Below are 57,339 nucleotides of genomic sequence, written 5' to 3' on the forward strand. Positions count from 1 at the left end.
CGATTGGGCTCATGGGTGTGACCGGCGCGACCGGCGCGATGGGCAGCATCGGGCTGATGGGCAATATTGGAGCCATGGGCGATATTGGGCTGATGGGTGCAATGGGAGCAATGGGCTTAATGGGCCTCGAAGGCATAACCGGCGCCACGGGAGCAACTGGGGCTACCGGGGCTCCGGGAGCCATGGGCCTTATGGGCTTGCCGGGAACTGCCGGCTTGCCTGGTGTTACAGGTGCCACTGGCGCGACTGGCGCAGCAGGAGCGACAGGACCGGCAGGTGCACCGGGAGCGCCCGGTCTGGCGGGCTCGCCGGGGATAGCGGGAGCCGGATCGTCATCCATTGAGACTTTGAAAATTGGGGATCTCAATGCCCAAATCCCCTTTAATGCGAGCGGCGGCAACAATCAGGCCATCGGGGCGCTCGCCTTCAGCGGGCAGCAGATCACGATTAACAGACTTGCAGCATATGTTACGCAATTAGGCTCTACCGGTGTGTTCCAGATGGCTGTCCTGCAACCGACCAGCTCCTCCCAGTCTACAGTTATTGGAGTAACCACTGTAGCGACCTCATTACGGGCAGGAATATTTATTCTCCCGCTGACAGCCTCTCTGACACTTTCAGGGGATATCACGTATCAGCTTGCCGTCTTCAACCTGATCAACGGCTCTAACCTCGGCGGACGAAGCACCGGAACATCCGGGCTGGTCTCCCCGCCGATTAATTTCAGATCGCAGAACCTCTCCGGATTCACAACAGGCCAGTCTATCAATACTAGCGATGTCATCCTTCTATCCCCTTGGCTGGCGGGACTCGCTTAACCCCTTCAATCCACCCGCCAACATAAAACAGGGACCGCCCTAATAAGGCAGTCCCCTTTCCTTTATCCGCTCTAATCCAGCTCCGCACGCGAGAATAGATCCCGGATCAATACGTCGTCCTCACAAGCCCGCTTGAATGCGGAGGCGAAGGCTATGACCGCAGCTCCATCGGAGGAGTACGCGCAGAACATACCGGCCTCCGGGTCAAACCGGATGATTCCGGCCAGTTCAGGCATCTGTTCCTCAAGGAATACCGCAGCCAGAGAGCCCCAGTCATATCCATTGCCTTCGAATCCCTCTTCTTCCCGCGCAGCAAACACTTCGGCCTTGTAGCTGCCTACGTTCAGAATCACAGATTTTCCGCCATTCTCCTGCTCTACTATAATAAAAGGCTTAACATCCACAGCTTCCGTGGCTTCTGCCTCCTTCAGCTTCGCAAGCAATTGTTCCTCTGCTATATCCGTGAACCGCAGCGTTCCCTCACTCTCCACGATCATTCCCTGCCGCACCCGTTCATCCAGCCAGTCGGAGATGAAGCCCGGGGCGTATCCGCCTGTACTGAATTCGCCGCCGAACGCGATTATTTTCGAATAGACCTCAAGATATTGGTCACGGTTCGTCTGCGGATAGGCGCTGGTGTACAGCCAGAACTGCAGATCATACATCAAGGCCGAGCGTTCGTCCGCATGAAGAGAGAAATGGCCCTTCTCTTCAACGATGGCGGTGCAGATGCCGCGGATGATCCCATCTATGTTATCCACTCCGGTGGCTTTATCGCATAGCTCCTGAAGCAGAGGAGAGAATTGCCCGGCGGCTACCTTCCGCAGATCGTCCTGCTTATCTTCCTCCGATGTATCATAGACCTCCTCGCTCACCAGCCCGCGGATGAAGGTCTCATAATCCTTGGCCAGGAACGTAATTTCATAGTTGTTCTCCTGGTCCACATGAATGACCTCGGGTTCTCCATCCGGCCCGCAGTAGCGGTAATCCAGCATCACCACATCGTGGCCTGCAGACGGACAGTCCCCAATAACTACTCCAATATCGGGGTATCCCCACTCCTCGATCATGAACTGGCTGCCGAGATCGCCGCAGAGGGCATAGCATTGGTCCCGGCCGATACCGGCAATTCCCGAGATTGCGATATGATCTTCAGCCCAGGAGGTGGATTCCTCCACCGGGAAGCAGGTGTTACGGGGAATCCCGCCGTTCTGCTGCTTCATCATCGCGATGTAAGAGGACGGCAGCTTATAGCCCAGCTCCTGCTCCACAGAAGTAATCAGTTCGTCACTGGGCGGCGCCGACACATACTCCTTCCGGGCATAGTCGCTGTCCTCCCAGAAATCCGCGCAGTATTCAATGAAAGCGTTCAGGTCTCTTCCGTCCGCATCCCCCTGTGCATTGGAGGCACGCAGCGCTGCGGCACGCCTTACCTTCTCCCGCTTCTCCCGCTGTTCGCCGCTCCGGCTCCACTTCAGCAGCATTACGGTATCCCCGTCTCCGGGATCTAATTCATCCGCACGCTCAAACGCATGGATAGCCTGTTCATATTGCTTCAGATAATAATAGGAATATCCTATGCGAAAATGCCACAGCGGATCATTCCCGCCCTCCCCCGCAATACTGAGCAGCTGCTCCAATGCCTCCCCATAATGTTCCAGGTTGTTGTAGGCTCTGGCCAACTGGCTGATAGTCTCATAATCTCTTGCATCCGGCGGAATCTCCTGAATGCGGTCCACAATCTGCTGATACTCATTATCTTCATGCCAGCGTTTCAGCTGTGCCAGCAACTCCTCATCCATGCCTTCGGCCTCCTCATGTGACACTGCAAATAAGCCCGTACCCGATCGCTGCCGGACTGCTTGCAGTCAGTTAAATCGCTATTACCCATTCACCCTGAATGGACGGGTCTAAACATAGGTTTGAGATATACCCCAATATATAAATGCGTATTTTCACAAAAAGAGACCATCCCCCGCCAACATCCGGCAAGGAAACAGCCTCTTCGTATTATCACTCTTACTACACTTATATGCTCCGCTGCCCGTCCGGTTACTGAATCGCTTGCAGATGCTCCTCGAGGCGGTCCCAGGTTTCGGTAATCCCCTGCTCCATCCCCATATCCATCACCGTCTTGAGCGCTTCCGCGGAATCGTATTTCGACCGGCTCACCAGCTTCGTCTTCCCATCGTATTCTTCAAAGAACATGCTGACCAGCGTGGACGGCATACCTTCGGTTTCGTTGCCTTCGGCATCCGAGAAGTAATCGGTATAGACAAAACTCTCGCCGTCGGTGATCTCATGGTAGACCCCTTTGCCCCAGGATTCCATGCCGAAGAAGTCGCCCTGCTTCTCATCCACACATTTCATACAGTAGTGCCAGACGCCGCCCGGACGAAAATCAACGCTGCAGAAGGGAACAATCCAGCCGCGCGGACCCCACCACTGCTTCAGATGCTCAGCCTCGGAGAATACTTTGAATACAAGCTCACGCGGTGCATCGAATACACGTTCAAGAACCAGTTCAAGACCTTCTACTCTCGAAATCATTTTGCTGGACATTCCTAATCCCTCCTGATAATCATGAATTGTCTTTGGATTGCAGCTTCCGGAGATAATCATCCAGATTGTCGAAGCGTTCACTCCACAGCTTACGGTAGGCCTCCAGCCAAGCATCCATAGCCTCCAGCGGCTCTGTACGCAGCCTGTAATTCCGTCGGTTCGCCGCCGCCTCTACCTCAACCAGTCCGGCTTCCAGCAGTACGCGCAAATGCTTCGAAGCCTGAGGCTGCCGCAGCTCCAGCCGCTCAGCAATATCGCCTACGCTCAGCGGCCCGTCCTTCAGGATCTCTACCATCCGCAGGCGGGTGGGTTCGGCAAGTGCGCTAAATGTCGTTGTGTCCATCATTCCGATGTTCCTTTAGTAAAGCTTGTATTATTTATTGGTGGTGTACACTTACAATATACCCGAATAGGAATATTCCCGTCAAGGAATATTATAATTCATTCTGCTAAATCAGGTTATTGATTCGTTGAATAGACCTTAGCACTCAGCTCTGCTGCAGATTCATAATCCTCCGCCGGCGCAATAATTTGCAGATTCTTACTCATACCGCCGCCCGTTTCCGGACCAATGGGCTCGTAAAGGAGAATCTTAACACTGTCAAAGCTACCTTTTTTCCAAATGGAACCGAAAGCAAACCCGCTTGGCTTCCAATCATAATAGGTGATGTTCCCCCACCCGTCTCTAATATCAGGATAGAACACGATATCGGACATCTCATACTTGCTGTAATCATATTTCTCAACTGTGATGTCCCCGTGGAACACCTGATTGCGGAATAATGCCCGGTGGAGGCTGCCTTTAATATGTATCGTAGTTCTTTGCGCCGATGATGCGTCGCCGGTTCTGAATTCAACCGCCGGATAGCTGGTGTCAATCGCTTTGGGGAAGCTATACATAGTGCAAAAAAGAACGCCACCGATTAGTAGCAATATGGTGAAAATCAGCACTTTCCTCTTCATACATAACTTCCCCCTCAGTTCTTCAGGATACCGTAAGTTACGCCGGATTAAATCTACTTATGACCCTATGAACGTCAGCGTCACGGTTGTACCTTGTCCCGGCGTGCTGTCGATGGCGATGGAGCCGCCATACCGCTCCATGATTGCCTTGGCAATGGCCAGTCCCAGGCCCGAGCCGCCCTGCGAGCGGTTGCGTGAAGCTTCCGTACGGTAGAAGCGCTCGAAGATATGCGGCAGCTGCTCAGCGGATATTCCGATTCCTGTATCGGCTACGGTCACGATCACCTTCCCGTCGTCTGAACGGGAATGCCCGATTCTTACTGCTCCGCCTTCAGTCGTATATTTCAGTGCATTCTCCACGATGTTGCGGAGCACCTGATAGCAGGCGCTGCCAGGCATCCGGATGGGCAGCGCCTGTTCACCGGGGCCGCCGTCATAATCAAGCTGCACCCCCGGATTGACATGAACAGTCTGAGGGAGCAGTTCGTTCAGCACAGAGTTCAGATTGCAGGCTTCTTCATCTCCGCCCTCCGGGGCCAGCGCCTCCGCCTCTGCTTCCGCAAGCAGCAGCAGCTGGGAGATCAGCTCCTTCATCCTCCGCGTCTCATCCATCATGAACGCCAGCGACTCATTCAGCACCTCCGGTGACTGCCTGCCCCACCGCTGGATCATATGCGTATGGCCTTCAATAATGGCCAGCGGTGTCTTAAGCTCATGGGAAGCATCGGCAATGAAGCGGCGCTGCTGGTCGAAGGAGACCTCCAGCTTATGCAGGAACCCGTTGAAGGTCTCGCCCAATTGCTGCAGCTCATCCTGGGCGGCAGGGACATGCAGCCGCCGGGACAGGCTGTTCGTCCCGATGCTGCGCACTTCGCCAATCATGCTGCGAATCGGCTTCAGCGCTGACCGGGAGACGATGCCCCCTGCAAGCACAGCCATTCCGGCAGCCAGCAGCAGCCCCAGCAGCAGCAGTCTGCCCACCTCCTTCTCGGCGGTGGCGCTGCGTGATTGCCCGCTGTCCGTAAGCTGCAGCCGGACAAGGCCATATACGGGCAAGGACAGCTCCTTCTCTGCGCTGTAGACATCTGAGCCGGGCGCCGGTTCACCTTCGCCCGCTTCTGCGAGCACACGCCCGCGTGCATCCAGCATTTGCAGAACCTGGCCTTTATCCAGCTCAGGGGCAAACACCGAGAAATCCGGCTTCAAAAAAGCCGCTGCACCGCTTCCTTTGCCCAAACCGGGCTGAAGCAGGGACGGCAGGAACTCCACCTCACCGACCCGCAGCTCAAACTGTCTAAGCTTGGCATCCAGCAGCCGGGTCTCCTGGCTGTCTGTCCAATGCTTGAAGGTAATATAGACAAATCCGCTGACCACCGCCGTAACGGCCAGTGCAGTGAGTGCAATCGAAGCGCTGACTTTACGGGAGAACGTCCATGGCTTCATTCACTCACCTCAGTCTCTCAGAATATATCCGCTGCCACGGACTGTATGGATCAGCTTCTCGCTGTAGCCTTCATCCACCTTCATGCGCACATACCGGATATAGACATCCACCACATTCGTCTCGCCTTCATACGAGTAGCCCCAGACCAGGTTCAGCAGTGCCTCACGGTTCATCAGCCGGTTCTTATGGACCAGCAGGCAGTGCAGCAGCTCGAATTCGCGCTGTGAGCATTCAATCTCGCGCCCGGCGCGGCTGACCCGGTGCGCAGCCCTGTCCAGTATCAGATCCTTGGCATGCAGGACTTCATCCCCGGCTTCTGCGGCGTGCAGCCTGCGCTGCAGGGAACGCATGCGGGCCAGCAGCTCTTCGATGGCGAAGGGCTTCGGCACATAATCATCCGCCCCGGTGTCCAGTCCCCGTACCCGGTCACTGACCGTGTCCCTGGCAGTCAGCATAATAATTGGAGTCTGCTTCACCGCGCGTACCCGCTTGCATACTTCTATTCCGCTGATGCCCGGCAGATTCAAATCGAGCAGAATGATGTCAAAATGCTCCCCCAGCGCTTGCCCGGCACCCGTAATACCATCGCACGCAACCGTAATGTCATAACCTTCATAGGACAGCTCCAGCTCCAGCAGGCGGATCATGGCAGGCTCGTCCTCAATAACCAATACGCGTTCCTTCAACCTCTCGTCCACCTCTTCACAAGATCAGTTCTGCATTAGCGACAACCCGGCCATAGACTTGGCGCGGATCTGATACGTACCTGCGCCCAGCTTCCCGCTGGCCCGGTGATTCTTCAATGTCAGCGGGAAGTCTGTTTCAATCTCTTCAAAAGCAGATTCCGCATCGACCACGACTCCCGCATCCCCCGGCCAGGCCAGCTCTACGTCCCCTACCGCTGTAGTTACCTTCCAGTCTCCGCCGACCTTCCGGCTCCTCACATGAATGTTCCCGGCTACGGTGACCGCTTCTACAGCAGCCAATGCGTCCTTCACCGACACATTGCCGTTTGTGGCCTTCAGGGTCAAGTCTCCGGCAATTTGCTCCGCCTTGACGTTGCCGTTGGTAACTGTGACTTCTACGCGGTCCTTCGCTTCAGAGACCTGCACATTGCCATTCACCGTATGTAATTTGAGCGCATTGCCTATGCCGGAAGCAGATATATTTCCGTTCACAGCCGCTAACTCAATTCTACCTGTACTAGAAACTTTTGACAAAGAAAGATTGCCGTTCTCCGTCTCTGCCTGAAGCTCGGCCTTCATGCCCTGCGGCAGTGTAACCGTCAGATCAAGGCTTGGATATCGCCAATTGCCATAAGACCCGCTGTAGGTTCTAATCTCCAGATCAGCCCCTTTGCTTACCTTCATCCCCGCCTTGTCCGCTACGGCCTTCGCCTCATCCGCGGTTGCCTGATGGACGGTCACGGTCATATGGACCTCCATCTCCTTGACATTGCCCTGCTTAATTTCGATGGTTCCGTTCGTGTTGGCAATAGAGACACTTTGCGTGCCGGCCGGCAGGCTGATGCGGGTAATGCCTTTGTCAAAAGAGTAGCCCGTCCCCGTCTTCTTCCCCGTTGTCTGCAGAGAGACTGCAGCCGCCGGAGCTGACACCGAGGCCTGTGCTGGCGCGGATTCAAAGTCCGCCTCAGCCAGCGGCCGCGCACCGGCGGCCCCTTCATTCGCTATGCCCATGTACATTAATACCGCCGCCAGCGAGGCGCTTGTGATTAGCTGTTTCCACGTCATTCTCATATTCCCTCTCCTCCAGTTCATGTGATTACCCTTAGGGTAAACCATCCTTGATGAGAAAGACTTTGCAGGGAGATTAGAGTTTGATGAGAAAAAAACAGCCGGGAGAACCCTCCCGGCTGTTCTTCAAAATACATTAGGTTCCCGCCAATATCGGCATTGCGGAATTCAGCTGCTACCCCTGCTTAATCGGCGCAGCCAGAATGATCTGTCCCCGCGGGGCGTCTCCCCCGTCATCCGGCTCCAGCGTAATTGCCACGGTATCGTAGGCCTTCGGATCAAACGAATAATAGAGTGCCCCGTTTCCGTCCTGTGAGATGAAGGTGCCCGCATTCTGCGGCGTATCCCCTTTGATCAGCCATACCTGGTAGACCTCTGTGCCTGTAAGCTCCGGCAGATCCTCCGCCTGGATTACGAGGTGGGTCCCGGATGTATCAGCGACAATGGTCGCTACACCCTTGGCGGAAACAGCCTCTCCCGCCGGGCTAAGCGCCACCGTCTCATTCACCTTAAGCCCCTGCAGGGGCCCGGTGCCGGAGGCAATCTGCCGCTGCAGCTGGTCTACATCCCCGCGCAGCTGGCCGGTATAGACAATCAGCAGCAGCACGGCGACAGCCAGCCCGAGGCTTAAGTAACCCCAGAAGCGGGTTTTTCTAGGCTCAGGAATCCTTGCCCGGGGCAGCCCCTGCTCTATTGGAGGTGCCTTTACCGGTTCACGCTCGATTGTGCGCTCTGCCGCAGGCTGAATATTGAGGCTGGTCTTCGGCTGAGGGGCTGACGCACTTACATGCCCTGACTCTAATACCCGTGATAATATCCGATCCTTCATTCCGGAAGGCGGCTCTGCGGGCTCGGAAGCAAGGGGAAGATGGTCCAGTACCTGCCGGTATTCACTTACCAGCTCCTTGCATTCACTGCAGGCTTCTGCATGGGCAGCGAACTGCGCTGTCTCTTCTGCCGTCAGTGCGCCCAGAACATATAATTCGGCCAGTTCACAGAGATCATCCTTATGTTCACTCATGCGCATGATCCCTCCTTCCCCAGTGCCGTAATGATTTGTGCAGCTGCTTCATTGCCAATCGGACCCTTCCTTTGACCGTCCCCAGCGGAATTGCCGCAAGGTTCGCTACTTCCTGCTGGGTATAGCCCTGATAATAAATCATATCCATCACCTGCTGCTGATCCCGGCTGAGCCCCAGCAGCGCGTCCCTGATCTGTTCCCCGGCCATCTGCAGCTCAACGAGATCCTCGGTGAGCGCTGTATGGTCCTGAATCATATCCAGATTCCCGGAGTCTGCAGATTGCTGCGGCAGCCGGGAGCTGCGTTTACGGAGATGATCAATCGCCAGATTGCGCGTAACCGCGAACATCCAGGTGAGCAGCTTGCCCCTGCCGAAATCAATCTGCTCCGCATTCTTCCATACCCGCAGGAACAGTTCCTGCATTACTTCTTCGGCGGCCATCGAATCCTTCACGATCTGGTAAGCGAAACTATAGATTACCCGTTCATACCGGTCATAGAGCAGTTCGAGGGCATTCGAGTCTTTCTGTGCAATAAGCAGAATTAACTGCTTATCGTCAGCTGTGTCATTCAATTGCCATCCCCCATTCAACAAAAATTTAGGACCCCGGCGCTCCAGCGCTGAACTTCCTGCGTTTCACTGAGTATAACCGCTTTGCACAAGCGGCTCAACTTTGAATGAAAGATCATGCCCTCCGGAATTGAAGCCCGGCCGGCTTCCATATATGATAGCTATATCATATCCGCAAAGGGAGGATTCATTTCCGTGGCCGTACTTATTAATGAACAGATTAGAGCAGCCGAGGTCGAGCTTACCGGGCTGAAGGGCCAGAAGCTCGGCACCGTATCCAGAGACGAGGCGCTGGCTATGGCCAGATCCGCAGGAGCCGATCTGGTGTGCACCTCGCTGATGAGCAGTCCGCCGCCGTGCAGCCTGGTCGCCAAGGGCAAAGGCAAAGCCGCTGCGCAAGCGGCCCGCAAGGGCGATACCAGCCGTCCGCAAGGCGGCGGAGGCAGCCATGAGAAGGTGAAGGAGCTGCGCTTCACCGCCCATATTGAAGAGCATGACTACGACACGAAGCTGCGTCAGGCGGACAAGCACCTGCGCTCCGGCAAGCCGGTGCAGCTGGTCGTGAAGTCTTCCGGTGCGAAGGAAGCGGCGGCCGCGAAGGCAGTCCTGGAGCGTCTGCTTGCAGATCTGAAAGAGGCCGGAAGCAAAACCACCGGAATTCAGACCAGCGGCAAAGGCGCACAGGTACGGGTAAATCCGCGTACGTAATATTGCTGTGAGAGCAACAAGTGGAAAAAGGTATCTTAATTTACCTGTTTCTGAGGGATGAACCGAAGCAAGTGGAAAAACAACATCTATTATTGTTAGGTTTAGCTACTGTGGGTGAAACGGGGGGATTTAAGTGCTGTTTGTCCAACTGTTACTGGAGCAGGGTTCTATCGTTCATCAGCAAGTGGACAATATCCAACTATCTCCGGTCCTCATAGCATCCGAGCTTGTCCGTTCGTTCTCTCTAGTTCGAAGCATATACATTCTTATCTATGAAGTGGAAACGGCTTTGCTGTCCTGTAAAAGGACGGCAAAGCCGTTATTCTTGAACCCCATCTTCTTCAACTGCCAAGCCGCCCAGCAAACCGCAACCTTTCCAGCACATGCAGCAGCTCACCGTTGCAGTCCTCATAATCGCCGGTTAGCCCGGCCAGCTCCCGTTCAAACCGGAAGCCCAGCTTCTGGAATACCCCGAGTGACGCTGTGTTCCGCGGATCTGCCTTGGCATATAACCGGTCCAGCCCGATTACATTGAAGGCATAAGCCGTGAGCGCCCGGGCGGCCTCGGTGGCATAGCCCCGGCCCCAATGCTCACGCCCGATCAGATAATACAGCTCGGTATCCGGTGCGCTGAAATTCAGTACGCCGAGGCCGCACCAGCCGATCAGCTGTCCGGTTGCCTTGCTGCAAACCGCGAACGAATATTTGAACGGCAACTCAAACGGCGTATGATAGCTGAACATCAGCCAGCGGAACAAGCCTTCATATTCATGCCGCTGCATGACCTCCATATGCATAAAGGTTAGCACCTCCGGATTCTGCATCAGCGCGAAGGAAGCGCCAAGATCACTTTCAATATAAGGACGGATGATCAGACGCTCTGTTTCAAGCCTCATCGCAGCTAACGTTATATTCATTTAGGTGGCCCCGCTTTCAAGTCCTGTCTGTACCCCAGCATAGTACAAGCGAAAGAATGTCGACAAGGTAAAAGATGATTTAATCCGTTTGCCCCCTGCCGTTATTCCACAGCGTTCTGAAGGCATCACAGCTGCGGATCAGGGAATCGAAATTCCCCTCCCCTACCAGCCTTCCCTGCTCCATCACCAGAATCTGGTCTACTCCGCTGATGAAATTCAGCCGGTGCGCAATAATAATAACCGTCTTGTTCCTGAACTCTGCAAACACCGTTTCCATCAGGCTTTTCTCCGTAATATTATCCAGCGCCGAGACCGGTTCATCGAGGATGATCAGATTCCGCTTCTGCAGGAGCGCCCGGGCAAAAGCCAGCCGCTGCCGCTCACCCCCCGACAACTTCAGGCCCCGCTCACCCACCATCGTCTCCAGCTTCTCCGGCAGCTCCAGCACCTTATCCTTCAGATTCACCTTGTCCAGAATCGCATACAGCTCGTCATCCGGCACCTCCTGGTCAAACACCATATTTTCCCTGATCGTGGTATCGAATATCGGACTATCCGCGACAGATAAGAGATATGATCATAGTAGCTGTTCAGACTCAGCTCATCGATATCCGTGCCGTCCACCAGCAGCTTGCCGCCGCTTTTCTTCAGCAGGCCCGTAATCAGCTTAATGACCGTCGATTTTCCGCTTCCGCTTAAGCCAACCAGTGCGACCGAGGTTCCGCGCGCGATAGAGAAGGACAGCCGGTCCAGCACCTGAACCTCCCCGTAGCCGAAGGACACCTCCCTGAATTCAAGATCGCCCTGCAGCCGGGCCACCGCCTTCCCCTTCTCCAGATTGGCGTCCTCCCGGGCATTCAGGAATTCCTCAAACCGCTGATAGGTCACCCTGTTCAGCTTGTAGCCGACGAATAACACGTTGAAGATGGCAATCGGCGTATATATTTTCTCAATGAACATGAACAAGGCCACCATCACCCCGACCGAGGCCTGCCCGGACACCACATTCTTCACTCCATAGAGCAGGACAATCACTTTAATGACCGTAATGAACATTTCGAATAAGGCAAAAAAAGACTCATGGATCATCTGCAGCTGAGCGCTTTTGTGAATAATCTGCCGTGCGGTCTCGTTCAGTCTGCTGATCTCCTGCGCATACTTCTTATTGGTCCGGAACACAACCAGCTCCATGAATCCGCGGATTGAATAGCGGGACATGGACTCCTGCTCCTTAAGCACAGCCGCTTTAATCCGGTAGAGGTATTTCAGCAGCACATTCGTGATCACGAAGATCACCACATACCCGCCCGCAATCACCAGCATGATTCTGAGGTCATAATAGCTGATGAAGAACAAGCTGAAGAGGATGGTAGGCAGCAGCTCATGCAGTGTCCCCAGAATAAAAGTAAACAGAATGCTGTTCCCGGCCGCCGCGCCGTTCTCAATTACCTTGATCATCTGGCCTGTGCCCATATTCTGATAGGCGGTATAATCCATTCTGGAGATTTTGGACAAGGCCATAATCTTCAATCGTTCCGTGATGCTGTTTGACAGATGGGCGCCCGGATATTCATCCGCATAATTCAGAAGTACATTCGCGCCCAGCAGCACCCCGTAGATGACAATCCAATGTGTGATTTCGCTGAAGCCCGTTCCATCCACCGCCTGATCGAGAATCTTCTGAAAGACCACTATGCCCAGACTGCTTAAGAACTGAATGACGAAACCAAGAAGGATATATAGAGCAATCCACCCTTTGAGGTGGACAAGACATTTTCGCAGCATAATTACAATCTCCAATCTTAAAATGAGTATAAAAAAGCCGGGACCACGCTTCGCCACCCAACGCTAATGAACCCCCTGCATATGCAGTGTGGTCCTTACGTTGAATAACTCAGTGTCCCGGCTCTAAAAATGAATGCCTGGCACCGTCCAAGGTTATAGTTATCATGTGATCAAAAAGGCAGACTGCCCCCTTGATGGCTGGTACGCGTTCTACCCAGCCCGATAACTACTTCCTTGCGACAGTGCGGTATGGCATCCATTTCACCCCGATTGTAAGATTGTCTTGTTCCTAATCCAGCATGGAGCGCAGCCACGCCGCCGACTGCTCCATATAACCCAGCTGGTCTACAGCATCAAAATGCTCGATGGCCAGCGTATCTGCGTATCCCTCTGCCTTCAGCATCCGGAGCACCTCGGCGATCCGGATGCAGCCTGAGCCTGCAGGGGACGGATACAGCGGAATCCCGCTTGCGCTGATTCTGGGCTCCCCGCCGTTGTCTTCCAGCGACCGGTCCTTGCAGTGGACATGGATTATCCGGTCCTTCAGCTTCGCGAACGCTTCCAGTTCATCCTCACCACGGTAGATGAAGTTCCCCGTGTCGAACGTGATTGCCAGCTTAGGCACATGCTCCAGGAACCAGAGCAGCTCGTCCGCCGACGAGAACGGCGCCCGGATATCGTCGAAGTCCTCCATCGTCACACGGATGCCCTTACGCTCCGCGTAATCACAAATGGCATTCAGCGCAGCAGCCATGCTCTGAAGAGCCTGGCCCCGCGCCTCCGGGGTGGCCGTTTCTTCGGTGAAGCCCGGAATGACCAGCACCTTACCGGCCCCGAGGTAGGCCGCCGTATCAATGAATGCATACCCCGGCTCCGGTGCAGGCTGATTGCCGAAGTCAAAAAAAGCATACATCGACGCCACGGAGATCCCCGCTGCATCCAGCCTTTTTTTCATCGCCTCTGTACCGGTCAGCGCCTCTTCCAGATCAAGCTCTACCGCCTCTATGCCATAGGCATGCACTTTGTCCAGTACATCCGTAAGCGGCAGGCCGCTCTGCTCGCTTGCCTTCACAATATGATTGTAAAATACCGATAGCTTCAAGCTCTCCAGCCCCTCTCAGCCTAGCGCTTAGTATCCTCAGCATCCTTAGAATCCGAGTTATCGTCCGCTTCTTCGGCCGAATCCTCAGCATCCCCAGAATCCTCAGGATCATCAGAACCGTCCTGCACGCCCGCTTCATTCCGGCTCCATTCCAGGAACTCAATAATGTCCTGATCCTCAGGGTCCAGCTTATGGGCCTTCTCAAAAGCCTTGATCGCCTCATCGTACTGGTCCAGATAATAATGGGCGTAACCGACGCGGAAATGCCACAGCGGATCTTTTTTGCCTTTGTCAGCGGTCTTGTTGAACCATTTAAGCGCTTCCTTATAACGTCCCAGATTATTGAGCGCCCGGCCCAGATGAACCGCCAGCTCATCATCGATCAGCGGGGTAGGAACCTCTTTGATGCGGGATACAATTTGTTCGAATTCATCTTCCTCATGCCAAGCATTCAATTGCGCAATTAACTCTTGTCTCATTACAAACAGCCTCCCGGTTAATATATCCATTCCTCTAAGAGTTACTTTATCATTTTCACGGAGAGTTTCCCACTGTTGCCCTGTCCGCCCTAAGCCGGGATGGCGATCTCGAAGGTGGTTCCCTTTCCTTTTTCGCTTCGAACCTCGATAACTCCCTTAACTTTGTTGATCGCACTGTAAGCCATCAGCATGCCCAGACCCGTACCTTCTTCTTTGGTGGAATAGTAGGGTTTGCCCAGACGTGAGATTTCATCCTTCGTCATCCCGATGCCGGTGTCGCGGATGGTAATGATAATATTCTGCTTCCTTTCGGAGATATCAATGGACAGAACGCCGTCATCCATTCCCTTCATCGCTTCGATCCCGTTTTTGTACAGATTAATCAGACATTGCTGCATCAGATTCCGGTCATAATGGGCGCAGAGTGAGTTGTTGAAGCTGAACTCGACCGCTACTTTGTGGATTGTGGCATACGGCATGATGACATTCTTGGTGTATTCACACTCGGCCTGGAGGTTGGAATAGACCATATTCTCCGACTGCGGCTTGGCAAAAGAGAGATAATCGCTGATGATCTTCTCCGCCCGGTTCAACTCCAGCAGCGACAGTTCAATATATCCCTTCTCTTCGGGCGTAAGCGTCTTCGATTTGTTCAGCAGCTGAAGGAACCCGCTTGTCACGGTTAACGGATTCCGCATCTCATGGGAGACGCTGGCCGCCAGCTCACTAACCACATTAAGCCGCTCCGACTGCATAATCCGGTCCCGATTCTTAAGATTGGTAATGATCTGCTCCAGCAGAATCATTAAGACCGCCATCACGGCTGCATGAGTGGTCAAAGCATAGAAGGTGAGCATCCAGAACTGCATATCCAGCGACTCCATAACCATGCTCAGCACAATCAGATAACAGCCCATTGTCAGCACGGCAATGACGGTTGCCCAGCTGATCCGTGTTCTTGGCTTCGAACGGATAAATCTTGAACTTAATAACGGCACAACAATCAGAACTGCTGTTGAAAAAAGAAACGAGTGAATCGTTCCCTCTCCGCCTATATAGAAACGGTATACGTTTAAAATCAGATAGAGCGGAAGAACATTTTTGTACCCTCCATACAAAGCTGCGATAAGAAACGGAACATACCGCAGGTCAAAGATAAACCCCGTCTCCAGCCGGATCGGCTTGGCGATACACAGGATCATGGTTATAGCTGTGAGCAGCACAAGAATCTTCCGGTTATAGGCGTGCGGCCTATTCTCAAAGAAGATCAGAAAGATAAGTACCGGAAACAGCATAAACAAGAAATTAAGAAGCAACGTCTCGAACAAGGTTAACTTCCTTTCGACTCCAATACTGGTATGGTATCTGCATTTGTGTTCTGTGCACTATACTTAGAACATTACGCTAATCTATTATTATAAGTAAAGCTAAACCGGATTACTATTAAAATCTTCTATGATTTTCCATTATTTTACCACATGTTATGGACTCTGCTATAATCAATGGACATGCCCAAATAACTGCATCTCAGGGGAGGAAGCATTATGGCTTTTACCATTAATAATCTGAAGGATAACCCTAATGTTGTGATTAAAGAACAGCTTGGCGGATTCTCGGTCATTGAATACAAGGAGGATCTGAGCAGCACCTCCATGCTGGAAGCCCAGGCCAACTTCTTCATGAGCAAGAGCAATATGCGCAACAAGCAGCTGATGATTGAGCTTACGAATAGTGAGGTTATGCTGAGCGCAGGCGCTATGCAGTATATGATCGGCAATATCGAAATGACGTCGGGTGTCAAAGGTGTCGGCGGTCTGATGCGCAATATAATATCCAGTGCAGCAACCGGCACGAGTGCCATCAAACCGCTCTATAAAGGAACAGGGACGATTATGCTCGAAACCACCTACAAATATCTCTGGCTGATTGATGTCGACAACGACCATATCGTGATTGATGACGGCATGTTCCTGGCCTGCGAGACTACGCTGGATATTGCCGTCGCTGCACGCAAGAATGTATCCTCAGCCGTCCTCGGCGGAGAAGGGCTGTTCAACCTGAGCGCACGGGGTAAAGGGATTATCGCCCTTGAGGCTCCTATTCCATCCGAGGAAGCCGTGGTGGTCGAGCTGCAGAATGACGTGCTGAAGGTAGATGGCAATTTCGCGTTGATGTGGTCGAACTCGCTTGACTTTACCGTAGAGAAATCAGGAAAGACCCGCATGGGCTCTGCCGTATCCGGCGAAGGCCTGGTCAATGTCTACCGGGGAACCGGTATGGTCTGGCTGGCACCGCTCATGAATTACAAGAACAGCCTGTTTCAGGCTGCGCCTACTTCCTGATTCTGAGGCCACCTGAGGCAATGCTCCACCCAACCTAAATTCATCTAAAGGACGGGCCATCCGTATGTCTATTCAAGCTGTATTATTTGATTTTGACGGAACACTCGCAGATACACTGCCTTTATCCTTCCATGCGTTCCAGACCGTATTTCAGCAATATGATCATAGAGAAGTCACCCGCGATGAACTTGTCGCCATGTTTGGCCCCACCGAGGAGGACATCATTGGCGGCAATTTCGCAGACCCGTCTTCCGTTCCGCAAGCTATAGAGGATTATTATTCGTTATATGAGCAGGGACATTTCGGAGAATTCCAGAATGACGGGCATATTGTAGAATTACTTCAGGCCCTGAAGGCGCAAGGGATGAAGCTTGGCGTCATTACCGGTAAAAGCAGACGGGCCTATCAGATATCGGCCGGGGCGCTGGATCTGGAGCGCTTCTTCGATATCTCCATCACCGGAGATGATGTCGTTAAGCCCAAGCCTGATCCCGAAGGCATACATTCGGCGCTGCGTACACTTGGCATTGCTCCCTCCAATGCTGTATTCGTTGGGGACAGTAATGCAGATATTCTCGCGGGCAAGGCTGCCGGACTGCCGACCTACGGTGTCCGCTGGCTGTCCACCTTCCAGAGCCAGGCTTACGATGTCCCGCCGGATGGCGTGTTTGACAGTGTTGATGAGTTCCGGAAGCTTCTCAAGTTAAATAACATCATTGCAATGACGTATCATTCCAAGCAGCAAGCGGCGGACATTACTGTACTGGAGCAGCAGTGCAGCCACGCGGATTCGCTCCAATTAAGCTCAGATCTTGAGCATCTCGTCAAAGAGGATGGCGACCATGCCCTGCTCTGCTATCGCGGAAACCAGCTCATAGGTTTGCTGAGCTGGTTTGCTACCGAAGGCGATTATGCGCAGATTAATGCCATGGTCCATCCGGAATACCGCCGTGAGGGCGTATTCCGCAGTCTTGTGCAGCGGGCCAAGGAAGATATTACGCCTCTCGCCGTACACAGGCTCAGCTACAGGGTGCCGAGCCGCTCACAGGCAGGACTCCGCGCGGCCCAGGCTATCGGTGCTGATTATGACCGCTCTGAATACTCGATGTCATATGCCCATACGGAGTCCGGCAGAGAACAGGCTCCGGCAGATTTGCGTCTGCTGCCTTCCTTGCCGGAGGACCTCGAATTCATGGTCTCCTGCTCGTCCCGGGCCTTCGGAGACTCCGAAGACGCCACCCGGGAGTATTTCCTGCAGACGAATGAACCGGCGCGTATCACCTATATTGCCTGGGCGGGCGGCCAGCGGATCGGCCTGATCCGGGTGAATTACGTGAATGAGGCAACAGCGTTTATCCATAATTTCTGCATATTGCCCGCCTGCCAGGGCCAGGGGTATGGCGAGAAGGTGCTCCGGCAGACTGTTGATCTCCTGCTGCAGAAGAACTACTCTTCGATCCGTCTAGGTGTTGTCACCGAGAATAAGCGGGCTTTGACCCTCTACCTCAATGCCGGCTTCAAGATCAATTTCGAGTATAAATATTACAGCGGCAGCCCGGCGTAAGCACAGATTAAGAAGGAGCGATATATGCCCGTTACCGAGAGTATTCCCTGGATTGCCGCATTTCTCATTCTGCTGTCCGTAGTCTGGATTGTGCTCGTAAGCTGGAAGAACAGAATATCGCCGATGCCCGCGTCCAGGGCTGTAAGGGCGGCAGTAGCCGGGGAGGTGAACCGCATCCCGGGATATGCCAATGTTCTGGAGGCGGGGTCGGGCTGGGGAACGCTGGGCCTGGAAGTGATCCGCCGCTGCCCCGGCAAACGGCTGACCGGCATAGAGAACTCAAGGCTTCCCCTATGGTTCTCACAGCTGTTTGCGGTAGTATGCACACGATTCCTGCCAGTGAAGATTGAACGGGAGCGGCTGCGGGGCAAGGTCATTTTTAGGCGGGGCGATATCTATAGAAGCTCTTATAGCGATGCCGATATTGTACTCTGTTACCTGTTCCCCGGAGCTATGGAACGGCTGGCGCCTAAGTTCAGGCAGGAGCTGCCGCCGGGCGCTGCCGTGATCAGTGTCTGCTTCGCTCTGCCGGACAAGCAGCCGGCCCGCATCATCACCTGCCAGGACCGGCTGCGGACGAAGGTGTATGTCTACATTTTCTGAATATTACCTCCGTAGAAAAATGCAAATAGCCCAAAAGCATGCCGCTGCCTTGGGCCAATGGAGGGACCGCGTATTTCTAGGATTTGCCCTTATCCGCTAACTGCTCCTGTGCCAGGCGGACCATCTCCCGGACCATGGAGCCTCCGATTCTGCCGCCAATCTGCCCCGCAGATTCCGTGGTCAAATTGCCGTTATTGCCCGCCTGCAGCGGGATACCGAGCTCCTTAGCCACCTCGTATTTCACATCGTCCGGATGATTCGGATCCACATGGTATCCTTCCTGCTTCATGACCTCTGCTTTGAAGGTCTGCATGCCCTGGGCTGACCCGGGCACCGCATATTTCCTGTTTCTTCTCGCCATTTCGGATACACTCCTCTGCTGTCTTTTATCTAAGTTGCCCTGGAGTGTATGGGATTATCCCGCATTAAGACTGCATCCCGTCTTCAATCCGCTTCATGAAGTCTTCTACCGCGCTGTATCCAAGCTGCTTGAGATACCAATTATTCGCAGCAGCTTCGATCAGGCCGGCCACATCGCGCCCCGGCTGAAGCTGAACCTCAATATGCGGGATTTGAACGCCGAGATATTCGGTGAACTGGGGAACCAGTTCCAGGTCATTGTTGAGTGAATTCTCCTGCCACGGTGCCAGCTCGATGTCTAATACAATCCGAGTCTCATCTTGGAAGGCCCTGCGCCCGTACTGGCGTACGACATTGATCAGGCCGATGCTGCGCAGGGCCAGGAATTCGCGGGTCGTCTCATTATGCGTCCCGAGCAGCGTCGCCGGCCCCAGCTTCTTGAGCACTACAATATCATCGGCCACGAACCGGTGGCCCCGCCGGATGAGCGTATGCGCCGTTTCGCTTTTGCCAATCCCGGACTTGCCCCGAAGCAGAATCCCGATGCCCGACACATTGACACATACCCCGTGAATCGACAGCTCCGGCGCCAGTGTTTTTACCAGATAGCTGTCCAGCTTGGCAATAAACTCCGTGGTCACCTCTGGTGTCCGCAGCAGCGGAATGCCCTCCTGATTACAGTATAAGGTGAGATAAGGGATCTCTTGCTGGCCGCTCGTTACAATGAAACAAGGCGGATGATATTTAACGATATTGCCGATGTGCAGCATGCGTTCCTCTACACTCAGCGTCAATAAATAGTTGATCTCCTTGCGGCCGAGTACCTGCACCCGCGCCATCGGAAAGAAATCGAAATAACCGACGAACTCAAGCCCGGGTCTGTGCGTCCGTGGACGGGTAATGACGCGGTCCATGCGCTCCGCCCCTGCCAGCACTTCCAAATGAAACTTGTCCGTAAGATTCTGAACGGTGATAGATTTCATATTGTTCTCCTCCCAACCATATTCTTCCGATAGAATCACTTAAAAATCTTGTAATCTGCACACGCTAATTATATATTAAAATCAATATATAAGACCTTTGACCCAGAAAAATCAATAAAACACTAAATATATCAAGAAGGTGTAGTATATTGGCCTTGGAGTCTTGGATTGATCTGATGATGTGCTTTGTCTTGTTCCTTTTGTTTATATACATATTTGCTTCTGTAGGTACGATAACCAATTTGCACAAAGTCTACCTGGGTTTTCATTTCTCCATGATGATCTGGCCTTACTGCCAGTTTGCCATCCGGACCGTTGATGATCCAATCTATCAGCTATTCTATGTGAAGCTTGCCTTTATCGATGCCTCCCTGCTGACTACGGGCTGGATCTTCTTCACCATTCTGCTCTCTGGCCAATCGCAATTTCTTAACCGCAAAATATTAATCGCCCTGCTCGTTCCGGCATTCCTGTCGTCGCTGGGTGTGGTGCTGAATCCGAACGGCTGGTTTGTTCTTCCGGTAAACGGCGGATATGTTGAGCGGATCTACGGACCTATTTTCTGGATCAACATGTCTATTGTTATTCTACACGCCATCGTATCGCTGTATATCATTTATGTAGCTCTGGTCTCCGATCAGGCGCCGCGAATCAAGAATCAGATCATGTATATGCTAAAAGGGATTCTTGCCGTCTGTGTCTTCCTGATGATCGATGTGTTCCTGAACGTAGTGCTGGACGATTATCTGCCGGTCATTCCGGGCTTTACTTCGCTAGGCATTGTCGTGTCAGCTACCTTCTTCGTGATTACCATTCACCAGGACAAAGTGTTTGATATTGTAACTATCGCCCACCAGGATATTATCAATACGATGGAATACGGAATTCTTGTCCTCGACGATCAAGAACAGGTGGTCGAGATCAACCAGGCTCTGCTTCCCCAGATCCGGCTGAATCCCGGGCAGAGGTTCGATATGGCCCGCCACCTGCCCAGCGGCAATATCGTGAAGACTGAACAGTTCCTGCAAACCTACCGTGACCATCCGCTTGAGGTAGCCGAGACAGAACTAATGTATCCCGCACTCCAAATGTACATCAGCATTCATGCCGCACCGATTATGGTGAGCGGTGTGAGGGTGGGCCGGATTGTCACCTTCCAGAATATAACCGAGCTTCGGCGCCTCATTGATGAGACGAACCAGCAGAACACCATTCTGCAGGAGCGCAATTCCGCCTTAATCAAAGTCCAGGAAGAGCTGTTCCAGACGAACGCCAAGCTCCGGAAGATGGCCATCACCGACAGCCTGACCGGCTGCTATAACCGCCATTATCTCATGCAGCAGCTGGAGAATGAATTAATGAAGGACCGGGATCCCAGGGTCCCTTCGACCATTATACTGATCGACATCGATTATTTCAAAATGGTCAATGACCGCTACGGCCACCTGGCCGGAGATGTGGTCATTTGCAGTACGGTAGAGGTCCTGCAGCGTAATCTGCGCCACTCCGATATTCTGTCCCGTTATGGCGGCGAGGAGTTCCTTATCTACCTGCCCGATACGGAAGAGGATGAGGCGTATGTGTTGGCAGAGCAGCTTAAATCAAGCATTGAGTCCAACCAGATCAGAATTGATCATATAGACGAGCCTATATCCATCACCATCAGCATAGGCATGCTCAGTATCGGGGAATTCAAGGTCACACCGCCCATGAGCACAACAACTTACTTGAACGATTTGTTCAGATCGGCAGACAAAGCCTTGTACGCAGCCAAGCATCAGGGCCGCAATCAGATTGTTTCCGTGAAAAGATAGCGAATGCACATAAGCCACCCGGCTCAGGAAGCCGGGTGGCTTAACTTTTGTCCGCGGGGCTGTTCCCTACTGTAACTTTAATTATAGCTAAGCTTTCTCTATATATCCGGTTTCGCCGGGAGCTGATCGGCGGGGTGTATTTCGCAGAGGGCGGGGGTAACCGTTATGTACTCAAAATATACCGCAGCTTCAAGACAGCCGATGCCCTGCAGTCCGTTCGCATGCTTGATTATTTAGAGGCTCATTCTTATCCTGCCGTTGCTGCGCTCGAACACTATGGCAATGAACTTTGGAGCCGTATGTCAGAGCTGCCTAGACACTTTTGTCACGGAGATCTGCATACAGGCAACATGCTCAGGGACAGCCGCGGGCAATACGTCCTTATTGGACTTCGATGACGCTTCAGGTGATTATCCGGCCATGGATGTTGCCTATATGTCTGATAACACTCACTACCCTAATAAACCGGAATTCCGTATAATTCAAACCTGCTGTAACCTTTTTGCAGGACGGCACGTCTAAGATCACAAATAAACCACAAACTACTCTATGAGGTGACTGACAATGAAGAATACATTCAAGATCATTACTATATCTGCAGCTGCTGCACTGGCGCTCAGCTTCGCGGGACAACAGTTCGCTTCCGCGGCAACCTTCAAGGATATTAACAATGTGCAGGACAAAGACAAGATCATCGCTCTGCAGAATAGCGGCCTGATCAAAGGGATCAGCCAAGACCTGTTCGGTCCGAATATCAGTATCTCGGAGGCTGAAGGAGTACAGATGATCGTAAATGCACTAGACCTGAACCTTGATCTGATCCGGTTTGTGAAGGAGCCGCATGCTACCGACTATTTCAAGAATGCCAATGATTCCGCTTGGTACGCTGAAGCGCTCATTATTGCCGGTGTCCACGGGCTGGATCTGCCAGCCGACCTGAAGCCAAACCAGAAATTAACGCGTGAAGAATTCACGCATCAGCTCATTGATGCGATCGAAGCCAGCGGCCAGCTGCCGATGATCAAGCCTGTTGTTATTGATTATAAGGACCAGGATCAAGTTAAGGCAGAGTATTCCGGTTCGATCCAGCGCGCCCTGAACTACGGTGTCCTGAAGCTGGATGAAAGTGGCAAGCTTAATCCTAAGCAGGAAATCACCCGGGCTGAAGCAGCTGTAGCGATCAGCAATGCGCTGGCGTATCTGAAGGCACATCCGGCACCGGCTGCGCTGAGTGAGACGCTTACTGCCGAAGAGGCCGTTCAATTGATTAAGGAGGCTGTAGGTCCGGAAGCAGACCTGCAGATCAAGATCGACCCGGCTGCCAGCATGTCCCGCGAATCATTCACCTACCTGCTGGTGCATACCCTCCAGACCAGCGGCCAGCTGCCGATGTTCAAGCTTATTCCGGTTGAAGTTGCAGATGAGAGTCAGATGGATATCTCCAATTCAGGCGCTATTCAAACCGCACTGGCGCTTGGCTTCGTTACACTGGATGAGTCCGGCAATTTCAATCCGAAGGGTGATATTACACGCACCGCCGGTACGGATATCGTGAACAAAGCGGTGGAATACTTGAAGGCTCATCAAGCACCCGCAGCAGAGAGCGAAGTTCTCACGGCTGAGCAAGCCGTACAGTTGATCAAGGAAGCCGCAGGACCGAAGGCTAATCTGCAGATCAAGATTGATCCGGCAGCCAGCATGACCCGCGAGTCGTTCACCTACCTGCTGGTGCATACCCTCCAGACCAGCGGCCAGCTGCCGCTGCTTAATCTGATTCCGGTAGAGATCAAGGATAACGACAAGATCAATATCCTGAACTCGGGAGCCATTCAGACGGGCATCGCCTTGAAGATCGTGAAGCTGGATGCTGACGGCAAGTTCAATCCGCAGGCTGGAATCACCCGTACAGACGCGGCCGCTATGGTTAGCCAGGTTCAGGAGATCCTGAAGCGGGCTGCTGCGAATCAATAATACCCGGAACATCCCAATTTTCCGCAAGCTATAATCAGCTCAAAAAGCACAAGTCAACGGCTTGTGCTTTTTGGCATGTTCTATGATCGCCGCCGGGAAGTTGTCAACACGATAAAGCTACAGCAGCAGAATCATCAGATCCTCATCCAGATATTCATCCCCAAGCTTCATCGCCTTCGGCTCTGTGCCATAGCAGATGAATCCAAGAGATTCGTATAGTCTTTTGGCAGCTACATTATTCGAGGTTACCGTTAAATTCAGAATTTCGAGCCCCGGCAACAGCCTCGCACGGGCAATCAGCTCCACCATCAAGCGGCGGCCCACTCCTTGTTTACGGACATCCGAATCCACATATACTGAATATATATTAGCTTTATGATCAATTTTGGGCCGGCTCTCCCGGAAAAAAGTAACGATGCCCACCAGCTTCTCTTCACCATCAAAAGCTCCCAGCGTGAAATTATTCTCCGAGGGCTCCAGCCTGATGCGGGTGGTGACTATAGACAGCTTCTTTTCCGATTCATAGGAGCTGAGATAGGCTTCCGGATGCAGCCGCAGCGACTGTAGCCGAAGCCCGCGGTAAACCTCCGCATCCTCAGATGTCAGCATTCTTAGGTACAACGGTTTTGCCTCCTCAAGGAATTTAGGGATTCCAAATTGACAAAATTGCAGAATTTGGCTATATTTAGACAGTGTAAAATTATATTTTAAGCAATTTAATTTCCCTGTTAATCAATCTTACATAATTATGAAAAGAGGGATTTACTATGATGATCGTGAGTTTAATACTCGTGGCCTTGGTTGCACTGGAGCATGTGTATATTCTAGTGCTGGAAATGTTCCTGTGGACTACCCCGCGGGCGCAAAAATCGTTCGGCACCACTCCGCAGTTCGCCCGGGAAACGAAATCGCTGGCGGCCAATCAGGGATTGTATAACGGCTTTCTGGCGGCCGGTCTAGTGTGGAGCCTGCTGCATCCGAATGATACCTTCAGTGTTCAGCTTCAATTGTTCTTCCTGATCTGTGTTGCGGTTGCAGCCGTCTATGGCGGCATCACGGCCAAGAAATCCATTCTATTGGTTCAGGGCCTCCCGGCCTTCATTGCTCTGCTTGCCGTTATTCTGGCGAATCTGTAATTATGAGAATGGCCGCTCTTCCCTCACAGCTTCTGCGCGAACTGGTTCAGCTGCTCGGACATCGTCCGGATCTCCTCAATGAAGCTGGAGATTTCATTCGTTGAAGCAGCCTGCTCCTGCCCGACTGACGCAATCTGATGGATGGATTGGCTGATCTGCTTCATCGCGGCTTGGATCTCCCCCAGGGTATCCCGGATCCGCTGCGCGGACTGCTCGGTTTCCTTCGAGAATTTGCGGATTTCTTTCGCTACAACATCGAATCCCCGCCCCTTCTCTCCTGCGTGGGCAGCCTCAATGGCTGCATTAATCCCGAGCAGATTCGTCTGGTCGGCGACCTTTCTGAGGACAGCCAGCACTTCATCGCTTTTTTTGACACTTTCGGCGGTCGTTTCTGACTGGAGCAGCAGCTTCTGCGAGAAATCGGCAAGCAGCCCCGAGCCCTCTGCCACATGCCCAATCCGGGCGTTAGCCTGATTTAGGGAGACCGAGATCTGATCAGCGATTTCGCGCAGCTCGGTCTGTCTGCGGACCTGGATACAGACTGCCCCGCAGACGCTTCCATCCTCCCCGTGTACCGGAAGAACCGTACCGACGAATTCATACCCATAGTAGTCCTTAGGGACATTGGCTTTCGAGAATTCATCATTTCTCAGCGCATGATACAGAGGTTCGTCCGCAAGAATTATCTGCCCTGCCCGAATTCCCAGATCAATGGACGTACCAGGGAAATATGCGATGAACTTCTCCACATCACAGACAGCAATAGATACATCATAGGGAAAAGCAGCTTTCAGGACCGGTGCCAGGTTCACTATATCTTCAAGGGAGCGGATAATGTTCTTCATGGATGTGGGTTCTCCTTTATTGAATTGCTCATTACACAGTACAGAACACAGTACAGAAATATCTAGATTAAGGTTCGACATTTTCCAATGACTATCCTTTATTCAAAAACTTAATATTTAAAATTTAATCATGCCCTCTTAACTTAAGTCAATGAAGCCCTGCAGGCGCCTTAGTACAATATAACCACAATCAATAATCAATCAGGGGGTTATGCTAATGTCTGCTGCAGTGGCTCGAACCGGGGGAATATCGCTCATTGTAATGGCGGTTGCCGCCGCGCTCTCGTACGGATATGTCCAAGGGAATCTGGTAGTGGATGGAGATGCCGCTGGGACCTTCGCCAATCTTCAGGCCTCTCCGTCGCTGTTCAGGGCCGGGATTCTGGGCTGGGTACTGATTATGGCCTGTGATGTGGCAGCTGCCTGGGCCCTATATCTGGTGCTGAAGCCTGTGCATCCGGGCCTGTCCCTGCTGGGAGCATGGCTGCGCCTGGCTTATACGGCAGTGTTGGGGGTTGCTGTCTCCAGTCTGATCGTGGTATCCCTTCTTACCGGTAACAGGGAGGTTGCACTTTCCGGCTTCACACGAGGGGAGCTGCAGGCGGAGGTCATGCTTAATCTTCATGCTTTTGAAGCGGTATGGTCGGCTGGTTTGATTCTGTTCGGGGGGCATCTGCTGATTATAGGTGTGCTGGCGTTATGGTCGGAGAATATTCCGAAGCCCGTCAGTGTGCTGCTGCTGCTGGCAGGCTTCGGCTATATTGTGGTTCATCTGTGCGGCACACTTGTGCCAGGGTATGGAGAATTCCTCCAAATCATCAAATGGGTGTTCATGCTGCCCATGACCGCAGGGGAGCTGGGGCTTGGCATCTGGCTGCTGTTCAAAGTCCCGGCTGCGCGTGTTCGCGCTCAAGCCGCTTCTTAATCCGGCTGAGCGACTCCGGTGTCATCCCGAGATAGCTGGCCAGCTGATGCTGGGGGACGCGGCTGATCAGGCCGGGCCTCCGATGCAGCAGTGCCTTGAGGCGGTCTTCGGGGGATGCCGCAATGAAGGCGGCGAATTCCGCCTGTACCTGACCGAAGTTCTCCTCGATCATCCGGCGTGTCATCAGCTCCAGCTGCGTGTGTCTGGCATACATTTCCCTCTCGGTATTCAGCGCACCGACAACCAGTACGCAGTCCTCCAGACAAGTCAGGCTGTATTCCGACGAAACCTCCTCTTTATGCGCAATGAAGATAGCGATCGCCTGCTCCTCTGTGTAGAAATTCGAGGTGATGTCGCGGCCTGTGACGTCAACACTATGCTGCCGTACACATCCTTTTAACACGAAATAGCAATGACCGGGAACCTCCCCCTGCCTAAGCAGAGTCGCTCCCTTGCTGTATTCCACAACAAGAATCTCATCCAGAATAGCCTGCTGCTGCTCTTCACTGAGGGAGGTCAGCCGGGTCATATATTGGAGTAATCTATGCTTCATGTTTCGGATTCCTCCTTATAACGCTGCTGACAACATATCAGTAGCGTTTGAACATTCTTGCACTCATGTATTGATTATACTAACATCGGCATCACTTTTCTCCTTCTTGCTCCGCATGGAGTACAGGACGAACAACAGAATGAACCATAGGGGCGTAAACAGCAGCGCCGGACGGGTATCATCTGCGAACAGCATAATGATCAGAATAGCGGCAAACAACGTTAATACCGCATAATTGATAACCGGTGTGAACGGTGCTTTGAATTTGGACGAGGCATGTAAGTCCGGGCGGTTCTTCTTATACTTGATATGACATACGAGCACAACCCCCCACACCCAGATGAAGCAAATGGCGCTGATCGTGGTGACAATGCCGAAGGCCTGGCCCGGAATAAGCTTGCTGAGCAGCGCCCCGGCCGATATAACTATTGTAGAAATAAATAAAGAGTTAGCAGGCACATGATTTCGGTTCAGCTTGCCGAGCTGCGGGGATGCCTGATTCCTTCTGCTCAGATTATACAGAATCCGGCTGGTCGAGAACATCCCGCTGTTGCAGGCGGAAGCCGCTGAGGTTAAGACGACGAAATTGATAATACCCGCAGCAACCGGAATCCCGACCAGACTGAAGGTCCGCACAAAAGGACTTTCAGCCGCACTGAGCTGGGTCCACGGGTTAATGCACAGCAGGACAAAGAGCGCGCCCACATAGAAGAAGAGAATGCGCAGAGGAATCTTGTTAATCGCCGAGGGGATATTTTTCTCCGGATCTGCTGTTTCTGCGGCTGATACACCCACAAGCTCCACACCGACATAAGCGAACACAACCATCTGGAAGGAAAATAAGAAGCCCTTGACACCGTTCGGGAACACGCCCCCGTGCTCCCAGAGATTGCGGACCGTCACCGATCCCGCATCCGTCTTGAACCCGATGACCAGCAGAATGATCCCCAGGCCGATTAAGGCAAGAATCGTGACGACTTTGATGAGAGCAAACCAGAATTCGAGTTCGCCGAAGCTTTTGACCGTCAGCAGATTGAGTCCTAACAGAATAATCAGGCAGATGACGGCCGGTACCCACTGCGGGATATCGAACCAGTACTGCACATAGACGCCCACTGCAATCACATCCGCCATCGCCGTCATAATCCAGCAGAACCAGTAGGTCCAGCCTGTAATGAACGCAGCCCGCGGCCCGAGATAGTCTTCCGCAATGTCCGTAAAAGATTGATATCCCGCTTTGGAGAGCAGCAGCTCACCCAGCGCCCTCATCACAAAAAACACGGCAATCCCCACGAGTAAATACGTGATCATAATGGACGGCCCGGCCTTCTGAATCGCTCTGCCTGATCCCAGGAATAACCCTGTACCAATCGTGCCGCCGATAGCGATCAGCTGCACATGCCGGTTCGCCAAATCTCTCTTTAATTCTGTCTGTGCCATTGCCTTTTTCCCCCTTAATGTGTACAACGCTATGCTGCCAAATAACATAAAAAAGAGATTGGATGTCATCCAATCTCCCGGTTCATAAGAATATCAAAATAAGCTACCTGCGCCGCTGACCGTAATTAATCAGCATAACAAATACAAATTCCGTACTCTTCTGTCCTTTTGCCTGAGATTGTGAACCCTTCGGCGCTGCGGTCTCCCGCAGTCTCTCCAGAAGCTGCTCCTGCTATAGTGTGATCCATAGCAATCATAGCCCGTGTGATGTATTAAATTGGTGAAGCGTTAATGCATTCTGATATTCTAACATATTACTCGGCATGTGAGTATTGAACAGTGATAAAAGTCTCCTACCTATGGCTAGATCTCTAGGGTGCGCTCCTGCACTGCAGCGGCATAAATGTTGTACGTTTTGCAACTTGGATGCGCAGATACCCGGTTGTTTAGATAGATTGTTGTATGAAATACAAGAATTTCCACGCTAAACCGTATGAAGGAGGAGAAATGCTGCCTTTTGTACAACAATTTTTGATTTAGTCCAATTTAATGAAGCGAATGTTGTATTTTGTACAGGATTTTAGAAAGTCACGGGCACGGAGGATGAGTTTGCCGGTAATACCTTGGCTCTGCATTAAAAAAAAGCAGACAGGCAACAGCCCATCCGCTCATTTGATCCAACATTATTCCGCTATTTATTTAATGATTACATAATCCAGGCCAACCAGCTTGGCGTAGGTAACGATCTGATCTGTAGTCAAGTTGAGCGACACCACGGTATGGTGACCGCCGCCGTTCTCGATCCAGGCTTTTATTCCATCCTGGAAGTTAGGCTTCACCTGCCAGAGCACGCGGGCCACCGGAAGATTCGGAGCCGGAACCGTCGGCTCGAAGGCAGTAACTTCATTGATCAGCAGCTTGTAATGCGTGCCGAAGTCAGCCATCGATACCACAACGCCTTCGCCGGCCTTGCCGTCGAATACGAGACGGGCCGGATCTTCGCGGTCGCCGATACCCAGCGGAGACACAAGCACCTTCGGCTTGTTGCTGGCCAGGCTCGGGTCAACCTCAAGCATGTGGGACTGCAGAATCGCTTCCTGTCCGGCAGCCATTTCATAGGTGTAATCTTCCATGAATCCGGTGTTCAGGTTGTGGCTCATCACCTTCATCAGGCGGTCCAGGGCCGCTGTCTTCCAGTCCCCTTCGCCGGCGAAGCCGTAGCCTTGTGCCATCAGACGCTGAACGGCAAGACCCGGAAGCTGCTTCATGCCGTGCAGGTCTTCGAAGTTCGAAGTGAACGCATTGTAGTTGCCGGCATCCAGGAAGCGTTTGAGGGCAATTTCATAGCTGGCCTGTACCTTCACGCTGGCTTCCCATGCTTCTTTGCTGTATGAACCGTAATCGAAATCATATTGCTCTGCATATTCAGCGAACAGCGCATCAATTTCTTCTTCCTTCACTTCGTTTACATACGCAACCAGGTCGCCGATCCCGAAGTAATCCACGGTCCAGCCGAACTGAATCTGGGCTTCTACCTTGTCGCCTTCGGTAACGCCCACGTTGCGCATGTTGTCGCCGAAGCGGGCCACTTTGATATTGAAGCTTTCGTTATACGCAACGGCAACGTCCATCCATTCGGCAATTTGCTTCTGGACTTCGGCGCGTTCCCAGTACCCTACTACCACTTTGTTCTGTTTCTTCAGGCGGGCATTGATGAACCCGTATTCACGGTCGCCATGGGCAGCCTGGTTCAGGTTCATGAAGTCCATATCCAGTGTTGCCCAAGGAATGCTCTCATTGTATTGCGTAGCCAGGTGCAGAAGCGGCTTCTGCAGCAGCTTCGTGCCGCGGATCCACATTTTGGCCGGGGAGAAGGTATGCATCCAGGTGATGACACCGGCAACCTCGTCACGGTAGTTGACTTCTTTCATGATCGAAGTGATTTTGTCTGCACTGACCGCCAGATCCTGCAGCACCAGCGGATAAGGCAGCACACCGCTGTTATTGAGGGCATCCGTCATCTCCTGTGCATGAGCTTTGACTTCACCGAGGGCTTCTTCTCCGTACAGATGCTGTGATCCTACAACAAACCAGAATTGCTTAGCGCTTACTGTTGACATATTATTTCATCCTCTTCTCTTGGATAATATATAAATCAGATTATTTCTGACCGTAATAAGCGCCTTTACCATGCTTGCGCAGATAGTGTTTATCCAGAATCCGCTGCGGCAATTCTTCAGCGAAATGGTTCAGCTCGCGGGCAAAATGGTTCAGCTTGGACACTTCCTCCAGCACCACGCTGTTCATCACTGCATCATGGGCATTCTTCCCCCAGGTGAACGGGCCATGGCCTTTCAGCAAGACGCCGGGAACTGCCATAATATCAAGGCCACGCTGTTCAAAAGTCTCAATGATCACGCGTCCGGTCTCCGCTTCATAGCCGCGGTCAACCTCCTCCTGCGTCAGGAAGCGCGCGCAGGGTACCGCCCCATAGAAGGTGTCGGCATGTGTCGTGCCCATTACAGCAACATCCAGCCCGGCCTGCGCCCAGATGGTCGCCCAGGTCGAATGCGTGTGCACGATGCCGCCGATTTCTGCATAATGCTTGTAGAGTACGGCATGGGTCGGTGTATCCGAGGATGGTCTCATCTCCCCTTCAACCACGTTACCGTCGAAATCGACTACGACCATATCGCTAGGCTTCATTTTGTCATAGCTGACGCCGCTTGGTTTGATGACGAATACGCCTTTCTCACGGTCAACTGCGCTCACATTGCCCCAGGTGTATTTGACAAGTCCATGCTTAGGCAGGTCCAGATTGGCCTCGAATACCTCTTCTTTCAGTTGCTCCAACATAGGTTAACCCCTCCCGTTTTCTACCAGATGATCTACAGCAGCCTGCTCGATCGCGATCCCTGCAGTGTAACGTTCCATGAACAGCTCGAAGCCCTTCACATCAGCCGCATCCGGATGGATGACTTGTCCTTCCACATCCTTAAATACCTTGTGGTCAAGGAAGTCATCCAGACGCTCCTGCTGTGCTTTGTTCTGCATGTAGGAGGCCAGAATCGCCATCCCCCATGCGCCGCCTTCTCCGGCTGTTGCCATGACAGAGACAGGGACGTTCATTGCAGCGGCAACGATTTTCTGGCCGACCACAGGAGTTTTGAATAACCCGCCGTGAGCCAGAATACTGTCGATGGATACTTGTTCCTGCTTGGTCAGAATATCCATTCCGATCTTCAGCGCGCCAAAAGCGGAGAATAAATGCGTCCGCATGAAGTTGGCCAGATTGAACCGGCTCTCAGGTGAGCGTACAAACAGCGGCCGGCCTTTCTCAATCCCGGTAATATTCTCCCCGGAGAAATACCCGTAGCTCAGCAGACCGCCGCCGTCAGCATCCGCCTCCAGTGCTTTATTGAACAGGACACTGAACAATTGCCCTGGGTCTGCCTTAAAGCCCATCGCCTCCGAGAATTCACGGAACAGGCCGATCCAGGCGTTGAGATCACTGGAACAGTTGTTGGCATGAACCATGCCGACCGGACTGCCGTCTGGAGTTGTTACCATATCAATCTCCGGATATACGGCTGTAAGATCCTTCTCCAGCACGATCATTGCAAACACGGAAGTGCCTACGGAGATGTTACCGGTCCGTTTGCGGACACTGTTCGTAGCAACCATACCTGTTCCGGCGTCGCCTTCCGGAGGACACAGCGGAATACCCGGCTGCAGCTCCCCGGACGCATCCAGAATTAACGCACCCGCATCCGTTAACAGCCCAGCCTGCTCGCCCGCCGTATACACTTTAGGAAGAATATCTTTCAGCTTCCAAGGATAGCCCTTGTCTGCAATGAGTTCATCGAACTGAGCAACCATCGCTGCATTGTAATCCTGCGTGGCCTCATCTATCGGGAAAACCCCCGAAGCATCGCCGATCCCGATCGCCTTGCTGCCGGTCAGCAGCCAGTGAATATACCCGCCCAGCGTTGTTACGAACTCCGCCTGAGGCACATGCTCTTCCCCGTTCAGTATCGCCTGATACAGGTGCGCTATGCTCCAGCGTTCAGGGATGTTGAACTGGAAGACCTCCGTTAATTCTTTGGCCGCAGCACTGGTTGTTGCATTACGCCAGGTCCGGAACGGAACCAGCAGCCCGCCTGCGCTGTCAAAAGCCATATATCCGTGCATCATTGCCGAGAACCCGATAGAACCAACGGTCGTAAGCGTAATACCGTATTTCTGCTGGACTTCCTGCTTCAGTTCACGGTAAGCCTCCTGCAGGCCCTTGATAATGTCTGTTAAATGATACGTCCAGTACCCGCCCTCAAGCAGATTCTCCCACTCGAAGCTTCCGGATGCGATGGTCTCAAACCGCTGATCAATCAGTACTGCCTTGATACGTGTGGATCCAAATTCGATACCCAGTGAAGTTTCTCCCTTAAGTATCGCTTGCCCGATGTTCTGATCCATGCCCACGTTACTCCTCTCTGAACCAAACTGTTATAATAGAAATGGAAAGAAGGCGCTTCCTTTATTAACAGACTTAGTATATTTTTTGTTCGTACATTTGTCAACACAACACACAAGATATACATACAAATTTTACAGAGAGAAATCCACATTTCCCTAGAAACGCTTATACATAGTAGACATTGGATTATAATAACGATATATTCATACTATAATGTGTACGTACAACTATTGCGGATATACCGATTCGTATATGAACAACCATGAAAGAAGTGAGCCGGGTGAAAACCAAATACCAGATTATTTTTGATGATATAAAAAGCAATATACTGTCAGGAACCTATAGTGTGGGCGAGCAGATTCCTACAGAATTAGCCTTGCAGGACACCTATGGTGTGAGCCGGCAAACCGTCCGGAAGGCTATCCTGGAGTTATCCAATGAGGGCTTTCTAAGAAGCGAGAAGGGATCAGGCACCTATGTAAGCAACCAGTTCCGGTCCAAATCGGGGGGCAATCCCAATAATAAAACCATCGGTGTCATCACGACCTACCTCTCAGATTACATCTTTCCTTCCATCATCCGCGGGATCGAGAGCAGACTTAACGAGGATAATTATTCGTTGCTGCTCGCCAGCACCAATAATGATGTCGCCCAGGAGAAGAAGGCGCTGGAAATGATGCTGTCCTTTGGCGTCGATGGTCTGATTATTGAGCCTACGAAGAGCAATCTGTACAACCCTAACATTGCATACTATCTGTCGTTCAAAGAACAGGATGTCCCGTTTATCATGATTAATGCTTATTATGAAGAACTGGAGGTGCCTTTCTTCTGTCTTGATGATGTGCAGTCCAGTTATCTGGCGACCAAAGAGCTAATCTCGAAGGGCCACACCCAGATCGGTATTATCGCCAAAATGGATGACCTGCAGGGCAAATACCGCATGAAGGGTTATATCAAAGCGCTTGGAGAAGCCAAATTACGCTTTCACCCCGAGCAGGTGCTGTCTTTCGATACGGAGTCCAAGCAGGCTCTGTCCGAGAATCTGAAGCAATTCCTGACCGATAACAGAGAGGTATTAACGGCTATTGTCTGCTATAACGATGAGGTTGGCCTGGAAGTCGTAAATGTGTGCAGACAGCTGGAGATTTCGATTCCGGAGGATTTATCAATTATTGGCCAGGATAATTCTTATATCGCCAAGAATGCGGGCATCAAGCTCACGACCTTAACCCATCCGCAGGAGCAGATGGGCCGTGATGCTGCTGAATGGGTTATTAAAAAGCTGCAGGGGAAGAAGGATTTGCGGAACAGCACCTATTATCAGCCTGTGCTGATTGAGGGGGAGACGGTAAGGGCGCTGGATTAGCAGAATTTTCAAGAAAAATTCACAAAGCAGTTCACCTATTCCCTTTCCTAACATACCTTGAATAAACCACTGGAAAGGGGACAAATCAATGTATCTGCTCTGGGTGTTGATTATCGGCGGAATTATCGGCTGGCTAAGCGGCAATCTGATTGGACGCGACGTTCCAGGAGGCGTGCTGGGAAATATCATTGCCGGCTTTGTCGGCTCCTGGCTGGGTACCGAGCTGCTGGGGCCGAGAGGTCCCGTTGTTGGAGGATTCCATATTATCCCAGCCATTGTTGGTTCAATTATCGCCTTACTGATATTCTTTGCACTGGCCCGCGGGGGCGCATTCCGGAAACGTTAGAATCCCGCCGGCTCTAGCTGTGGGTCAATCAACCCTGATTCTCTTAAGAGAATTGGGGTTGTTTGGTTTGATTCCCCTTCTTAGCCGCCCGTCAAATGTACCTTCTCTTATACACCAGAGTAATCTGCCCCGCTATGTATTCCGCGCTATACTCTGTACCCTCCTTAATCCACCACATGATAATCCCCAGCAAAGAAGCTGTAATAATTTGAACCACTCATCACTAAAGTGACGAGATTCCTAAGTACGGAAACCTAATGGCTTCTAATTGATTAGGCTATCCCCGTAATTCCCACGGTTAGAAGTCTTATCGCTTCATTTTTAAGATTTAAACTTGCGTTAATATCTCGATCGTGATGGCTTCCGCATTCTGGACAATCCCATTCACGTAAGGCAAGATTCTTAACGTCTTTATTTTTATATCCGCAACTTGAACATCGTTGACTACTTGCGAAGTTCTTGGCTACGACTACAACCTGTTTGCCGTACCATTTTCCTTTGTATTCAAGCATCCTTCTGAATTGCGACCATGACACTTCGCTAATCGCTTTGGCAAGGTTACCATTCTTAAGCATATTGCTTATGGATAAATCTTCAATTCCGATTACATCGTGGCTTTTGATGATCTCGGTTGAGATTTTATGCAAGTAGTCGCTTCTAGCATTGGTTATGTGTTCATGTATACGTGCAACTTTCTTTTTTTGTTTCTGATAGTTCTTGGATTCGGCAAGAGGACGCTTTTGCGTAAGCGCCAACTCCTGTCTTCTAGAAAGTATACGTTGTGCATCGGCTAGCTTTGCTTCCAGCGTACGAAAGAATTTAGGGTTGCCAAATACGGTGCCATCCGACAAAATCGCAAAATCCTTCACCCCTACATCTATTCCGACTTCTTTATTCTTTTGTTGAAGGGGCTCTACATTCGTTTCTACAAGAACAGAGACAAAGTACTTACCCGAAGGATTACGTCTAAGGGTCACATTTAAAATACGCCCTTCTACCTCACGACTTTTCGCAAAGCGAACGAGCCCAAGTTTCGGCAACTTTATCTTATTGCCTACAAGAGCAATGTTTCCATTCGTGAAATTCGTTTGATAGGACTGGGTAGGATTCTTTTTACTTTTAAATCTTGGAGCGTCATTCTGCTTCTTGAAGAAACGTTTAAACGAATCATCTAGGTTTCTCAACGCATTTTGCAGTGAAAACTTATCCGGCTCTCTCAGCCAATCGATTTCTTTTTTCAGATTCGTGAGTTCAGAGCAGCAGGAAGCGTACGTTAATCCCCTGCCTGTTTCCCTGTATGCTTCATTCCACTGGTTCAGAAAGTGATTGAACACAAAGCGACTACATCCCATCGTTTTTGCAATCTGTATCTGCTGTTCTACGGTTGGGTATATACGGAATTTGTACGCTTTATGTGTTAGCAGGGTTCTCACTTCACTTTCTGATTTTGAATATATTCCCGTATCTGCTTCTCTGTGTTCTCACTAACCGTAGCTACAAAGTAAGAGGGATTCCATAGATGACCGCCCCACAATTTCTGTTTAAGTGGAGGAAACTCTTTGAACAACAATCTTGCTGACACTCCCTTTAAAGCCTTAATCATGGAAGGAATGGCGTGTTGCGGTGAACATTCTACCAGCAAGTGAATGTGGTCGCTGTCACTTTCCATCTCCGCAATCTCAAAGTGGTTGTCTAATGCGATTTGGCTAAGGATTTCTTTAAGTCTTATCTCTACATCATTGAGCAATACCTTATGACGATATTTTACGCACCAAACAATATGATACTGGATGGAGAATACATAACCTCGTCCATACTTAATCTCAGACATATGTAGTCACCTCTTATTCATCATAACATATGTCATTAAAAAAATCGGTTTTTTCATTGATAATAAGGCATATAAGTTATTTTTCAATCGAACACATGTCGGAAAATTAATATATCATAGACATGCCTTATCCGAAGTTTCCTAACTTACGACTAAAGTTACGAGTTTGCGAAAACTAATATATCAACCGAAGCCACTTCCCTGGTGGTGCTTATATTTCTGGCGTTCCGCCGTTTCTCAATCGTATTCTTGAGCAGGCTGCTCAAGTGCTTGGCGAAGCCCTTATGCTCCACCAATACAGCAAGAACCTTCCGGTACTCATAGAAATAATTCAAAAAGATAATCAGCTGCTGCTGTTCGTTGCTGCCTTTCACCTGTAATAACGGCTCCACCTTCTTGGACAGCTCATCAAATATCTCATGAACCAGCTGGCGCAGCAGATCATTAATATCCTCATAATGCAAATAAAACGTTGCCCGGTTCAAATCGGCGCGCGGCTGGCGATTCTTTTGACAGTCAATTGAGATATCTCCACATTATCGGCCAACAAAGAAAAAACAGCATCCTTCAGCATCTTTTTCGAACGGATGGTTCTTGGATCAACCCTTTTGTGTTCTGGCATTTCATCCCTCTAACTTGTTTATTTGGCACTTCATCAACGCATTCGCCCAGACTGTCGATTAGTCGACATTTCCGCGGAAACTGCAAATAGGATTAACGCCTAAATCCTGATATGATTCATTTATTCCGGCAATATGGGCGGTAACCGATTTGTCGGAATCTACAACTTATACGTATCTGATGATTCGTACCATTGGCCTGCGGATTGGCCTAAGCTTCATTACCATGCCGCTCAATACGGCCGGACTCAACGCACTGCCGAGGCAGCTGGGTACGCATGGCACCGCCGTGAATAATACCGTGCGCCAGATCGCCGGGGCCATTGGTACGGCTGTTGTCATTACGATCTATACCGTGCAGGCAACAAGTCATGCAGCAACAGTCATGCGCAGCAATCCTTCTACTACAGCCGAGCACCTTAAATCCCTGGCCTCGATGCTGGGGGCAAGTGACGCCTATTACTTCATGATGATTCTAGCTGCCGCCGCGTTTGTAATCACCTTATTCATGCCAGTGAAGAGCAAGCTGCTGCCGGATAAAAAAGCGAATGTAGTCAGCAAGGAAGATCCTCTGCTGTAACCGGGCTTGTGATCACAACGAATAGAGAAGCACCTCTTCAGTACGTTGAAGAAGTGCTTCTCTATCAGTCCTCTTCCCAATTCCTGCGGTACAAGCGGGAAGCATGCTGCAGCGTATTCTCCGTGTAGTGATCAGTCTCAGCCACCAGACCCGCCACCTTGTCCCGGAAGGCAGCCTCCGGCAGTTCTTTGTCCAGAATTACCTCATACACCTGCTGCAGCTCCGATAAGGTAAACAGCTTAGGCATTAAGTGCAGCGCGATGCCGGTCTGCTCCGTTTCTTGGCGCAGCCGTTCGATGGCGCGGGCAATGATTTTCCCGTGATCAAAAGCGAGCCCGTCATTGGACCGGATAGAGTAAGTGACTGATCTGGAGGCCGGCTTGGCTGTCACCGTCCGGTCTATAACCGCCGTCAGCTCTCCTTCTCCGGCACCAAGCTTAAGCTCATAAGTAAAGGTTCTGACGTATCCTTCTTCCAGCAGCTCTTTGTGCTCCCCTAGAAGCCGGTAACTTACCGTGAACCAGGCCGCATCATCGGCATCGTCCCCAGCCTTGATCTGGAACCGGCTGCTGTCAATCAGGGCCATATAGCTGCTGCTCATCACCCAGGTACGGGGGTCGCGGCCGGGATCGGTAACGGTATAGAGCTGCTCCAGGTATACATCAGCAACGCCGGTCTCCTCATACAGTTCACGCGCAGCCGCCTGCTCCCCGGTCTCATCCGGCTGGATGAAGCCGCCCGGCAGCGCCCAACATCCCAGGCTGGGATGTCCTCCCCGGCGGATGAGCAGAATGCGCAGCTCTTTTTCCGCAAGCTTGCCATAGTCATCTGACTCCCTGTCCGTTACAGTGAAAACCACCATATCCGCCGCCACCGAAGGCCGCTCATAATCCCCTGCCCGGTATTGCTCCAGAAATTCACGTTCTGTAAATCCGTTACGATCTAATAATTCCAAGCGTCTCCGCCTCCCAGATTCTTTATTCTAGTGCTGCAGCTCTCCGAAATAGTTCTCATAAGGCTTGAACTTCGCAAGTACATCGTCTACCTTACGCATGCGTTCTTCCAGCGTCCCCCTAAGCGTAATGTAGGGAATCCGCCGCTCCTTCAAATCTGCTATGATCTGCTTGTGAAAAACATGCCGTTTCTGGTCCCCGCTGCGGTCCCAAGTATCGTCATAAGGAATATCGTCGTCACACAGGAAAAACAGATCGTACCGCTGCGCATTCTCCAGCGCCAGCCGGGTTAGCAGCTCCGGAGCCCGGCCGTGGTAATCCAGGGCGTACATGTAAGTGGTAATCGCATTCGTATCGGCAAACAGATACCGGTCTGCTGTAAGAAGCGCCTGTTCCTCCCGCTTGATATGGCCCACGGCAATGTCGTCAAAAGCCTCTATGCCGATCCGGCGGTCCACCTGATGCTCCGTCCAATAATCCCGCCCGTACTCGCTGGCAAAAGCCGTCCTATACTGTTCCGCCAGCGCTTCAGTAATCGTCGATTTTCCAGTAGACATCGCTCCTACAAACACAACCTTCGTAATTAGATCCCGGTATACAATGCCGCTTACATATTGCCGGTATTTAAAAGGATCAGAGCGGATCATGGTGGCCGATACCGGCACCTGCTGACGTGCTTCATCCACCCGCCGGTCTATTGCCCCCAGGGCAATGCTCATATGCCTGCCGTAGAACTCACTGGAATAAAAATGGGTTACCTGCTCGCCCTTCAGCAGCCCCAGAATATACTGCTCTTCCCGGATCTCATGCTCACGGTCATCGGAGTACCCGTCCGGACCATCCCACGCTTCAATTACCCGCACCGATGAGGGATACAGCCTGCGTATCCAGTTCGCCCGGATATGCAGCGGGACCGGAGAGACGGACGTTTCATAGATCACCACGATCAATTCATCGACCTCCTGCAGCGCCGTTTCGATCATGAGCTGGTGCCCTTTATGCAGCGGAGCAAATTTCCCCAGGGTTAATCCGAGTGTCTTCATGCCAGCGCCTCCTTAACCCCTTTGTTCCAGTTATAGTAGCCGTATACCGCGTTAACCAGATAGGCACTCCACATGACGATCATCAGCAGACCTTCACCACTGCCCTCCACCGTCCGGATCACCCAGAGCAGCACCGTGAACAGATTCAGCACAATGTAGACCAGCCACTGCTCCTTGAATCTCCGCACCATTAGAATCGTGGCCACTACGGATAACACGGTCGTGATGGCATCAATATAAGGTGAGTTCTGCGCAGGGATCAACGACAGGCTATACCCCAGCAGCAGCGCCCCGGAAATACAGACTGCCATTGTGAGGAGCATGCCTTTGGCCTCCATCTGACGCATGGACAGCTTGCCGCTCTGCATATTCTTCTTCCACATATAGAAGCCTACGACATTCATCGGCACGAAGAATAGCAGATTCAGCATAACCTCCCCGAATAATCCGTTAATATAAGCCAGGTAGGCGTAGCCGAAGGTGTTATACATCCCAAAGGCATAACTCATCAGCTTTCCCTTCGCCGTAAGCACCACGCACAGCACCCCGGTAATAAAGACCGTGAACCCAAGAAACGAATCCTTGGAAATAATTGTAAAACAAATTGCAATCAAAGTAAATATAACCAGCCAGACGATTTCGAACCCATTCCAGTTCCCTGCAATCCTCTTCATGCTGCATCCCTCCGCTTTCTGCACCTATTCTTGATCGGATTAACTTATTAACATTTTGATAATTACATTTTGTTAATATCAAGATAACAGAAGCTGCGGCAGGATGCAAGCCCGATTCTCCTCTCGCCAAAAAAAGAAATAGACCGCCCTCCTGTTTGGATAGCGGTCTGCTGTGCTATAGTTCTCCAAGCCGAGTATCTCAGGTATCTTTACAACAATACCCTATTCTCCAGTATATTTTTCAGACTGATATGCGACTTGGAAGGTCCAAACTTGATCAGCGAATCCTGAAATTCAGCGAGCTCTCCGATCGATGCTGTCTGTACCTTAAGCAGATAATTATATTCTCCACTAATGCGGAATAAGTCCGTTACTTCAATAACCTCCCGGCAGAAGTCAGTGAGCTCGTGGCAATGCTCCGTCTTTAATAGGATAAAAGTTGTCGTCCCCCGGTTCAGCTCCCGCAGACTAAACGTCGTAACATAGCCGGAAATGATATTCTTTTCCTCCAGCTTCATCATTCTTTCTTTCACCGAAGGTTGCGACATGGCCACCTCTTTACTGATTTGAGCTACTGACATTCGCGCGTTGTACTGAAGTAAGCCCATGATTTTCTTATCAATGTCATCCAAAAGATTATCTATCCTGAACACCCCCTTAGTTAATAAACCAAATTATCTGTAATACCTCATAATATAAGCCTATATTACTATAAATCCCTTGTTATTCACATGTATTTCAAGCTTGGTTATACCTATAATTAACCTATATTAGATAAGGGGGCGGTAATTAGATGGGCGTAAACGGTCTGGCACATGTAGCGATCCAAGCTAGAGATTATACAGCGACTATTGCATTTTATACCGGAGTTCTGGGGTTTAAGCGGGGCCATCACTGGAGTCTGCCCTCATTTCACATCCAGGAAGCTTCGATGCTGATTTCACCGGACGGCAGAACCTGCCTTGAAATTTTTGATAACGATGCCGTGATTCCTGCTCAGGGAAAGAAAGCTTCATCCGAAGAAGAAATAGCTCACGGAGCATTATTGCATTTTGCCTTTTATGTAGATAATGTGGAGGAAATATATCAAAAAGCCCTTGCTCACGGAGCAAGGACTTTCGTAGAACCGGATACCCTGTCACTTGGCGAACCGCCGCTGCTGGTGAAGAACGCACTCATTCACAGCCCTAACGGGGAAGTGATCGAATTTATCGAAGACGTTGATTTTGACGTTATTTCCCCAGCCGGTTCGCCAGCGCAGCCGGATAGCGGTCGCCGGAAATCCTGATGCCTGACAACGCACTGTCCAGACTGCTCAGTTCCTCAGGGATAAGCTTAATCTCGGTGGCTCCAAGATTCTCTTCCAGCCGTTCGAGCTTTCTTGTACCGGGGATCGGAACAATCCACGGCTTCTGGGCAAGCACCCAGGCCAGTGCAATTTGAGCGGGTGTGGCCTCCTTCCCGGCAGCAATTCTGCGTATAAGCTCCACCAGAACTTGGTTGGCTTCCATATTCTCTGCCTCGAAGCGGGGGGAAGCCGTCCGGTTGTCTGTACTGGCGAATGTGGTATTCTTGTCAATGGTCCCTGTCAGAAAGCCTTTGCCCAATGGGCTGAAGGGGACAAACCCAATCCCAAGCTCCTCTAACGCAGGCAGCAATTCTTCCTCGGGGCTGCGCCACATCATTGAATATTCACTTTGAACCGCAGTCAGCGGATGCACGGCATGAGCACGGCGGATCGTGATAACATCTGCTTCGGAAAGTCCCCAATGTCTGATCTTGCCCTGCTGAATAAGATCTTGTATGGCACCAGCGACCTCTTCAATAGGGACATCCGGATCGACCCGGTGCTGATAATATAAATCAATCGTCTCAACCTTAAGCCGCCGGAGGGAACCTTCAACCGACTCTCTGATTTTCTCCGGAGTGCTGTTAAGTATGGGCAGCCCCTGATCCGACATCAGGCCAAACTTCGTGGCAATCGTGATCTTTCCCTTAAGCGGGGCAAGCGCTTCGCCCACTAATTCTTCGTTCGTATAAGGACCATATAATTCAGCCGTATCAAAGAATGTTACTCCCCGGTCGAATGCCGCATGAATCAGCGAGATCATATCCTTCTTATCCGCCGAAGGGCCATACCCCATGCTCATCCCCATACAACCCAGTCCTATAGAAGAAACCTCCAGACCGTTACTTCCCAAGATCCGCTTGATCATAATGCATCCTCCTTCGGATAATTCGTGGAGAAGGCGAGTTCCTTCTGTGCCTCCAGCTCCGCAAGACGACTAGTGAGCGCCTGATGGATCACAGTATAAGAATCACTGCCAAGCGCAATTCTTTTCGGTGCGGGATGCTGGTCGGCGCTGTCGATCATGATCTTAACCATTTTGGCCGGATCGCCCATGGGAACGATTGTGCTGTCTCCGAAATTGCTTCTTGCTTTAGCAGCAGGAGTGCCTTCATAGGCTTCCATCCCGGGAGCCAGCTGCGCGCTGTGATCTTTGAAGTTCGTCCGTGCTCCGCCCGGCTCCACAAGGGTAAGACCTATATTAAAGGGAGCCACTTCCTGCATCAGCGCTTCGATGAAGCCTTCGATGCCCCACTTTGTAGCGTGGTACAGTGATCCTCCCGGGTACGCAGCTTGCCCGCCTACCGAAGAGAGCTGAATGATCCGGCCGCCACCCTGAGCGCGTAAGTGCGGTAAGGAAGCGCGCACCAGCTGAATCGATCCGACAAGGTTAGTATTAATCTGATGGGTGATTTGCTCATTGGTTAATTCTTCAGCGGCACCAATAAGGCCGTAGCCTGCGTTACTGACAACAACGTCAATCTTACCCAACTGGTCAAAAGCCTGATCAACGACCGCATAGATAGCCGGAGTGTCGGTAACGTCAAGCTGGGCTACCCACAGAAGCTCCCCATGCTTCGCCTTAAGATCATCCACTGAGTTCATATTGCGGACAGTACCGGCTACGCGGTCGCCACGCTCCAGAAGCTGCTCCGTCATATGCCGGCCGAAGCCGCTATTGATGCCTGTGATAAACCAAGTCCGTTGTGCCATCGTCCAATCCTTCTTTCATGAGAGTTCCGGTCCGCTTAATTGACTAACCGGTTAGTCAAATATAGACCTGTCTAACCGGTTAGTCAAGTGATATACTATTCAGTAATAATCGGATTACCGCAACTCTAGAATAAGGATGATCGAACATGAGAAATGCCGAAGCGACACGTGAGTTAATTTTAAAGACCGCGATGGATGAGTTCTCCGCATTCGGCATTGCCGGAGCACGGGTCGAACGCATTGCCAAAACGGCCGGCTGTAATAAAAACCTGATCTATGTGTATTTTGAGAATAAAGAAACCCTCTTCACTACGGTTCTCCAGAGAAATCTTGACCGCGCGTTCGAAGATATTCCGTTTACACCGGGCGACCTCCCGGAATATACGGCCAAAGTGTTTGATTTTGCCATGGCGAATCCCGATGTAATGCGGCTGTTGATGTGGTCTAATCTGGAGAAAAGCACGGCCCGCCCACCCAAACGGGAAGACGCCCATATGCAGAAGGTCCAGGAGATCCGCAATGCCCAAGGCTCAGGCAGCATCGGCTCCGCCTTTCCCCCTAACTTCATCTTAACCTTAATTATGTCGCTCGCTACCGCCTGGTCGGAGTCCAATCCCTTCGGTCCTACGCTTGATCCGGATTCGCTCAAGAACCTTAAGGCCTTAAGAGAATCTATTATCCGGGCCATCACGGTGCTGCTCAGCGCATGAAATGCAAACAAGAAGAAGCCCCTATTTCAGGCGCTTCTTCTTGTTACCTCATTTGATCTCTACCCCGTACCAGCCATCCGCCAGTGTATGCAGCTTGTAGTTAACAGGCTCCTCACTATACGCCTTCTCGACCAGATCCTGACTGTCACAATATACAATATGATAGGTGCCGCCGTTCTCGCCTTCCCAGTCAAACACGAACCTTAGGAGACTCTTCCCGTTCTGTCTGCTGTACCTAAGAAAGTTCAGCTTGTCTTCTGATACCGCAATAATCTGCCCTACCTTGCCCTGCAGGTCCGCATCTACACCATCCAGGAACTGATGGCCCACAGCATTTCCGTTATTGGAGTAGATAAAGGTATTTCCTATATCACTCCGGTTATCGCGGCTGGTCATAAGAAGCTCGGTCTCATCCTTCACAGCCTCAAACAGCTCGCGATGATCCCTGTAAATATTATATTTCGCGCTGGAATGGTTATAGTTAATGATCACCCCTAACGCCACAATTATCACTGCAGCTGCAATGCCTATAAAGATGATTCTAGTGCGGCCCATAGCTCCACCTGCCTGACCTTTTCGGAATGAGACGCTTTGAATTAGTTAACAGAACCGCTGAAATACAGCTCGTAATCAATCGTTGTAATGAACGGCACATATTTGCCGTTGAAACGGTCGTAGTGCTGCAGCGTGAACCAATCCACAAATCCCGGCCAATTAATCTCATCATCTGCGTCCAGGCCGAAATGATCATAGAAATGGAACACCAGCTTCCCGCTGAACTGGTCTCCGGCAATCTTGAAGTCCTTAATAGTAATATTATTGCCATGGAAGGCATGAATCGCCAGGGATAACGCCAGATTGGTCTTCTCCGTAAACACCGGATACGGGCTGTGTGAGAATCCGCCCACGTAATCATAAACAACCTTCTTGTTCGCACTTGGGTTATACTCCAGCTTAGACAGGTCGCCATTACTATTGTGCAGCTCCTGGACCACGAAATCACGGATTAATTGCACATAATTCTCGGTGCTGGAGTCACTTATGACTGCATTATCCAGCTTGCTGTTATGATACTTGATATATTTGTCCGTGCTGAAGGTGTCACCGTCGGAAACCGATGTACCTTCATTACTGCGGTTATCGTATCTGAACGTCGAGATCAAATCGCTCAGAACGGAGCTCATATCGTCACTCGCACCGGTTTTGCCGACGGAGAACAGGAATGCCATTTCGCCCCAGATCATGGCTTCCGGCGTAATCCTGGCCACAGAGAACACCGGGCCCAGCTTGAATAATTCACTGTAGGTGTAGTCATTGAACGTCAGGTCATCCGATACGGTATAATCTCCTCGCGGAGCATCCTTGAGTACTCCCTCCCTGTAATCTGACTGAAGGATCAATGCCTCATTAACATCTGGAGTCAGCCTTCTGGGATCCACTGCGTCGTTCAGACCATCGCCGTCCGTGTCTGTCAGATTAGGATTAGAATACATATAGGCATAGACCTTATCGCCGGCTTTCAGAATGCGGACCTCTTCACCATCCTTGAGCCCGTCGTCATCGCTGTCCGCATCCAGGTAGTTCACTCTGACCACCGCACCGCCTGTACCTAGACGCAACCGGCCGGCCTGCATTTCTTTCTCATGATAGTCACTAATGCCGTCCATGTCTGTATCTTTGTATAAGTCCGAGGTCTCGGCGATCGTATCGAAGATCCCGTATAAATGGTCGGCGTTGCTCGCATGATAGTAGCTGCCGCCGGTGCCCTGCGCCATATTTGTCAGTACACTCGTCGATACACTGCTGCCGAGCCCTACCGTATAAATAACGATTTGATTATCAGCGGCCTGCTTGGTCAGCGATGTATTGTAAGTGCCGTCCCCATCTGTAAGCATAATAATATACTTCAGGACATCTGTTCTGCCGCTGGCGGTGAACAAATTAATTGCACTTGCAATTCCGCTAGTCAGGCTCGTTCCGCCGTTACTGTCAATCTTCCCTGCGGCTGTATTCAAAGCTGCCTTATCAGAGGTGAACGCGGATAATACCTTGGCGGTGTCGTCAAAATCAACAATAGCGCCCCGGTCACTTCCTGTCAGCAGGTTGATGAACTGTCTGGTTACGCTGGTTCTCACATTGCTTCCATCATTGTTCGACATGCTGCCCGAGGAGTCGATAACGAAGACAATGTCCATCCCCGAATATTGTTCTTCTCCCTCATCATACAGGAACTTATACTGCCATACAGTATCGTATACGGTTTTGTTTAATAAAATGTACTTTGAAAAGTGTCCCGTCTCGGCCGAAACCACATTCTCCGTAACCTTCTGATTGGGCAGCTCTTCAAATAACTGCGCAGCCTCATTGAAATAGTAGATCCGCGGAACGAAGTTCGCTGTATTCAACAAGCTATCATCAAGTTCGAAGGAAATCGTCGCCTTCTCAAAGGCTCCGTTTATTGAGAAATTGTAGCCTTGATCGATATAGCCGGGGATCGTTGTATCATTAAGAATGCCGTCCTGAACAGGATCTACAGATAAACTGCCCACCTGTTCCGCGCTGACCCCTTCAACGGTAACGCTGGGAACTGCTTTGGCATCCGCAGCTTCAACCGCAACCGTTCTCGAGAACTTTGCTTCGATCACGAGCGGGTTGCTTCCGATCTTCACCTCCCAGGCATCCGACAGCCCGTCGCCATCGGTGTCCGCCTTCAGGGGGTCCGTCTGATACGTCTGAACCTCTTCGCCGTCCGAAAGACCATCGCCGTCCGTATCCGCGCTGATCAGGCTCGTCTGATAGGACAACTCTTCCAGGTTGGTTAATCCATCGTTATCGCCGTCTTCGTCACCATCCAGAATCCCGTCCTGATTACTATCCTGTTCAAGCGGATTCAGCTTCAATACGATGATCTCATCCCGGTCGCTTAATCCGTCTCCATCAGTATCCTTACTGGTAACGGAAAGGCCATAATGTTCTTCGTAATAATCGCTAATTCCGTCGCCGTCGCTGTCCTGCTCCCGGTCAATCCCTAAGTTATCCAGATTATTCTCGTCGAAATTCACGATGATATACTCTTTGGCAACCTCAGAACCATCGCTTAATTGCGCACTTAGCTTCAGCAGATTATAGCCGACACCCAGCCCTATGCCTTCCACGGACCAGACCCCACTTACTGGAATAGCTCCTTGCTGCAGGACCGTTTTATTTTTATCAGAAGTCTGATAGGTAAAGGTCTTGATGCGCGATGTCCCTCCCAGTGTTCCCGACAGCTTGTCCAGCTTCGTTCTCAGGAAGTAATAGTCACCGTCTGCGCTATTCTGAAGTTCTAAACCGTACGTATCGAGCTGCACGGAGACTTCCTCCGGTTCAGGTACTTCTTGCCGGGCCGCAATCTGCGTCAGCTCATAGCCCGCAGGTTCATTGACTACATTTCCCGGATTCCCGGAGAACCCGAGTGTCAGCGTCTCCCCCGGCTGAATATTGGCGTTGTAGCCTGCATTATGTATGACGTAATGATTACCGGTATGCCCGGTGATTTCGGCCGTCCAGAACCGTTCCAGATTCCCCTCATAATCAAAACTCAGCTTCCAGTCCTCAATGGTGGTCTGCGATTGATTCTTAATGGCGATTTCACCGTTAAAAGCGCTTCCCCAATCACTCGTCACTGTGAAGCTTGTTTCATAGTCTCCTGCCGGCACAATCTGTTCGCTGCCTTGCATATCAAACGCTGACGGAAGGACCAGTTCCCCGTCATACTTCGCCGTGAAGCCAAAGTTCACACTGCTGCCCGCAGGAATGTCCTGGTTGCTCCCTGCATTCTTGATTACATAAGCACCATTCTCATAGGCCTGCACAATCCCGTTCCAGATATTAGTGATCTCATAGGGCTGGTTAAAGCCCAGTGTCCAATTCTCAATCGTCCGGTCGCCCGTATTCCTGATGGTGACATCCGCATTGAATGCCCCCTCCCACTTGGAAGAAATGGTGTAGATTACCTCGTAACCCTCTCCCGTGTAGACCGTTTCTTGCTGGCCGCCCGTTGAGTTCTCTTGAGCCAGGGCAGGCTTGAGCGGAATGAATGATAATACCAATACTAGAGCTACTAATAGAGCAAAGCTTCGTTTCATAATGCTTTTCCTGAACATCGCTACCGTTCCTCCTCATATGATTGCAAATAATAGTTCGAATACTGATGTAATGTCATGGAGTATTATGAATCTATGATATTTGCAAATAGAGGATTAGGCAACAACAAATGGAAGAAAAGTAGAAGAACGACAAAACCACAATGTCCTATTCTGCATATAACCTCCCGCTTCAGCCATAATAATACAAGCCATTTCATACGCACACATAAAGGAGCAGATGAATTTGAAAAACAAATGGCTGCTGGCGTTAACATTGGTGCTCGCACTCACCTTGACGCAAGCAGCAGGACCCTTACATGCACAGGCAGGCGGCAAGCAAGAAGCGGTTTGCTTCAGCCCCAAGATGGTTCAGCTGAAAAGCGATATGCAGAAGGTATGGATTGACCATACCATATGGACGCGAAGCTATATTGTCAGTGCCATCTCTAATAACCCGGACCAGAAGGACGTACTGAACCGGCTGCTGAGAAACCAGCAGGACATAGGCGATGTATTCAAACCGTATTACGGGGAGGCAGCCGGCAATAAGCTGGCCGAGCTGTTGAAAGAGCATATTGGGATTGCAGGCAAGATTGTAGCAGCCGCCAAAGCGGGCAATCAGGCTGATCTGAAGAAGCTGCAGGCCGATTGGCATAAGAATGCCGATGAGATTGCAACTTTTTTGAGCGCACTGAATCCAAACTGGCCGTTTAAGGCGATGCAAGAGATGCTGTATGAGCACCTTCAGTTAGTTACAGACATTGTGCTGAGCTGCCTCAAGGGAGACTGGGCAGCAGATATTGCCGCAACCGACAAGAATGAGGTCCATATGATTCATTTAGCGGATGTTCTGACAATGGGCATTATCAAGCAGTTCCCGGAGAAGTTTTAGGAAATTATGCAATAAACAGCGTATATAAGACAGCTTTCCATAATCGCCCGGGAGGGGATTGTGGAAAGCTTTTTTATGTGTTTAGCCATAGCAGAGTAACAGAGTGAACTGGCACGATATATTAATCCCCTAATCCCATCCTGTCAAGAAATAATTTGTGTGGGAGCGGCATTGCGGGGTATGCCCCCTACACTTACCAAGTATGAATGAATTTGCGGGTATGAGGACCGTGGCTGCTTTTTCCTATTCGTCCGGCTTCACGTAAAATTTGCTACAAGCCTAATTATGTACCATAGAAAGGAAGTGCTGTGCATGAACAGCGTGGATATAATCAGATTTGTGGTCCTTTACGGTCAAAAGCCTGAGCATGAATGTTACGGATACATGGAGCTGAATCATGAGGGCCATATGATTGCACTCTACAATAATTTTGGTGAGGAATTAGATTTGTATGGGGGTCACGAGCTTGTCCGGGTACGGACGCTTGGCCAATTTGATGACGAGGACCGCGATAATTTCTATTCCTTGTTGGAAAGTGACGGTGTAGGTTAATCCTGCCGGGTTAACCAGCATCCGGCTATATGTCCCCAAGAAGTGTATCAAGCTGATCCCAATGCTCCGCAGTATGAATCATTTCTTCGGCAAAGCGGGCAGGGACCCTGCTCGACGAATCGAGCGGCGGCTTGATCCACCAAAGCGACTCGATGCACCAGACATACTTGACTGCCCGCAAAAGAGTGCCCGGCGGCAGCGGGTGTACACTACGGTAGCCTTCAGCGAAAGCAGCAACCGCATCCCTGCGGAATCCGCTCCCGCCGAGTGTGCCGGAAAGGACCGCCCGCCCGAGGTCCAGCGCCGGAAACGAGTAGCGTGCCCGGTCGAAGTCAACGATGGCTGTCAGCGCGTCCCCTTCGAACAGCAGGTTGTCCGCCCACAGATCAAGGTGGGCCCAGCCCGCTGTCAAAGGCGTAAAGTCCTGATCTCGAAGTGAATCAGCAACCGCCTTCTGTAATTGCAGCGCGTTCCGGACACGCCCGGACGAGCTGCGGGCTGCCTCCCAGCTTACCTCCCAGGCGAGCTCCATCTCCTCGCGCGACAACTGCCAGGCCGGTTCACCCGCCGGCACTGCTGCTCCGACCCCTGATGCCGCCGCGGCACCCCAGACGGTATGCATATCCGCAGCAGCCCGCCCGAGTGAATGCATTCCCTGCTCACCGATCCTGCCGGCAGGCACCATAGCACCCGGACAGCATGTCATGACGGTCATGTATCTTCCGCAGGGCAGGATGTGCATGCAGCGCCCTTCCAGCGTTAACGGCTCAGGACACGGTCCTCCCGACTGGTACCACATGCGCTGCAGCTGCAGCGCATGCTCAATCTTGCCGCGAAACTCCGGATCCTCCATCTTGAACCGCCCGGGGTGATAGCTTTTGGCGAACAGCCGCCCCTTATTCGTCCCGATAATCCACTTCTCGTTCAATAGTCCGCGATTCACACGCCCGGCAGACAGCAGCTCAGCCTCAAAATGCTTCTTCAGCCAGCCTGCGATCTCGCCAATTAATTGGTCCTCAGTCGTCAGCAGCATTCTAAGCCAACCCCTCTAATCAGATTCCCCTATTCATGATTCTATCTCAACAATGTCAATATTTCTCTGACAGAATTATCAACAAAGGTCCGCTCAGGCCGGGATTTCATGAACACAGTCAGTCCGATTAATGATATGACCAGTGTCTGCGCCAGACTCTTTGCGTTAATGCCGGGATCAAGCTCACCTGAACGCAACCCCCGCTCAACCGTTTCCTGGAAAATTACCGAGAGATACATCTGATGTTCTCTGGTCAGGATCGCAAATTTCTCATCATGAGGCGCAAGCTCCACCATCGAGTTGAGGCAAAAGCACCCCCAGTTCGGATCTTCCCCATATTCCTTTGCCACTAGATTCTCAAAAAAACTGCGGAATGCTTCTTTAACAGAAGAATTAGTCTGGAGTTTGCCCCGTATAGAGGCAGCATGAGCACTCGTATATTTGCGCAGCGCAGCTTCAAATAGTCCTTTTTTATCTCCAAAAGCGGAGTATAGGCTGGGGCGCTGAATGCCCATTCTTGAAGTCAAATCGCTCAAAGAGGTAGCTTCGAATCCTTTCTCCCAAAAAAGCTCCATCGCTGCATCCAATACCTTGTCTTCATCAAATTCACGTTGCCGGGCCAATATAACCCCTCTTTTCATATCGTTCAGTATATTATAATTCTATTGTTCACAGATTTCATTGTCAATCATATTGAGATTATGCAATAGATCTTGACAGTTATTATTTATCAGGGTTACATTTATCAGGGATTATTTTATACCGTTCGGTATGAAACGAAATCTCTTGCACACATAGAATTTAAGGAGGTGTCACTTTGGAAAAGGTAGTCGAACAACCGCTTGCAGCATCCGAATCCGCTCCAGTATCTCCAATGTCCCGGAGTGTTGCGCTCTTATTTGCCATCGCCTGCGGACTGGCAGTCGCCAATATTTATTATGCGCAGCCCCTGCTGGACGCTATTTCACAAGAATTCGGGATTACGCCTTCCTCCGTTGGCCTTGTTATTACCATTACTCAAGTCTGTTACGCGCTTGGACTGCTATTGCTGGTGCCCCTCGGTGATTTGTTGAACCGGCGCTGGCTGATCGCCGGACAGACGCTAATATCCGTCCTGGCTCTGATTGTGGTTGGTACAGCCCATACCAGCAAGGTGTTATTCATAAGCATAGCTGCGGTTGGATTGCTTGCCGTAGTCACACAGACACTGGTTGCCTTCGCAGCAACTTTGGCAGACCCGGCTGAGCGCGGACGTACTGTAGGTGTTGTGACAAGCGGAATCGTTATAGGTATTCTGCTCGCACGGACTTTTGCCGGAGTATTAACGGATATAGCCGGTTGGCGCTCTGTCTACCTGGTCTCTGCGGGATTAACGCTAATCATGGCTGGCGTATTGTTTCGGGTGCTGCCCAAGGATGAGCCCTCAAGAGAAGCCTTGTCCTATCTGCAGCTGCTGCGTTCGCTGTTCACATTATTCGCACAGGAGCGAATTCTGCGCATCCGCGCTGTACTGGCTCTGCTGATTTTTACCGCGTTCAGCATATTATGGACTTCCCTGGTGCTGCCGCTCAGCGCTCCGCCGCTATCTCTTTCACACACTGCAATTGGCGCGTTTGGACTCGCCGGAGTGGCTGGAGCATTGGCAGCAGCGCGGGCAGGCCGTCTTGCCGACCGGGGTTTAGGGCAGAGGACTACTGGCGCGGCATTGATTCTGCTGCTTCTGTCATGGCTGCCCATAAGTTATACGGAGCATTCGCTTCCCTCATTAGTCGCAGGTATTATCCTTCTTGATCTGGCAGTACAAGCTGTGCATGTCACCAACCAGAGCATGATTCTTAATTTGCACCCGGAGGCACGCAGCAGGCTTACCGCCGGTTATATGATTTTCTATTCCATAGGCAGCGCCACCGGGTCCATCGCATCCACCAGCATCTATGCTTACTCAGGCTGGAACGGAGTATGCTTGTTAGGCGCAATCGTGAGTGCCCTGGCGCTGCTATTCTGGGCATTAACCCGCCGCCTCAAATAGATAAATATAAGGCCGCCCTTACAGGCGGCTCACGGCTCTCTTATATTCTGTGCATTGCGCAGACTAGTTAAGTTTGGTCACTTCCATTACCTTGCTGCTAAACTGGTACGTTACACTGACATTCTCTATAATCTCCGTATCCTGATAGGCCAGGGAACCCTCGAACTCCAAGGTATCATTGTCCTTCCAGACGATGTTACTGGCATCACTATAATTTTCATAATCCGGGCGGATCCATGTGTCTATTTCTTGCTCCGCCCCATATTTGACTCTTGCGGATTCTATTAATTCCGGACTGGTTCTTCCTGCTTCCACATTAATAATCTGCACAAATTCACTTTTATTAGAACAGGTGACGACCGCAACTAACCTCTTATCGGGGGAAGGAATCATCTCTGTGATATACATAGAGGGTGCAGAGAAGCTTGAATATTCCTCCAGCTTATTGTCTTTGATCCTCCATAGGACATTCTGGCTTCCATAATCCGAATAATGATTAAATAACGTAAATAACATACTGCCGTCTGCCAGTTTAACAATATACGGACTCCGGTAACTTTGTGAGAGAATATCTATAGCAAAAGCAGCCGCATCGGCGATTTTGGGATTCTCATTTCCTGCAAACGGCTGAAGTTTATTCAGTGCCTTTGCTCTTAAGCTTGGATCATTGAAGCCTTCCACCAGCCGGTTGATAGCAACATATACATGTTCTTCATTATCACTTTTGAGGGCCTGCAGAAATTTCATCCCGTCATACTTGGGAGCGGGCAGTAACTCCATGTCTTCAGCTCTCAGATAACGGATATACGGCTCTGCGTTCTGATTCTTATAATATTCGGTTGCTAATAAAGCGGAAGCGGTTGAACTATAGAGTACAAGACAGGCAACCAGAGCCACCCACTTTTTAGAAAAGCCTTTTTTCCTTTTCTCCGCTCCGCTCGATCCGGCTGCTTCAATTAAATCCTCATCCATGAGTCCGATCTCGCGGTATAACTCTTCTCTTTTCACAGGTGAACTCCCCCCTTGGCTAAATGAGCTCTAAGCTTATTTCTTGTTCTGAAAAGAATGGACTTCACTTTACTGCTGCTCATCTGAAATCTCATAGCGAGTTCCTCTATGGAATCTGAATACCAGTACCGCCTAATAAATATATTTCTGGCTTGCTCCTCTATGCCATATAGAAATTCATTGATCAAGCTTGCGGTTTCACCCGCTTCATATTCTCCTTCTACCGTATCCGGGGAAGCTATGCATCCTTCCAGTTCGGTTAGAATAGCATCAAACTGACGGTTGCGTTTCTTGGCTGTATTATAACTATGTTTATCGAGCGCTATATTACGGGTGATTCTTCCTAAAAAAACAGATAGCTTCCCGGGCATCGTAGGCGGAATTGCATTCCACGCTGCCAGGTATGTATCATTCTCACATTCATCAATATCTGAGAGACTGGATAGGATGTTTCTGGCAATCACTCTGCAGTAAGCCCCGTATTTCTTCTTGGTCTCTACAATGGCCTGCTGTGAACGCTGTAAGTATAGGCGGACTATTCCCTGATCTTCCATCTGTCATTCTCCTTTTAATCTCTTATCTATACAGTAGGGAATTGTTGGAACGGGTTGCACTTATATTATAATTTTCACAGAAAAAATCCCAGCGCATAAGAAGTATCCCTCTTATCAGCCAGGATTAAGATATAATCTATAGGTTGTAGCCTCTTTAGAGCAAATTAAAAGGGTATCATATGGCGTTCAGTATACGCGTGTCATCCTCCTCACCGGGTTCAGGTGCCAGACTTACAGTAATCTCTACAGTCAGGGTATCCGTTATAGCGGTATCCGTCCAGGACGCTCCGTCCCATATCTGCTTCAGATAGGTCACCGTTATCTTGAAATCACCTGCCAAAGAGGGAGTGTACTCGGCCTCATATACCTCTTCAGTTACCGTAAATACCCCGGGCTTGCCCGCCTCCGTGGAGCTCCACGCTACCGGGTGGTACCGCTCGTCGCCGGTGATTGGCGATGTGTTGCCCTGATTGTAGCCTTCAGCTGTCAGGATGACCATCTGACCCGCCACTGCACTGCCTGGACTGACACTAAGACTATTTCCTTCAGCGCTGACCGCTGTATACACGTCCTGGGTCACCGTCTTGTTCGCGGCGGATTGAACCTTCTGTATCCCTGTAACGCGGGCATTATCGAACACAGCATTCTGGGAGGTTGTTCTGAAGCCGATTCTCCCAGCGGTTAATTCCGTTAGCGGGTTCGTCCATTCGAGCTTTAACTGGCCGTCCACATACCCTATGATCCGGTTTCCTTTGATGACCGCTTTAAGGGTATACCACTGATTCGCGGCCGCATCGGCGAACATCGTGCTGGACACAGAAGTCAGCGTTCCGTCTACCGCCTTGAACAGCTCCAGCTTCTTGTCGTTCACATTCATCCGGTACATATAGTAGTTATTGGCATCCTGCACCCGGAAGAGGATGCCGGCGTTGGCATTGGCGATGGGAACCTTCACTTTGGCTTCCACCGCAACATCCTTCCATGAATCCCCGGCTGTAATGAGTGCCGTAGTATTCCCCTTCGTCTGGATCAGCGCCTTCGTGTTTCCATCTGTTGCCACATTCCAGTTACCCACGGCAGCCGTCCACCCTGCGGTATCCCCATCTTCAAAGTTGTCGGTGAACCGGACGGAATTCGGATTCGAATCGATAGGCGTTTCATCCACATCCGTAACCTGGAGCGTGAAGCTCCTCGCCACAGACAGTCCGCTTGCATCAACGCTCTTTACCCGGATCTTATAGCTGCTCTGGGCCTCATAATCCGGCGTGGTCCGGAGAATCAGCGTGTCCCCCAGCGGAGGGATGGAGAAGCTGCTGTTATCGGCATCCCCTTCTCCCGGAGTCAGTGCATAAGTAAAGGTATCTCCCGCATCCGGATCGGTTGTAGCGAAGGCTCCGACTACGCCTCCCGGAGTGGTAAGCTCCGCAACACGGGTAGCGCTCAGCGTAATATCGGTTGGCGGATTATGAATCTCTGTTACCTTGGCATCGTCAAACCAGATACCCGCCGAGGTGGTACGGAAGCCGGCTCCCCCGGAGGTGAGTTCAGTGTTCGGATTACTCCATGTAGTCTTTAATTGTCCGTCCACATACCCTTTGACCGTATTCCCCTGCACCGTTACCTTTAGCGTATACCATTGATTCTTCACAGGGGTAAAAGAAGTCTCGGATACAAGTGTCAGTGCTCCAGCTATAACTTTGTACAGCTGCAGCTGGCTCTTGCTTGCATCGATCCGGTACATATAGAAATTCTCCTGATCCTTCACCCGGAAGACAATGCCTGCGTTCTCACTTGTGTTATTAAAGGGTAACCGCGTTCTGGCTTCATAGGTGTAATCCGTCCAGGGAGCACCGGCATTCGCGGTAATGAGCGCCGTCTGCGTCTTGCTGGTGGAGAGAACCTGATTCCCTCCGTCCGCTGTCACCGCCCAGCTGGTTGTGCCTGAATGGATCGTCCAATCCGCAATATCCCCATCTGTAAAGTTATCGCTGAACAGCGGCTGTTCAGAGTTGGCGAAGACTACGCCGCTCACATAATCATTGCGGATGGTTGCCTTCAGGTCGCTCATATTCTGCGCCAGCTTGCCTTTGACCACGACATCCGTAAACGTCACCCCGTTCACCATTCCGCCCTTGAGCGGTTGCCCCCGCAAGAACGACGTCTGCGTTCCTGTTTCCCGGACATTAATGTTCTTGAACAGGACATTGATTACATCGCCGGCAGTGACAGTGGAGACATAGAGCCAGAAATTGCCGAATTGCATGCTGCGGACCCGCTCGATATCAATATTCTCGTACGTAATATCCTTGGCATAGCCCTCCACCGGAAGTGTATTTAGGGAATAGCCATGATCTACGAAGAAAGCCCGGGCGCTATTATACACGTACGAATTGCGGAAGGTTACACCGATCTGCGGTGTACATACGCCCATGCCAATCTTGAAGGCCGCAGCGCGGGTCCAGGCCAGACTGTCGTCAAAGGTCACTCTTTCCAGCTGCTCAATTGCTCCCGGCCAATCCTTGGACATTCCTTTCTGCGGCCAGGTTTTGGTGGAATACGTATCATCGTTGGAGATGGCAATGGCATGCTTCACCAGCACATCCTGACTTTCATTGATATCCATAGCGTCTTCCTCAATAGGGCCATACACGCTCTGGAATCCCTTGTAGTTGGTGATCTTCACATGGTCCGAGCGGACCACCATGAACGCCCAGAAGCCGCCATCGCGCAGGATTAATCCGTCGAAGGTGAAGTTGCTGGTCTGCATCGGTACCAGCAGATTATTGATGAACCCCTCACCGTTCTTGTGCTGCCGCTCCTCCGGCA

General features: G+C 51.2%; 57 protein-coding genes, 2 pseudogenes and 1 riboswitch (1 of these 60 only partly in view). Of the genes and pseudogenes, 18 read left to right on the top strand and 41 right to left on the bottom strand.

Annotated elements, in window-relative coordinates:
• Positions 1-818, top strand: a pseudogene (locus GC101_RS13390) (hypothetical protein); the annotation flags it as partial.
• A 71-nt stretch (positions 819-889) separates the two neighbouring features.
• Here the strand turns inward: GC101_RS13390 and GC101_RS13395 are convergent.
• From GC101_RS13395 to GC101_RS13435, 9 genes are all read right to left on the bottom strand, one after another.
• A complete protein-coding gene (locus GC101_RS13395) occupies positions 890-2,620 on the bottom strand; it encodes an Imm51 family immunity protein (RefSeq protein WP_171717670.1) in 1,731 nt (576 codons plus the stop codon).
• A 250-nt stretch (positions 2,621-2,870) separates the two neighbouring features.
• Entirely contained in the window at positions 2,871-3,380 is a 510-nt protein-coding gene (locus GC101_RS13400) for an SRPBCC domain-containing protein (protein ID WP_042140480.1), read from the bottom strand.
• Between the two features lie 19 nt (positions 3,381-3,399).
• Positions 3,400-3,723 (bottom strand): ArsR/SmtB family transcription factor, encoded by a 324-nt coding sequence (locus GC101_RS13405; RefSeq protein ID WP_171717774.1) that lies wholly within the window; start codon positions 3,721-3,723, stop codon positions 3,400-3,402.
• 116 nt (positions 3,724-3,839) lie between these two features.
• Positions 3,840-4,343 (bottom strand): hypothetical protein, encoded by a 504-nt coding sequence (locus GC101_RS13410; RefSeq protein ID WP_171717671.1) that lies wholly within the window; start codon positions 4,341-4,343, stop codon positions 3,840-3,842.
• Positions 4,344-4,400: 57 nt separating this feature from the next.
• Positions 4,401-5,786: a sensor histidine kinase gene (locus tag GC101_RS13415; protein ID WP_171717672.1), complete on the bottom strand. Its 1,386-nt coding sequence runs from the start codon at positions 5,784-5,786 to the stop codon at positions 4,401-4,403.
• Between the two features lie 9 nt (positions 5,787-5,795).
• The gene (locus GC101_RS13420; RefSeq protein ID WP_171717673.1) at positions 5,796-6,473 is read right to left on the bottom strand and encodes a response regulator transcription factor; all 678 of its coding nucleotides are present in this window, start codon (positions 6,471-6,473) and stop codon (positions 5,796-5,798) included.
• 24 nt (positions 6,474-6,497) lie between these two features.
• Entirely contained in the window at positions 6,498-7,544 is a 1,047-nt protein-coding gene (locus GC101_RS13425; protein WP_171717674.1) for a DUF4097 family beta strand repeat-containing protein, read from the bottom strand.
• Between the two features lie 172 nt (positions 7,545-7,716).
• Positions 7,717-8,562 (bottom strand): anti-sigma factor, encoded by an 846-nt coding sequence (locus tag GC101_RS13430; protein WP_171717675.1) that lies wholly within the window; start codon positions 8,560-8,562, stop codon positions 7,717-7,719.
• On the bottom strand, positions 8,555-9,136 hold the full coding sequence (locus tag GC101_RS13435; protein ID WP_171717676.1) for an RNA polymerase sigma factor: 582 nt from the start codon (positions 9,134-9,136) through the stop codon (positions 8,555-8,557). Before GC101_RS13435 ends, GC101_RS13430 begins: the two co-directional genes overlap by 8 nt.
• Positions 9,137-9,328: 192 nt before the next feature.
• Here GC101_RS13435 and infC point away from each other — a divergent pair, with 192 nt between their 5' ends.
• Positions 9,329-9,841: a translation initiation factor IF-3 gene (gene infC / locus GC101_RS13440; RefSeq protein ID WP_076243756.1), complete on the top strand. Its 513-nt coding sequence runs from the start codon at positions 9,329-9,331 to the stop codon at positions 9,839-9,841.
• A 341-nt stretch (positions 9,842-10,182) separates the two neighbouring features.
• Here infC and GC101_RS13445 read toward each other — a convergent pair whose 3' ends face one another.
• The 6 genes from GC101_RS13445 to GC101_RS13465 all read right to left on the bottom strand — a co-directional run bounded on the left by GC101_RS13445 (position 10,183) and on the right by GC101_RS13465 (position 15,452).
• Entirely contained in the window at positions 10,183-10,758 is a 576-nt protein-coding gene (locus tag GC101_RS13445) for a GNAT family N-acetyltransferase (protein ID WP_171717677.1), read from the bottom strand.
• Between the two features lie 79 nt (positions 10,759-10,837).
• Positions 10,838-11,278 (bottom strand): ATP-binding cassette domain-containing protein, encoded by a 441-nt coding sequence (locus GC101_RS36535; RefSeq protein WP_281365863.1) that lies wholly within the window; start codon positions 11,276-11,278, stop codon positions 10,838-10,840.
• Entirely contained in the window at positions 11,221-12,543 is a 1,323-nt protein-coding gene (locus GC101_RS13450; protein WP_281365864.1) for an ABC transporter transmembrane domain-containing protein, read from the bottom strand. The genes GC101_RS36535 and GC101_RS13450 overlap by 58 nt, the downstream gene beginning before the upstream one ends.
• A 289-nt stretch (positions 12,544-12,832) precedes the next feature.
• Positions 12,833-13,645 carry a sugar phosphate isomerase/epimerase family protein gene (locus tag GC101_RS13455; RefSeq protein WP_171717678.1) on the bottom strand — a complete coding sequence of 271 codons (813 nt, stop codon included), beginning with the start codon at positions 13,643-13,645 and terminating at the stop codon, positions 12,833-12,835.
• Positions 13,646-13,665: 20 nt separating this feature from the next.
• Positions 13,666-14,124 (bottom strand): tetratricopeptide repeat protein, encoded by a 459-nt coding sequence (locus tag GC101_RS13460; protein WP_171717679.1) that lies wholly within the window; start codon positions 14,122-14,124, stop codon positions 13,666-13,668.
• Between the two features lie 89 nt (positions 14,125-14,213).
• Positions 14,214-15,452: an ATP-binding protein gene (locus tag GC101_RS13465; RefSeq protein WP_171717680.1), complete on the bottom strand. Its 1,239-nt coding sequence runs from the start codon at positions 15,450-15,452 to the stop codon at positions 14,214-14,216.
• A gap of 216 nt (positions 15,453-15,668) precedes the next feature.
• Between GC101_RS13465 and GC101_RS13470 the strand changes: the two genes are divergently transcribed.
• The 3 genes from GC101_RS13470 (at position 15,669) to GC101_RS13480 (ending at position 18,633) form a co-directional block, all read left to right on the top strand.
• Positions 15,669-16,466: an AIM24 family protein gene (locus GC101_RS13470; RefSeq protein ID WP_039296152.1), complete on the top strand. Its 798-nt coding sequence runs from the start codon at positions 15,669-15,671 to the stop codon at positions 16,464-16,466.
• Positions 16,467-16,530: 64 nt separating this feature from the next.
• Positions 16,531-18,030 carry a GNAT family N-acetyltransferase gene (locus tag GC101_RS13475; RefSeq protein ID WP_171717681.1) on the top strand — a complete coding sequence of 500 codons (1,500 nt, stop codon included), beginning with the start codon at positions 16,531-16,533 and terminating at the stop codon, positions 18,028-18,030.
• Positions 18,031-18,054: 24 nt separating this feature from the next.
• Complete coding sequence (locus GC101_RS13480) at positions 18,055-18,633, top strand: class I SAM-dependent methyltransferase (RefSeq protein WP_171717682.1); 579 nt, start codon at positions 18,055-18,057, stop codon at positions 18,631-18,633.
• 76 nt (positions 18,634-18,709) lie between these two features.
• On the opposite strand, the gene GC101_RS13485 is transcribed toward GC101_RS13480, so the two are convergent.
• Entirely contained in the window at positions 18,710-18,994 is a 285-nt protein-coding gene (locus GC101_RS13485) for an alpha/beta-type small acid-soluble spore protein (protein ID WP_039296148.1), read from the bottom strand.
• Positions 18,995-19,058: 64 nt separating this feature from the next.
• The gene (gene hprK, locus GC101_RS13490) at positions 19,059-19,976 is read right to left on the bottom strand and encodes an HPr(Ser) kinase/phosphatase (RefSeq protein WP_039296145.1); all 918 of its coding nucleotides are present in this window, start codon (positions 19,974-19,976) and stop codon (positions 19,059-19,061) included.
• 149 nt (positions 19,977-20,125) lie between these two features.
• Here hprK and GC101_RS13495 point away from each other — a divergent pair, with 149 nt between their 5' ends.
• The 3 genes from GC101_RS13495 to GC101_RS13505 all read left to right on the top strand — a co-directional run bounded on the left by GC101_RS13495 (position 20,126) and on the right by GC101_RS13505 (position 23,761).
• On the top strand, positions 20,126-21,790 hold the full coding sequence (locus GC101_RS13495; protein ID WP_171717683.1) for a histidine kinase N-terminal 7TM domain-containing diguanylate cyclase: 1,665 nt from the start codon (positions 20,126-20,128) through the stop codon (positions 21,788-21,790).
• Between the two features lie 47 nt (positions 21,791-21,837).
• Positions 21,838-22,188, top strand: a complete 351-nt coding sequence (locus tag GC101_RS13500; RefSeq protein WP_171717684.1) for a protein kinase family protein — start codon at positions 21,838-21,840, stop codon at positions 22,186-22,188.
• Positions 22,189-22,354: 166 nt separating this feature from the next.
• Complete coding sequence (locus tag GC101_RS13505; protein WP_171717685.1) at positions 22,355-23,761, top strand: S-layer homology domain-containing protein; 1,407 nt, start codon at positions 22,355-22,357, stop codon at positions 23,759-23,761.
• Between the two features lie 117 nt (positions 23,762-23,878).
• Here GC101_RS13505 and GC101_RS13510 read toward each other — a convergent pair whose 3' ends face one another.
• Positions 23,879-24,382 (bottom strand): GNAT family N-acetyltransferase, encoded by a 504-nt coding sequence (locus GC101_RS13510; RefSeq protein ID WP_171717686.1) that lies wholly within the window; start codon positions 24,380-24,382, stop codon positions 23,879-23,881.
• A gap of 146 nt (positions 24,383-24,528) precedes the next feature.
• Between GC101_RS13510 and GC101_RS13515 the strand changes: the two genes are divergently transcribed.
• The gene (locus GC101_RS13515; RefSeq protein ID WP_171717687.1) at positions 24,529-24,897 is read left to right on the top strand and encodes a DUF1304 domain-containing protein; all 369 of its coding nucleotides are present in this window, start codon (positions 24,529-24,531) and stop codon (positions 24,895-24,897) included.
• 23 nt (positions 24,898-24,920) lie between these two features.
• Here GC101_RS13515 and GC101_RS13520 read toward each other — a convergent pair whose 3' ends face one another.
• Positions 24,921-25,742 carry a methyl-accepting chemotaxis protein gene (locus tag GC101_RS13520; protein WP_042140495.1) on the bottom strand — a complete coding sequence of 274 codons (822 nt, stop codon included), beginning with the start codon at positions 25,740-25,742 and terminating at the stop codon, positions 24,921-24,923.
• Between the two features lie 217 nt (positions 25,743-25,959).
• On the opposite strand from GC101_RS13520, the gene GC101_RS13525 reads away from it, so the two are divergent.
• Entirely contained in the window at positions 25,960-26,667 is a 708-nt protein-coding gene (locus GC101_RS13525; protein WP_171717688.1) for a DUF4386 domain-containing protein, read from the top strand.
• Here GC101_RS13525 and GC101_RS13530 read toward each other — a convergent pair.
• The 5 genes from GC101_RS13530 to GC101_RS13550 form a co-directional block, all read right to left on the bottom strand.
• Positions 26,624-27,220 (bottom strand): Crp/Fnr family transcriptional regulator, encoded by a 597-nt coding sequence (locus tag GC101_RS13530; RefSeq protein ID WP_171717689.1) that lies wholly within the window; start codon positions 27,218-27,220, stop codon positions 26,624-26,626. The two genes, GC101_RS13525 and GC101_RS13530, sit on opposite strands and share 44 nt — an antisense overlap.
• A gap of 63 nt (positions 27,221-27,283) precedes the next feature.
• Positions 27,284-28,660 (bottom strand): amino acid permease, encoded by a 1,377-nt coding sequence (locus GC101_RS13535; RefSeq protein WP_171717690.1) that lies wholly within the window; start codon positions 28,658-28,660, stop codon positions 27,284-27,286.
• 150 nt (positions 28,661-28,810) lie between these two features.
• A riboswitch (glycine riboswitch) is annotated at positions 28,811-28,890 on the bottom strand.
• 465 nt (positions 28,891-29,355) lie between these two features.
• Positions 29,356-30,780 (bottom strand): L-arabinose isomerase, encoded by a 1,425-nt coding sequence (gene araA, locus GC101_RS13540; RefSeq protein ID WP_039296120.1) that lies wholly within the window; start codon positions 30,778-30,780, stop codon positions 29,356-29,358.
• A gap of 40 nt (positions 30,781-30,820) precedes the next feature.
• Entirely contained in the window at positions 30,821-31,516 is a 696-nt protein-coding gene (locus tag GC101_RS13545) for an L-ribulose-5-phosphate 4-epimerase (protein ID WP_042140499.1), read from the bottom strand.
• A gap of 3 nt (positions 31,517-31,519) precedes the next feature.
• Complete coding sequence (locus tag GC101_RS13550; RefSeq protein WP_171717691.1) at positions 31,520-33,133, bottom strand: xylulokinase; 1,614 nt, start codon at positions 33,131-33,133, stop codon at positions 31,520-31,522.
• Positions 33,134-33,414: 281 nt separating this feature from the next.
• On the opposite strand from GC101_RS13550, the gene GC101_RS13555 reads away from it, so the two are divergent.
• Complete coding sequence (locus GC101_RS13555) at positions 33,415-34,500, top strand: substrate-binding domain-containing protein (protein WP_171717692.1); 1,086 nt, start codon at positions 33,415-33,417, stop codon at positions 34,498-34,500.
• A gap of 88 nt (positions 34,501-34,588) precedes the next feature.
• Positions 34,589-34,846: a GlsB/YeaQ/YmgE family stress response membrane protein gene (locus GC101_RS13560; protein WP_039296107.1), complete on the top strand. Its 258-nt coding sequence runs from the start codon at positions 34,589-34,591 to the stop codon at positions 34,844-34,846.
• 272 nt (positions 34,847-35,118) lie between these two features.
• On the opposite strand, the gene tnpB is transcribed toward GC101_RS13560, so the two are convergent.
• The 4 genes from tnpB to GC101_RS36125 form a co-directional block, all read right to left on the bottom strand.
• Positions 35,119-36,270, bottom strand: coding sequence for an IS200/IS605 family element RNA-guided endonuclease TnpB (gene tnpB / locus GC101_RS13565; protein WP_171717775.1), 1,152 nt, complete (start codon positions 36,268-36,270; stop codon positions 35,119-35,121).
• A 5-nt stretch (positions 36,271-36,275) separates the two neighbouring features.
• Positions 36,276-36,677, bottom strand: coding sequence for an IS200/IS605 family transposase (tnpA, locus tag GC101_RS13570; RefSeq protein WP_042232763.1), 402 nt, complete (start codon positions 36,675-36,677; stop codon positions 36,276-36,278).
• A gap of 158 nt (positions 36,678-36,835) precedes the next feature.
• The gene (locus tag GC101_RS13575) at positions 36,836-37,162 is read right to left on the bottom strand and encodes a hypothetical protein (protein WP_246354325.1); all 327 of its coding nucleotides are present in this window, start codon (positions 37,160-37,162) and stop codon (positions 36,836-36,838) included.
• A complete protein-coding gene (locus GC101_RS36125; protein ID WP_246354326.1) occupies positions 37,159-37,299 on the bottom strand; it encodes a hypothetical protein in 141 nt (46 codons plus the stop codon). The genes GC101_RS13575 and GC101_RS36125 overlap by 4 nt, the downstream gene beginning before the upstream one ends.
• A 122-nt stretch (positions 37,300-37,421) precedes the next feature.
• Between GC101_RS36125 and GC101_RS13580 the strand changes: the two are divergent.
• Positions 37,422-37,877 (top strand): annotated as a pseudogene (locus tag GC101_RS13580) (MFS transporter); the annotation flags it as partial.
• A gap of 64 nt (positions 37,878-37,941) precedes the next feature.
• Here the strand turns inward: GC101_RS13580 and GC101_RS13585 are convergent.
• From GC101_RS13585 to GC101_RS13600, 4 genes are all read right to left on the bottom strand, one after another.
• Positions 37,942-38,832, bottom strand: a complete 891-nt coding sequence (locus GC101_RS13585) for an NUDIX domain-containing protein (protein ID WP_171717693.1) — start codon at positions 38,830-38,832, stop codon at positions 37,942-37,944.
• Between the two features lie 27 nt (positions 38,833-38,859).
• Positions 38,860-39,873, bottom strand: a complete 1,014-nt coding sequence (locus GC101_RS13590) for an AAA family ATPase (RefSeq protein WP_171717694.1) — start codon at positions 39,871-39,873, stop codon at positions 38,860-38,862.
• Positions 39,870-40,547 (bottom strand): nicotinamide riboside transporter PnuC, encoded by a 678-nt coding sequence (pnuC, locus tag GC101_RS13595; RefSeq protein ID WP_171717695.1) that lies wholly within the window; start codon positions 40,545-40,547, stop codon positions 39,870-39,872. The genes GC101_RS13590 and pnuC overlap by 4 nt, the downstream gene beginning before the upstream one ends.
• A 209-nt stretch (positions 40,548-40,756) precedes the next feature.
• The gene (locus GC101_RS13600) at positions 40,757-41,200 is read right to left on the bottom strand and encodes an Lrp/AsnC family transcriptional regulator (protein WP_343049693.1); all 444 of its coding nucleotides are present in this window, start codon (positions 41,198-41,200) and stop codon (positions 40,757-40,759) included.
• 140 nt (positions 41,201-41,340) lie between these two features.
• On the opposite strand from GC101_RS13600, the gene GC101_RS13605 reads away from it, so the two are divergent.
• Positions 41,341-41,835, top strand: a complete 495-nt coding sequence (locus GC101_RS13605; protein WP_171717696.1) for a VOC family protein — start codon at positions 41,341-41,343, stop codon at positions 41,833-41,835.
• Here the strand turns inward: GC101_RS13605 and GC101_RS13610 are convergent.
• Together GC101_RS13610 and GC101_RS13615 are read right to left on the bottom strand one after the other, a co-directional pair.
• Positions 41,780-42,763 (bottom strand): aldo/keto reductase, encoded by a 984-nt coding sequence (locus GC101_RS13610; protein ID WP_171717697.1) that lies wholly within the window; start codon positions 42,761-42,763, stop codon positions 41,780-41,782. The genes GC101_RS13605 and GC101_RS13610 overlap by 56 nt on opposite strands.
• The gene (locus tag GC101_RS13615) at positions 42,760-43,608 is read right to left on the bottom strand and encodes an SDR family oxidoreductase (protein WP_171717698.1); all 849 of its coding nucleotides are present in this window, start codon (positions 43,606-43,608) and stop codon (positions 42,760-42,762) included. The genes GC101_RS13610 and GC101_RS13615 overlap by 4 nt, the downstream gene beginning before the upstream one ends.
• Before the next feature lie 146 nt (positions 43,609-43,754).
• Between GC101_RS13615 and GC101_RS13620 the strand changes: the two genes are divergently transcribed.
• Positions 43,755-44,318 (top strand): TetR family transcriptional regulator, encoded by a 564-nt coding sequence (locus GC101_RS13620; RefSeq protein ID WP_171717699.1) that lies wholly within the window; start codon positions 43,755-43,757, stop codon positions 44,316-44,318.
• Positions 44,319-44,366: 48 nt separating this feature from the next.
• Here GC101_RS13620 and GC101_RS13625 read toward each other — a convergent pair whose 3' ends face one another.
• Together GC101_RS13625 and GC101_RS13630 are read right to left on the bottom strand one after the other, a co-directional pair.
• Complete coding sequence (locus GC101_RS13625) at positions 44,367-44,873, bottom strand: hypothetical protein (RefSeq protein WP_171717700.1); 507 nt, start codon at positions 44,871-44,873, stop codon at positions 44,367-44,369.
• Between the two features lie 41 nt (positions 44,874-44,914).
• The gene (locus GC101_RS13630; protein ID WP_171717701.1) at positions 44,915-48,463 is read right to left on the bottom strand and encodes a DUF3289 family protein; all 3,549 of its coding nucleotides are present in this window, start codon (positions 48,461-48,463) and stop codon (positions 44,915-44,917) included.
• A gap of 226 nt (positions 48,464-48,689) precedes the next feature.
• Between GC101_RS13630 and GC101_RS13635 the strand changes: the two genes are divergently transcribed.
• Both GC101_RS13635 and GC101_RS13640 read left to right on the top strand, forming a co-directional pair.
• Positions 48,690-49,337, top strand: coding sequence for a glycosyltransferase (locus GC101_RS13635; protein ID WP_171717702.1), 648 nt, complete (start codon positions 48,690-48,692; stop codon positions 49,335-49,337).
• Between the two features lie 312 nt (positions 49,338-49,649).
• Positions 49,650-49,889 (top strand): hypothetical protein, encoded by a 240-nt coding sequence (locus GC101_RS13640; RefSeq protein WP_039296070.1) that lies wholly within the window; start codon positions 49,650-49,652, stop codon positions 49,887-49,889.
• A 25-nt stretch (positions 49,890-49,914) separates the two neighbouring features.
• Here GC101_RS13640 and GC101_RS13645 read toward each other — a convergent pair whose 3' ends face one another.
• Complete coding sequence (locus tag GC101_RS13645; protein ID WP_171717703.1) at positions 49,915-50,922, bottom strand: phosphotransferase; 1,008 nt, start codon at positions 50,920-50,922, stop codon at positions 49,915-49,917.
• Between the two features lie 41 nt (positions 50,923-50,963).
• Complete coding sequence (locus GC101_RS13650; RefSeq protein ID WP_171717704.1) at positions 50,964-51,545, bottom strand: TetR/AcrR family transcriptional regulator; 582 nt, start codon at positions 51,543-51,545, stop codon at positions 50,964-50,966.
• Positions 51,546-51,796: 251 nt separating this feature from the next.
• Here GC101_RS13650 and GC101_RS13655 point away from each other — a divergent pair, with 251 nt between their 5' ends.
• Positions 51,797-52,951, top strand: coding sequence for an MFS transporter (locus tag GC101_RS13655; RefSeq protein ID WP_171717777.1), 1,155 nt, complete (start codon positions 51,797-51,799; stop codon positions 52,949-52,951).
• A 63-nt stretch (positions 52,952-53,014) separates the two neighbouring features.
• Here GC101_RS13655 and GC101_RS13660 read toward each other — a convergent pair whose 3' ends face one another.
• The 3 genes from GC101_RS13660 to GC101_RS13670 form a co-directional block, all read right to left on the bottom strand.
• A complete protein-coding gene (locus tag GC101_RS13660; protein ID WP_171717705.1) occupies positions 53,015-53,959 on the bottom strand; it encodes a hypothetical protein in 945 nt (314 codons plus the stop codon).
• On the bottom strand, positions 53,956-54,513 hold the full coding sequence (locus GC101_RS13665; RefSeq protein WP_171717706.1) for an RNA polymerase sigma factor: 558 nt from the start codon (positions 54,511-54,513) through the stop codon (positions 53,956-53,958). Before GC101_RS13665 ends, GC101_RS13660 begins: the two co-directional genes overlap by 4 nt.
• Before the next feature lie 175 nt (positions 54,514-54,688).
• Positions 54,689-57,339: the 3' portion of a 3-keto-alpha-glucoside-1,2-lyase-like domain-containing protein gene (locus GC101_RS13670; protein WP_171717707.1), read on the bottom strand. It continues 958 nt past the right edge of the window; 2,651 of the gene's 3,609 nt are visible here — the last part of the coding sequence; its start codon lies off the right edge, out of view; the stop codon is at positions 54,689-54,691.

The organism is Paenibacillus phytohabitans (genome assembly GCF_013141775.1).
Taxonomy (GTDB): domain Bacteria; phylum Bacillota; class Bacilli; order Paenibacillales; family Paenibacillaceae; genus Paenibacillus_AQ; species Paenibacillus_AQ phytohabitans.

What these genes read in the sequence shown, in the direction of transcription:
- GC101_RS13395 (WP_171717670.1), bottom strand. Translation starts at nt 2,620, where the DNA reads ATGGATGAGGAGTTGCTGGCACAGCTGAAACGCTGGCATGAAGATAAT.
- GC101_RS13400 (WP_042140480.1), bottom strand. Translation starts at nt 3,380, where the DNA reads ATGTCCAGCAAAATGATTTCGAGAGTAGAAGGTCTTGAACTGGTTCTT.
- GC101_RS13405 (WP_171717774.1), bottom strand. Translation starts at nt 3,723, where the DNA reads ATGGACACAACGACATTTAGCGCACTTGCCGAACCCACCCGCCTGCGG.
- GC101_RS13410 (WP_171717671.1), bottom strand. Translation starts at nt 4,343, where the DNA reads ATGAAGAGGAAAGTGCTGATTTTCACCATATTGCTACTAATCGGTGGC.
- GC101_RS13415 (WP_171717672.1), bottom strand. Translation starts at nt 5,786, where the DNA reads ATGAAGCCATGGACGTTCTCCCGTAAAGTCAGCGCTTCGATTGCACTC.
- GC101_RS13425 (WP_171717674.1), bottom strand. Translation starts at nt 7,544, where the DNA reads ATGAGAATGACGTGGAAACAGCTAATCACAAGCGCCTCGCTGGCGGCG.
- GC101_RS13430 (WP_171717675.1), bottom strand. Translation starts at nt 8,562, where the DNA reads ATGAGTGAACATAAGGATGATCTCTGTGAACTGGCCGAATTATATGTT.
- GC101_RS13445 (WP_171717677.1), bottom strand. Translation starts at nt 10,758, where the DNA reads ATGAATATAACGTTAGCTGCGATGAGGCTTGAAACAGAGCGTCTGATC.
- GC101_RS36535 (WP_281365863.1), bottom strand. Translation starts at nt 11,278, where the DNA reads ATGGTGTTTGACCAGGAGGTGCCGGATGACGAGCTGTATGCGATTCTG.
- GC101_RS13450 (WP_281365864.1), bottom strand. Translation starts at nt 12,543, where the DNA reads ATGCTGCGAAAATGTCTTGTCCACCTCAAAGGGTGGATTGCTCTATAT.
- GC101_RS13460 (WP_171717679.1), bottom strand. Translation starts at nt 14,124, where the DNA reads ATGAGACAAGAGTTAATTGCGCAATTGAATGCTTGGCATGAGGAAGAT.
- GC101_RS13470 (WP_039296152.1), top strand. Translation starts at nt 15,669, where the DNA reads ATGGCTTTTACCATTAATAATCTGAAGGATAACCCTAATGTTGTGATT.
- GC101_RS13475 (WP_171717681.1), top strand. Translation starts at nt 16,531, where the DNA reads ATGTCTATTCAAGCTGTATTATTTGATTTTGACGGAACACTCGCAGAT.
- GC101_RS13480 (WP_171717682.1), top strand. Translation starts at nt 18,055, where the DNA reads ATGCCCGTTACCGAGAGTATTCCCTGGATTGCCGCATTTCTCATTCTG.
- GC101_RS13485 (WP_039296148.1), bottom strand. Translation starts at nt 18,994, where the DNA reads ATGGCGAGAAGAAACAGGAAATATGCGGTGCCCGGGTCAGCCCAGGGC.
- hprK (WP_039296145.1), bottom strand. Translation starts at nt 19,976, where the DNA reads ATGAAATCTATCACCGTTCAGAATCTTACGGACAAGTTTCATTTGGAA.
- GC101_RS13505 (WP_171717685.1), top strand. Translation starts at nt 22,355, where the DNA reads ATGAAGAATACATTCAAGATCATTACTATATCTGCAGCTGCTGCACTG.
- GC101_RS13515 (WP_171717687.1), top strand. Translation starts at nt 24,529, where the DNA reads ATGATGATCGTGAGTTTAATACTCGTGGCCTTGGTTGCACTGGAGCAT.
- GC101_RS13520 (WP_042140495.1), bottom strand. Translation starts at nt 25,742, where the DNA reads ATGAAGAACATTATCCGCTCCCTTGAAGATATAGTGAACCTGGCACCG.
- GC101_RS13525 (WP_171717688.1), top strand. Translation starts at nt 25,960, where the DNA reads ATGTCTGCTGCAGTGGCTCGAACCGGGGGAATATCGCTCATTGTAATG.
- GC101_RS13530 (WP_171717689.1), bottom strand. Translation starts at nt 27,220, where the DNA reads ATGAAGCATAGATTACTCCAATATATGACCCGGCTGACCTCCCTCAGT.
- GC101_RS13535 (WP_171717690.1), bottom strand. Translation starts at nt 28,660, where the DNA reads ATGGCACAGACAGAATTAAAGAGAGATTTGGCGAACCGGCATGTGCAG.
- araA (WP_039296120.1), bottom strand. Translation starts at nt 30,780, where the DNA reads ATGTCAACAGTAAGCGCTAAGCAATTCTGGTTTGTTGTAGGATCACAG.
- GC101_RS13545 (WP_042140499.1), bottom strand. Translation starts at nt 31,516, where the DNA reads ATGTTGGAGCAACTGAAAGAAGAGGTATTCGAGGCCAATCTGGACCTG.
- GC101_RS13550 (WP_171717691.1), bottom strand. Translation starts at nt 33,133, where the DNA reads ATGGATCAGAACATCGGGCAAGCGATACTTAAGGGAGAAACTTCACTG.
- GC101_RS13560 (WP_039296107.1), top strand. Translation starts at nt 34,589, where the DNA reads ATGTATCTGCTCTGGGTGTTGATTATCGGCGGAATTATCGGCTGGCTA.
- tnpA (WP_042232763.1), bottom strand. Translation starts at nt 36,677, where the DNA reads ATGTCTGAGATTAAGTATGGACGAGGTTATGTATTCTCCATCCAGTAT.
- GC101_RS36125 (WP_246354326.1), bottom strand. Translation starts at nt 37,299, where the DNA reads ATGCCAGAACACAAAAGGGTTGATCCAAGAACCATCCGTTCGAAAAAG.
- GC101_RS13590 (WP_171717694.1), bottom strand. Translation starts at nt 39,873, where the DNA reads ATGAAGACACTCGGATTAACCCTGGGGAAATTTGCTCCGCTGCATAAA.
- pnuC (WP_171717695.1), bottom strand. Translation starts at nt 40,547, where the DNA reads ATGAAGAGGATTGCAGGGAACTGGAATGGGTTCGAAATCGTCTGGCTG.
- GC101_RS13605 (WP_171717696.1), top strand. Translation starts at nt 41,341, where the DNA reads ATGGGCGTAAACGGTCTGGCACATGTAGCGATCCAAGCTAGAGATTAT.
- GC101_RS13610 (WP_171717697.1), bottom strand. Translation starts at nt 42,763, where the DNA reads ATGATCAAGCGGATCTTGGGAAGTAACGGTCTGGAGGTTTCTTCTATA.
- GC101_RS13615 (WP_171717698.1), bottom strand. Translation starts at nt 43,608, where the DNA reads ATGGCACAACGGACTTGGTTTATCACAGGCATCAATAGCGGCTTCGGC.
- GC101_RS13620 (WP_171717699.1), top strand. Translation starts at nt 43,755, where the DNA reads ATGAGAAATGCCGAAGCGACACGTGAGTTAATTTTAAAGACCGCGATG.
- GC101_RS13625 (WP_171717700.1), bottom strand. Translation starts at nt 44,873, where the DNA reads ATGGGCCGCACTAGAATCATCTTTATAGGCATTGCAGCTGCAGTGATA.
- GC101_RS13630 (WP_171717701.1), bottom strand. Translation starts at nt 48,463, where the DNA reads ATGTTCAGGAAAAGCATTATGAAACGAAGCTTTGCTCTATTAGTAGCT.
- GC101_RS13640 (WP_039296070.1), top strand. Translation starts at nt 49,650, where the DNA reads ATGAACAGCGTGGATATAATCAGATTTGTGGTCCTTTACGGTCAAAAG.
- GC101_RS13645 (WP_171717703.1), bottom strand. Translation starts at nt 50,922, where the DNA reads ATGCTGCTGACGACTGAGGACCAATTAATTGGCGAGATCGCAGGCTGG.
- GC101_RS13655 (WP_171717777.1), top strand. Translation starts at nt 51,797, where the DNA reads ATGTCCCGGAGTGTTGCGCTCTTATTTGCCATCGCCTGCGGACTGGCA.
- GC101_RS13665 (WP_171717706.1), bottom strand. Translation starts at nt 54,513, where the DNA reads ATGGAAGATCAGGGAATAGTCCGCCTATACTTACAGCGTTCACAGCAG.